General features: G+C 70.9%; 37 protein-coding genes and 7 pseudogenes (2 of these 44 only partly in view). 20 read left to right on the top strand and 24 right to left on the bottom strand.

Features of this window, described 5'->3' with window-relative positions; all coding sequences use genetic code 11:
- The 3 genes in view from ACQEV8_RS33900 to ngcE are tightly spaced (at most 42 nt apart) and all read right to left on the bottom strand, a layout consistent with a single transcriptional unit that may run on beyond the window.
- Positions 1-781, bottom strand: partial view of a carbohydrate ABC transporter permease gene (locus ACQEV8_RS33900; protein ID WP_432967927.1) — the 5' portion only. Its footprint begins 143 nt before the window's first position; only the first 781 of its 924 coding nucleotides appear in the window; its start codon is at positions 779-781; its stop codon lies off the left edge, out of view.
- Positions 781-1,707 (bottom strand): carbohydrate ABC transporter permease, encoded by a 927-nt coding sequence (locus ACQEV8_RS33895; protein ID WP_432967924.1) that lies wholly within the window; start codon positions 1,705-1,707, stop codon positions 781-783. The genes ACQEV8_RS33900 and ACQEV8_RS33895 overlap by 1 nt, the downstream gene beginning before the upstream one ends.
- Positions 1,708-1,749: 42 nt before the next feature.
- Entirely contained in the window at positions 1,750-3,204 is a 1,455-nt protein-coding gene (ngcE, locus tag ACQEV8_RS33890) for an N-acetylglucosamine/diacetylchitobiose ABC transporter substrate-binding protein (protein ID WP_432967921.1), read from the bottom strand.
- Positions 3,205-3,572: 368 nt separating this feature from the next.
- Between ngcE and ACQEV8_RS33885 the strand changes: the two are divergent.
- Positions 3,573-7,375: pseudogene (locus tag ACQEV8_RS33885) on the top strand (GH92 family glycosyl hydrolase).
- Positions 7,376-7,395: 20 nt separating this feature from the next.
- Positions 7,396-9,395: pseudogene (locus ACQEV8_RS33880) on the top strand (alpha-glucuronidase).
- Here the strand turns inward: ACQEV8_RS33880 and ACQEV8_RS33875 are convergent.
- The 6 genes from ACQEV8_RS33875 to ACQEV8_RS33850 are packed head-to-tail and all read right to left on the bottom strand — an operon-like array spanning position 9,341 to position 17,134.
- A complete protein-coding gene (locus tag ACQEV8_RS33875) occupies positions 9,341-11,395 on the bottom strand; it encodes a beta-galactosidase (RefSeq protein WP_432967918.1) in 2,055 nt (684 codons plus the stop codon). The pseudogene ACQEV8_RS33880 and the gene ACQEV8_RS33875 sit on opposite strands and share 55 nt — an antisense overlap.
- Positions 11,392-12,075, bottom strand: coding sequence for a hypothetical protein (locus ACQEV8_RS33870; RefSeq protein WP_432967915.1), 684 nt, complete (start codon positions 12,073-12,075; stop codon positions 11,392-11,394). Before ACQEV8_RS33870 ends, ACQEV8_RS33875 begins: the two co-directional genes overlap by 4 nt.
- Positions 12,072-13,583: a GH39 family glycosyl hydrolase gene (locus ACQEV8_RS33865; protein ID WP_432973193.1), complete on the bottom strand. Its 1,512-nt coding sequence runs from the start codon at positions 13,581-13,583 to the stop codon at positions 12,072-12,074. Before ACQEV8_RS33865 ends, ACQEV8_RS33870 begins: the two co-directional genes overlap by 4 nt.
- A complete protein-coding gene (locus ACQEV8_RS33860; RefSeq protein ID WP_432967912.1) occupies positions 13,583-15,238 on the bottom strand; it encodes an ABC transporter substrate-binding protein in 1,656 nt (551 codons plus the stop codon). Before ACQEV8_RS33860 ends, ACQEV8_RS33865 begins: the two co-directional genes overlap by 1 nt.
- Positions 15,239-15,275: 37 nt before the next feature.
- Positions 15,276-16,148 carry a carbohydrate ABC transporter permease gene (locus ACQEV8_RS33855; RefSeq protein WP_432967909.1) on the bottom strand — a complete coding sequence of 291 codons (873 nt, stop codon included), beginning with the start codon at positions 16,146-16,148 and terminating at the stop codon, positions 15,276-15,278.
- Positions 16,142-17,134 (bottom strand): ABC transporter permease, encoded by a 993-nt coding sequence (locus ACQEV8_RS33850; protein WP_432967906.1) that lies wholly within the window; start codon positions 17,132-17,134, stop codon positions 16,142-16,144. The genes ACQEV8_RS33855 and ACQEV8_RS33850 overlap by 7 nt, the downstream gene beginning before the upstream one ends.
- A 231-nt stretch (positions 17,135-17,365) precedes the next feature.
- Between ACQEV8_RS33850 and ACQEV8_RS33845 the strand changes: the two genes are divergently transcribed.
- Entirely contained in the window at positions 17,366-18,364 is a 999-nt protein-coding gene (locus tag ACQEV8_RS33845; RefSeq protein WP_432967903.1) for an acetylxylan esterase, read from the top strand.
- Between the two features lie 257 nt (positions 18,365-18,621).
- Positions 18,622-19,584 carry an IS481 family transposase gene (locus tag ACQEV8_RS33840; protein WP_432958283.1) on the top strand — a complete coding sequence of 321 codons (963 nt, stop codon included), beginning with the start codon at positions 18,622-18,624 and terminating at the stop codon, positions 19,582-19,584.
- Positions 19,585-19,767: 183 nt separating this feature from the next.
- On the opposite strand, the gene infA is transcribed toward ACQEV8_RS33840, so the two are convergent.
- Positions 19,768-19,992, bottom strand: coding sequence for a translation initiation factor IF-1 (infA, locus tag ACQEV8_RS33835; RefSeq protein ID WP_432967900.1), 225 nt, complete (start codon positions 19,990-19,992; stop codon positions 19,768-19,770).
- Entirely contained in the window at positions 19,989-20,780 is a 792-nt protein-coding gene (locus tag ACQEV8_RS33830) for a GNAT family N-acetyltransferase (RefSeq protein ID WP_432967897.1), read from the bottom strand. Before ACQEV8_RS33830 ends, infA begins: the two co-directional genes overlap by 4 nt.
- Positions 20,781-21,195: 415 nt before the next feature.
- Here ACQEV8_RS33830 and ACQEV8_RS33825 point away from each other — a divergent pair, with 415 nt between their 5' ends.
- On the top strand, positions 21,196-22,095 hold the full coding sequence (locus tag ACQEV8_RS33825; protein ID WP_432967894.1) for a LysR family transcriptional regulator: 900 nt from the start codon (positions 21,196-21,198) through the stop codon (positions 22,093-22,095).
- Between the two features lie 251 nt (positions 22,096-22,346).
- Positions 22,347-23,405 carry a lytic polysaccharide monooxygenase auxiliary activity family 9 protein gene (locus ACQEV8_RS33820; protein WP_432967891.1) on the top strand — a complete coding sequence of 353 codons (1,059 nt, stop codon included), beginning with the start codon at positions 22,347-22,349 and terminating at the stop codon, positions 23,403-23,405.
- A 78-nt stretch (positions 23,406-23,483) separates the two neighbouring features.
- On the opposite strand, the pseudogene ACQEV8_RS33815 reads toward ACQEV8_RS33820, so the two are convergent.
- A pseudogene (locus tag ACQEV8_RS33815) lies at positions 23,484-24,403 on the bottom strand (aminoglycoside phosphotransferase family protein).
- A gap of 726 nt (positions 24,404-25,129) precedes the next feature.
- Between ACQEV8_RS33815 and ACQEV8_RS33810 the strand changes: the two are divergent.
- From ACQEV8_RS33810 to ACQEV8_RS33790, 5 genes and pseudogenes are all read left to right on the top strand, one after another.
- Positions 25,130-27,355: pseudogene (locus ACQEV8_RS33810) on the top strand (SpoIIE family protein phosphatase); the annotation flags it as partial.
- A gap of 425 nt (positions 27,356-27,780) precedes the next feature.
- Entirely contained in the window at positions 27,781-28,863 is a 1,083-nt protein-coding gene (locus tag ACQEV8_RS33805) for a substrate-binding domain-containing protein (protein ID WP_432967888.1), read from the top strand.
- Between the two features lie 15 nt (positions 28,864-28,878).
- Positions 28,879-29,658 (top strand): ATP-binding cassette domain-containing protein, encoded by a 780-nt coding sequence (locus ACQEV8_RS33800; RefSeq protein ID WP_432967885.1) that lies wholly within the window; start codon positions 28,879-28,881, stop codon positions 29,656-29,658.
- Positions 29,655-30,941, top strand: a complete 1,287-nt coding sequence (locus tag ACQEV8_RS33795; RefSeq protein WP_432967882.1) for a sugar ABC transporter permease — start codon at positions 29,655-29,657, stop codon at positions 30,939-30,941. Before ACQEV8_RS33800 ends, ACQEV8_RS33795 begins: the two co-directional genes overlap by 4 nt.
- Before the next feature lie 62 nt (positions 30,942-31,003).
- A complete protein-coding gene (locus ACQEV8_RS33790; RefSeq protein WP_432967879.1) occupies positions 31,004-32,356 on the top strand; it encodes an ABC transporter substrate-binding protein in 1,353 nt (450 codons plus the stop codon).
- An 8-nt stretch (positions 32,357-32,364) separates the two neighbouring features.
- On the opposite strand, the gene ACQEV8_RS33785 is transcribed toward ACQEV8_RS33790, so the two are convergent.
- Positions 32,365-33,861 (bottom strand): sensor histidine kinase, encoded by a 1,497-nt coding sequence (locus ACQEV8_RS33785; RefSeq protein ID WP_432967876.1) that lies wholly within the window; start codon positions 33,859-33,861, stop codon positions 32,365-32,367.
- Positions 33,862-34,004: 143 nt separating this feature from the next.
- Complete coding sequence (gene acnA / locus ACQEV8_RS33780) at positions 34,005-36,722, bottom strand: aconitate hydratase AcnA (RefSeq protein ID WP_432967873.1); 2,718 nt, start codon at positions 36,720-36,722, stop codon at positions 34,005-34,007.
- 277 nt (positions 36,723-36,999) lie between these two features.
- Between acnA and ACQEV8_RS33775 the strand changes: the two genes are divergently transcribed.
- Both ACQEV8_RS33775 and ACQEV8_RS33770 read left to right on the top strand, forming a co-directional pair.
- Positions 37,000-37,200, top strand: a complete 201-nt coding sequence (locus tag ACQEV8_RS33775) for a DUF4236 domain-containing protein (protein WP_033308449.1) — start codon at positions 37,000-37,002, stop codon at positions 37,198-37,200.
- An 84-nt stretch (positions 37,201-37,284) separates the two neighbouring features.
- Positions 37,285-38,814: a helix-turn-helix domain-containing protein gene (locus tag ACQEV8_RS33770; RefSeq protein ID WP_432967869.1), complete on the top strand. Its 1,530-nt coding sequence runs from the start codon at positions 37,285-37,287 to the stop codon at positions 38,812-38,814.
- A gap of 241 nt (positions 38,815-39,055) precedes the next feature.
- Here ACQEV8_RS33770 and ACQEV8_RS33765 read toward each other — a convergent pair whose 3' ends face one another.
- A complete protein-coding gene (locus tag ACQEV8_RS33765; RefSeq protein ID WP_432967866.1) occupies positions 39,056-39,721 on the bottom strand; it encodes a sigma-70 family RNA polymerase sigma factor in 666 nt (221 codons plus the stop codon).
- Positions 39,722-39,923: 202 nt separating this feature from the next.
- The gene (locus ACQEV8_RS33760) at positions 39,924-40,658 is read right to left on the bottom strand and encodes a hypothetical protein (RefSeq protein ID WP_432967863.1); all 735 of its coding nucleotides are present in this window, start codon (positions 40,656-40,658) and stop codon (positions 39,924-39,926) included.
- A 256-nt stretch (positions 40,659-40,914) separates the two neighbouring features.
- Between ACQEV8_RS33760 and ACQEV8_RS33755 the strand changes: the two genes are divergently transcribed.
- Complete coding sequence (locus ACQEV8_RS33755) at positions 40,915-42,030, top strand: MFS transporter (RefSeq protein ID WP_432973190.1); 1,116 nt, start codon at positions 40,915-40,917, stop codon at positions 42,028-42,030.
- A gap of 95 nt (positions 42,031-42,125) precedes the next feature.
- Positions 42,126-43,112: a sugar ABC transporter permease gene (locus tag ACQEV8_RS33750; RefSeq protein ID WP_432967860.1), complete on the top strand. Its 987-nt coding sequence runs from the start codon at positions 42,126-42,128 to the stop codon at positions 43,110-43,112.
- On the opposite strand, the gene ACQEV8_RS33745 is transcribed toward ACQEV8_RS33750, so the two are convergent.
- Positions 43,101-44,297 carry an acyl-CoA dehydrogenase family protein gene (locus ACQEV8_RS33745; RefSeq protein ID WP_432967857.1) on the bottom strand — a complete coding sequence of 399 codons (1,197 nt, stop codon included), beginning with the start codon at positions 44,295-44,297 and terminating at the stop codon, positions 43,101-43,103. The genes ACQEV8_RS33750 and ACQEV8_RS33745 overlap by 12 nt on opposite strands.
- Positions 44,298-44,408: 111 nt before the next feature.
- Here ACQEV8_RS33745 and ACQEV8_RS33740 point away from each other — a divergent pair, with 111 nt between their 5' ends.
- Positions 44,409-46,148, top strand: a complete 1,740-nt coding sequence (locus ACQEV8_RS33740) for a CoA transferase (RefSeq protein ID WP_432967854.1) — start codon at positions 44,409-44,411, stop codon at positions 46,146-46,148.
- Complete coding sequence (locus tag ACQEV8_RS33735; RefSeq protein ID WP_432967851.1) at positions 46,145-47,818, top strand: class I adenylate-forming enzyme family protein; 1,674 nt, start codon at positions 46,145-46,147, stop codon at positions 47,816-47,818. The genes ACQEV8_RS33740 and ACQEV8_RS33735 overlap by 4 nt, the downstream gene beginning before the upstream one ends.
- Before the next feature lie 117 nt (positions 47,819-47,935).
- Here the strand turns inward: ACQEV8_RS33735 and ACQEV8_RS33730 are convergent, their stop codons facing one another.
- The 4 genes and pseudogenes from ACQEV8_RS33730 to ACQEV8_RS33715 all read right to left on the bottom strand — a co-directional run bounded on the left by ACQEV8_RS33730 (position 47,936) and on the right by ACQEV8_RS33715 (position 50,536).
- Entirely contained in the window at positions 47,936-48,757 is an 822-nt protein-coding gene (locus tag ACQEV8_RS33730) for an ABC transporter substrate-binding protein (RefSeq protein ID WP_432967848.1), read from the bottom strand.
- Positions 48,715-49,584 carry a metal ABC transporter permease gene (locus ACQEV8_RS33725; protein ID WP_432967845.1) on the bottom strand — a complete coding sequence of 290 codons (870 nt, stop codon included), beginning with the start codon at positions 49,582-49,584 and terminating at the stop codon, positions 48,715-48,717. Before ACQEV8_RS33725 ends, ACQEV8_RS33730 begins: the two co-directional genes overlap by 43 nt.
- A pseudogene (locus ACQEV8_RS33720) lies at positions 49,581-50,215 on the bottom strand (ATP-binding cassette domain-containing protein). The gene ACQEV8_RS33725 and the pseudogene ACQEV8_RS33720 overlap by 4 nt, the downstream one beginning before the upstream one ends.
- Positions 50,216-50,320: 105 nt before the next feature.
- Positions 50,321-50,536 carry a hypothetical protein gene (locus ACQEV8_RS33715; RefSeq protein WP_432967842.1) on the bottom strand — a complete coding sequence of 72 codons (216 nt, stop codon included), beginning with the start codon at positions 50,534-50,536 and terminating at the stop codon, positions 50,321-50,323.
- Positions 50,537-50,833: 297 nt separating this feature from the next.
- Between ACQEV8_RS33715 and ACQEV8_RS33710 the strand changes: the two genes are divergently transcribed.
- Positions 50,834-51,049 carry a heavy-metal-associated domain-containing protein gene (locus ACQEV8_RS33710; protein ID WP_432967839.1) on the top strand — a complete coding sequence of 72 codons (216 nt, stop codon included), beginning with the start codon at positions 50,834-50,836 and terminating at the stop codon, positions 51,047-51,049.
- A 6-nt stretch (positions 51,050-51,055) separates the two neighbouring features.
- Here ACQEV8_RS33710 and ACQEV8_RS33705 read toward each other — a convergent pair whose 3' ends face one another.
- From ACQEV8_RS33705 to ACQEV8_RS33695, 3 genes and pseudogenes are all read right to left on the bottom strand, one after another.
- Positions 51,056-51,568: a copper chaperone PCu(A)C gene (locus ACQEV8_RS33705; RefSeq protein WP_432967836.1), complete on the bottom strand. Its 513-nt coding sequence runs from the start codon at positions 51,566-51,568 to the stop codon at positions 51,056-51,058.
- A complete protein-coding gene (locus ACQEV8_RS33700; RefSeq protein ID WP_432973187.1) occupies positions 51,565-53,829 on the bottom strand; it encodes a heavy metal translocating P-type ATPase in 2,265 nt (754 codons plus the stop codon). Before ACQEV8_RS33700 ends, ACQEV8_RS33705 begins: the two co-directional genes overlap by 4 nt.
- 276 nt (positions 53,830-54,105) lie before the next feature.
- Positions 54,106-55,503, bottom strand: a pseudogene (locus ACQEV8_RS33695) (short-chain fatty acyl-CoA regulator family protein); the annotation flags it as partial.
- 382 nt (positions 55,504-55,885) lie between these two features.
- On the opposite strand from ACQEV8_RS33695, the gene aceA reads away from it, so the two are divergent.
- Positions 55,886-57,169, top strand: a complete 1,284-nt coding sequence (gene aceA, locus ACQEV8_RS33690; protein WP_432967833.1) for an isocitrate lyase — start codon at positions 55,886-55,888, stop codon at positions 57,167-57,169.
- Between the two features lie 202 nt (positions 57,170-57,371).
- Positions 57,372-57,671: pseudogene (gene aceB, locus ACQEV8_RS33685) on the top strand (malate synthase A); it runs 1,292 nt beyond the window's last position.

Below are 57,671 nucleotides of genomic sequence, written 5' to 3'. Positions count from 1 at the left end.
GGACGAGGCCCTGGGTGAGGACGCGCTTGTCCGGGTCCGTGTTGAGGACCGTGGGAAGCATGTACTGGTTCCACTGGCCCAGGAAGTTGAAGATGCCGACGCTGACCAGGCCCGGCTTGGCCATGGGCAGCATGATCTGGAAGAACGTACGGCTGTGGGAGGCGCCGTCGACGAAGGCCGCCTCCGCGATGGACGTCGGCAGGGTCCGGAAGAACGCCGTCAGGAAGAACACCGTGAACGGCAGCGAGTAGGCGATGTAGACCAGGATCAGCCCGTGGATGGTGTTCAGCAGGCCCATGTTGTTCACGACGTAGAAGAGCGGGACCAGCGCGAGCATGATCGGGAAGCTCATGCCGCCGATGAACAGGAAGTAGATGAAGCGGTTGCCCGGGAAGTCGAAGCGGGCCAGGACGTAGGCCGCCATCGAGCCGAGCACGAGGGTGCCGACGAGCGAACCACCCACCACCAGGACGGTGTTGAGGAAGTAGTCGCTCATGTTGGCCTGGGTCCACGCCCGCGACCAGTTGTCGAAGTGCAGCGTGTCCGGCAGCGACCAGGGCGAGGAGAAGATGGACCGGTCGTCCTTGAAGGACGTCATCACCGCCCACAGCAGCGGCATCACCACCATGATCGCCCAGAGGACGAGGACGCCGTGGGAGAAGACGTTGAGGACCGTGCCTTCCTTCTTCGCCTTGGGCGGCGGGCCCGACGGGATGTCCTCCTTGGTGACGGGCGCGCCGGACTCGGCCGGCACGGGCGCGGGGGTCTGCGTCGTCTTCATCAGTACTCCAGCCGCTCGCGACGGCCCAGCCGCATCACCACGGCGGCGAAGGCCAGCGTGACGACGAGCAGGGCGACACCGATGGTGGTGGCGTAGGCGGCCTGCCCGTCCCGGAACGCCTTCTGGTACACGTACAGGACCATGACGGTGGTCGAGTAGTCGGGGCCGCCCGGCCCGGTCGTCATGATCTGCACGACCGCGAAGGACTCGGCGCCCAGGGCGAGGATGCCCATGTAGACCCAGCCGGACTGCACGGTGTCCCACAGCAGCGGCAGGGTGATGCGGAAGAAGGTCGTGGCGCGGCCCGCCCCGTCCAGGAGGGCCGCCTCGTACATCTCCGCCGGGATGGAGGCCATGCCGGCGGAGAAGAGCACCACGAAGAAGCCGACCGTGGACCAGACGAGCACGGCCATGACGGCCCACAGCGCGAGGTCGGGGTCGCCGAGCCACAGCGGCTGGACGTCGTCGAGACCGATCCCGCGCAGGACCGAGTTGATCGCGCCGCTGTCCGGGTTGTACGCGAACGCGAACAACAGCGCGACGATGGCGATGGAGAGCACCTGCGGAAAGAAATAGACGATCTTGTAGAACGAGGAGCCCCGGACGCCGGTGACGACCGGTCCGTTTCTCCGTTTTCTGCCGCCCACATTGATCATGAAGGCGAAGAACAGCGCCAGGCTGATCGTCACCACCGGCAGCAGGAGGGCGAACAGCAGGCTGTGCTGCAACGACTTCCAGAAGATCTCGTCGTCGAGCAGCCGACTGTAGTTGTCGAAGCCGACCATCTTGAATTCGGGGCTCAGGCCGGTCCAGTCCGTGAACGAGTAGTAGATGGACTGGATGAACGGCCAGACCACGAAGAGCGCGTACAGGCCGAGGGGCAACGCGAGGAAGCCCACGATGAACCGGTACTTGCCGTGCTGCATCGCCACTCCGGTGCCGTTGCGGGAAATGAGTTTCCGGTGCCGTTACTGGTGCTTGTAGTGCTTGATCGAGCTGTCCTTGGCGGTTTCGTCCGCGTAGGCCTGGATCTTCTTGATGGCTTCGGCCGGAGTGAGCCGGCCGGCCATCATCTCGCCGAGGCCGGAGACCCCGATCTTCTCCTTCTGGAGCTGCACGTACCAGTCCTGCATCCGCGGATTCAGCACGTTGTCGCCGGCCTTCTCCAGCGCCGCGACCCCCGACTTGAGGCCCGGGGTGAGGGTGATGCCGTCAGTGCCGCCGTTGAACGCGGTGAGCGACTTGACCTTGCTGGTGAAGTTCTTCGAGGACGCCTCGCTGAGCATGATGCGCAGTTGCTCCATGCCGCCCTCGGCGTTCTTCGCCTTGGCCGGGACGATGAAGGGCTCGCCGCCGGAGGCCCAGATGGTGCCGAAGGGCATCTTGTCGGAGGAGTCGATGCCGGTGGGTGCGGAGACCGCCAGGTCGAAGTCCTTCGGGATGACGTTCGCTGACTCGTTCTCCACCCAGGAGCCGTTCGGGATGAACAGCGCCTTGCCCTGGGCCCAGGCGGTCTGCGACTGGATGTGGTCCAGGCCGGGGGTGCCCTTGAGGATGTAGCCCTTCTTGAAGAGCTCGTAGTAGGCCTCGAAGCAGGCCTTGACGGCCGGGTGCTTCCAGGCGTTCGGCTCCAGGTTGTCGATGGCGTCGAGGACCTCGACACCCCCGACCTTGCCGATCATCGGGTAGAGCGAGAAGGGGAGGTAGTACGGGTACTTGCCCGCGTACGTCCAGCCCGCCATGCCCTTCTTCTTGGCCTTCTCGCACACCGCGAGCATCTGGTCCCAGGTCTCGGGATAGGTGGCGTCGAGCGAGTCCAATGCCTTCTGCGAGTACCAGACGCCGTACACCGTGTAGGCGTAGTACATGATCCAGACCGGGTCGCCGTCGAGCTGGCCCATCTCCACGATGCCGGGGCGCAGCGTGTCACGGACCTTCTTGGCCGGGTCGTCGTAGGAGGGCGCGTCCAGCAGCGGGGTGAGGTCGGTGAGCTGCTTCTTCCCGGCCAGGACGCCCATGTCCATCTGCTCGGCGCCGGAGTTGTCGATGAGGTCCGGCGGGGTGCCCTGGTTGAAGCGGGGCTGGAGCGTGGACTGGATCTTCTGGGTGGCGGAGAACTTCACCTTCACCTTGGGGAAGTTCTTCTCGTACACCTTCACCGCGTCCTCGGCGTACTCCTTGCCGAAGCCGCCGTCGAACAGGACGAATTCCATGCCCGCGGTGTCGTTGACACCGAGCGGGTTCTTCGCGGTCTTCTTGCCGGCCTTGGCCTTGTCGCCGCTGTCGTCGCCGCCGCTGCTGGCGCAGGCGGACAGGAAGCTCATCGTCGGTACGGAGATCAGCCCCAGCGCGGCGGACCTCTTGATCAGATCACGGCGGCCGACACCCTCGGTGCCGTGGTTCTCGGCGGAAGTGGATCCCATGCTCAAGTCCTCGCCTTCTCCAGGACTCAGGCGGTGAACCGGATCCTCCCCGGCACCGCGATCGGGTCAAGCTGGGTCGTGCAGGAAAGTGCGGGTGATGACGTGCGGATGCTGTGAAGCGCCCGACAGGTATAGTCCACTTCCCGTCGGCGGATCAAGATCGAACACAAGGTTGGCCGCGGGTCTTATCCGAGTTGAGACCTCGCGGAATGCCGAGCGGTCCGTGTGCTCCTCGGCGGAAATATCCCGCTCGTCGCGCCCGAACGCCACAACCAACACCCTTGACACTCCCCACCACTTGGGCAACTACTGGTCCTTGCGCATCGAAGCTGACAACGTTGTCCACTGCGCAGGGAGGGTACCCGTTGATGCAACGGAAAGCTCGGCACAGATGGGGTTCGGCGGTCGTGTCGGCGACCGCCTTCACTTTGGCCCTGAGCTCACAGGGCGTTGCGGTCGCACTGCCCGAAGCCCCCGAGACCCCCGACCGGGGGTTCGCTTCCTCCTTCGAGACGGACGACCCGGTTCCGGACTGGCTGAACACCGTCGACACCGCACCCGACGGCGGCAAACGGGCCTCGGGCGTCGACGGCGGCTACAGCAGCGGCATACCGGGCAATGTCACCGACCAGGTCACCGACGTCCGGGCCAGTGCCGAGAACACGGGCGGGGGCGAGGTGAAGGAGAACCTCGTCGACGGCGAGCCGAGCACCAAGTGGCTCACCTTCGAGCCCACCGGCTGGGCCGAGTTCGACCTTGACAAACCAGTCAAACTGGCGCGTTACGCACTGACGTCGGCCAACGACCACGACGCGCGCGACCCGAAGGACTGGACTCTGAGGGGCTCCGCCGACGGCAAGGACTGGAAGACCCTCGACTCCCGCTCCGGCGAGTCCTTCTCCGAGCGGTTCCAGACCAAGACGTACGACCTGGCGGAATCCGCCTCGGCCGAGTTCCGGCACTTCCGGCTCGACGTCACCGGCAACAACGGCGGCGACATCCTCCAGCTCGCCGACCTCCAGCTGTCCACGGGCGGCGGCGAGGGGCCCGTTCCGCAGGACATGCTCTCCCTCGTCGACCGCGGCCCGAGCGGCTCCCCCACCGCCAAGGCGGGCGCCGGCTTCACCGGGAAGCGGGCCCTGCGCTACGCCGGCCGGCACACCGCCGAGGGGCGGGCCTACTCGTACAACAAGGTCTTCGACGTGAACGTGGCCGTCGGCCGGAACACGGAGCTGGCCTACCGGATCTTCCCGTCGATGGCGGACGGCGACCTCGACTACGACGCGACGAACGTCTCCGTCGACCTCGCCTTCACCGACGGCACCCAGCTGAGCGAGCTGCGCGCCACCGACCAGCACGGCTTCCCTCTGACGCCACGGGGGCAGGGCACGGCGAAGATCCTCTACGTCAACCAGTGGAACGACGTGGCCTCGCGGATCGGGTCGGTGGCGGCCGGGAAGACCGTGGACCGGATCCTGGTGGCGTACGACTCGCCGAAGGGCCCGGCGAAGTTCCGGGGCTGGCTGGACGACGTGACCATCGAGTCCGCCGCTCCCGAGCGCCCGAAGGCGCATCTGTCCGACTACGCGGTGACCACGCGCGGCACCAACTCCAGCGGCGGCTTCTCGCGGGGCAACAACTTCCCGGCGACGGCGGTGCCGCACGGCTTCAACTTCTGGACGCCGGTGACCAACGCGGGCTCGCTGAGCTGGCTGTACGACTACGCACGCGCGAACAACGCGGACAACCTGCCGACGGTCCAGGCGTTCAGCGCGAGCCACGAGCCGAGCCCCTGGATGGGCGACCGGCAGACCTTCCAGGTGATGCCGTCCCTCGCCACCGGCACCCCCGACCTCGGCCGCGAGGCCCGGGAGCTGGCCTTCCGGCACGAGAACGAGACGGCGCGGCCGTACTACTACGGGGTGCGGTTCGAGAACGGGCTGAAGGCCGAGATGGCGCCGACCGACCACGCGGCGGCCCTGCGCTTCACCTACCCCGGTGACGACGCGAGCGTCCTCTTCGACAACGTCACCGACCAGGCGGGCCTGACCCTCGACAAGGAGAACGGGATCGTCACCGGCTACTCGGACGTGAAGTCCGGTCTTTCGACGGGGGCGACCCGGCTGTTCGTGTACGGCACGTTCGACAAGCCGGTGACCGAGGGCTCGTCGTCCGGAGTCAAGGGCCACCTGCGCTTCAAGGCCGACGACCGGACCGTCACCCTGCGCCTGGCGACCTCGCTGATCAGCGTCGACCAGGCGAAGGACAACCTCCGCCAGGAGATCCCGGACGGCATGTCCTTCGAGGCCGTCAAGAAGAGCGCCCAGCGGCAGTGGGACCGGCTGCTCGGCAAAGTGGAGGTCGAGGGGGCCACCCCCGACCAGCTGACGACCCTGTACTCCAGCCTCTACCGGCTGTACCTGTACCCGAACTCCGGTTTCGAGAAGGTCGGCGGGAGGCACCAGTACGCCTCGCCCTTCTCCCCCATGCCGAACCCGGACACCCCGACCCACACCGGCGCGAAGATCGTCGACGGCGAGGTCTACGTCAACAACGGCTTCTGGGACACCTACCGGACGACCTGGCCGGCGTACTCGTTCCTGACTCCGTCGCGGGCCGGTGAGCTGGTCGACGGGTTCGTGCAGCAGTACAAGGACGGCGGCTGGACCTCGCGCTGGTCCTCGCCCGGCTACGCGGACCTCATGACGGGCACGTCCTCGGATGTGGCGTTCGCGGACGCGTATGTCAAGGGCGTGGACTTCGACGCGAAGGCGGCGTACGACGCGGCCGTGAAGAACGCGACGGTCGTCCCCCGAACCCGGGCGTCGGCCGCAAGGGCATGGCCACCTCCCCCTTCCTCGGCTACACCGGCACCGAGACGCACGAGGGCCTGTCCTGGGCCTTGGAGGGCTACCTCAACGACTACGGCATCTCCCGCATGGGCCGAAAGCTCTACGAGGAGACCGGTGAGCGGCGCTACAAGGAGGAGTCGGAGTACTTCCTGAACCGCGCGCAGGACTATGTGAACCTCTTCGACGCCAAGGCCGGCTTCTTCCAGGGCAAGGACGCCAAGGGCGACTGGCGGGTCGAGTCCTCGAAGTACGACCCGCGGGTCTGGGGCCACGACTACACCGAGACGAATGGATACGGATACGCGTTCACCGCCCCGCAGGACAGCCGGGGTCTGGCGAATCTGTACGGAGGCCGGAAGGGGCTGGGAGACAAGCTCGACGACTACTTCTCCACGCCGGAGACGGCCTCCCCCGAGTTCGTCGGCTCCTACGGCGGTGTCATCCACGAGATGACCGAGGCGCGGGACGTGCGGATGGGCATGTACGGGCACTCCAACCAGGTCGCCCACCACGCGATCTACATGTACGACGCGGCCGGACAGCCCTGGAAGGCCCAGAAGAACGTCCGCGAGGTGCTGTCACGCCTGTACACGGGCAGTGAGATCGGCCAGGGCTACCACGGCGACGAGGACAACGGCGAGCAGTCGGCCTGGTACCTGTTCTCCGCGCTGGGCTTCTACCCGCTGGTGATGGGCAGCGGGGAGTACGCGATCGGCTCACCGCTGTTCAAGAAGGCGACCGTGCACCTGGAGAACGGGCGCGAGCTGGTGGTGAAGGCGCCGCGGAACAGCGCGAGGAACGTGTATGTGCAGGGGCTGAGGGTCAACGGCCGGGCATGGACCAAGACCTCCCTGCCGCACTCGGTGGTCGCCAAGGGCGGTGTCCTGGAGTTCGAGATGGGCCCGCGGCCGTCGTCCTGGGGCACGGGCAAGCACGCCGCGCCTGTGTCGATCACCCGGGGCGATGACGTGCCGACACCGCGCGCGGACGTGCTGAAGGGCGAGGGTGCCCTGTTCGACGACACGTCGGCGACGGACACGGCTGTGACGTCCGTGGACCTTCCGGTCCCGGAGGGCGCCAAGGCGGTCCAGTACACCCTGACGTCGTCGGCAGACCGGGCCAGGGCTCCGGCCGGCTGGACGCTCCAGGGCTCCTTGGACGGTGAGACCTGGCGGACGCTGGACCGGCGCTCCGACGAGTCCTTCGCATGGGACAGGCAGACCCGCGCGTTCACGGTGAGGTCACCGGGTACGTACGAGAAATACCGCCTGGTCCTCGACGGCGAGGGCACCCTGGCGGAGGTCGAACTGCTCTCCTGAGCAATCGAGTTGGGGGTCTCATGCCGCTTCCCGTGCCCGTCCTGCCCGAAGGTGTCGACCCGGCCTGGCTGCCGCCCGCCGCCTTCCGGACGGTCGGCGGCCGGCGGACGCTGATCCGAGGATCGGGCCCGCTGGTGGAGACAGTGCACGGGGAGGTGGCGGAGGCCTGCCGGAGGTTCGGGGGCCGGGTCGTGCGCGACGCCGAGCGGGAGGACGGCGCGTACGACCTGGTCCTCGGCCTCGACGCCCTCGGCTCCGGCACCAGTGACCTCGGTGACGAGGACTTCACGGTCGTCCGGGAGGGCGGCACGACGATCGTCAGCGCCTCCGGCGGACGCGGGCTGCTCTACGGCCTGTTCCACGTCGTACGGCTCGGGGAGGCGGCGTTCGCCGGCGAGCGGGCCCGGGAGACCCACCGTCCCGCTCTCGCCCTGCGCATGCTCGACCACTGGGACAACGTCGCCGTGCACCCGGTCATGGGCCAGGTGGAGCGTGGGTACGCGGGCGGCTCGCTGTTCTGGGAGGACGGACGGGCGCGCGGGGACCTGGAACGGGTGCGGGCGTACGGCAGGCTGCTGGCGGCGTGCGGTATCAACGCGGTCGCCGTCAACAACGTCAACGTGCACGAGACCGAGGCGCGGCTGCTGACCGACCGGATCGGCGAGGTCGCCGCGATCGCCGATGTGCTGCGGCCCTATGGGGTCCGCACACACCTGTCGGTGTCCTTCGCCGCACCGGTGGTGCTCGGCGGGCTGCCGACGGCCGACCCGCTGGACGAGACCGTGCGCCGCTGGTGGGCCGAGGCCACGGGAGCGGTGTACGAGGCGATTCCCGACTTCGGCGGGTACGTGGTGAAGGCCGACTCGGAGGGGCAGCCGGGGCCGTTCGGCTACGGCCGCAGCCACGCCGACGGGGCGAATCTGCTGGCCGCCGCGCTGGAGCCGTACGGCGGCACCGTGCACTGGCGGGCCTTCGTCTACGACCACCGTCAGGACTGGCGGGATCGGAGGACGGACCGGGCCCGGGCCGCGTACGACCACTTCGTGCCGCTGGACGGCGCCTTCGCCGCGGGCGCCGTGCTCCAGGTGAAGCACGGGCCGATCGACTTCCAGGTGCGCGAGCCGGTCTCGCCGCTGATCGGGGCGATGCCCGGCACCCGGCTGGCGGTGGAGCTGCAGGTCACCCAGGAGTACACCGGGCAGCAGCGGCATGTGTGCTGGCTGGGTCCGATGTGGAGTGAGGTGTTGCGGTTCAGGCCTGAACAGGGGCAGTCCGTCGGCGAGTTGGCGCGGGGCGGGCTGATCGCCGTGTCCAACGCAGGCGACGACCGGTTCTGGACCGGGCATCCCCTCGCCCAGGCGAATCTCTACACCTTCGGGCGGCTGGCCTGGCAGCCCGATGCCGAGCCGGGCGAGGTGCTCGACGAGTGGATCGGGCTCACCTTCCCGAAGGCCCCAAGGGCCTGTCCGCCGGGCTGCACGCCGTGCTCGACGGCTCATGGCGGACATACGAGAAGTACACCGCTCCCCTCGGCGTGGGCTTCATGGTGCAGCCGGGGCATCACTACGGGCCGAGCGTGGACGGGTACGAGTACAGCCCGTGGGGGACGTACCACTTCGCCGACCGGGACGGCATCGGCGTCGACCGCAGCGTGGCGACCGGCACGGGCTGCACCGGGCAGTACGCCAAGCCGTGGGCCGAGCTCTACGAGTCTCCGGACACCTGCCCCGACGAGCTGCTGCTGTTCTTCCACCATGTGTCGTACGGCCACACCCTGCACAGCGGCAAGACGGTGATCCAGCACATCTACGACACGCACTTCGAGGGCGTGGCGGAGGTCGAGGAGGCCCGGGCGGTGTGGGCCTCGCTGGCCGGACTGGTGGATCCGGTGCGCCACGCGCGGGTGGCGGAGCGGTACGAGGAGCAGCTTCGCAGTGCCCGGGAGTGGCGCGACCAGATCAACAGCTACTTCCTGCGCAAGTCCGGGGTGCCGGACGAGCGGGGGCGGCGGATCCACTGAAGGATCGCCACACCCGAGGGTTCGAGGACCAGGGGTTCTCCCTGGTCCACCCGCTTGCCGGTGAGCAGGTCGGTGGCGGTGGTGTGGGCGGTCAGACGGGCCGGTTCGGGGGCGTGGTTGAGGAGGAAGAGCAGGCGGGTGCCGTCGGGGGCGACACGGGTCGCCGTCTCGACCGCCGGGTGGCCCGCGTAGGGGCCGAGCAGGTCGTGGCGGGTCAGGATCCGGCGGACGAGGGCGTCGACGCCCGGCTGGTCGAGGGCGGTGGCGACGTACCAGCCTTCGCCTTCACCGAAGCGGTTGCGGGTCACGGCCGGGGTGCCCGCGTAGAAGTCCGTGCCGTAGGTGGCGACCGGTTCGGCGCCGCGTGGCTGCACGATCTCGAAGACGAGCCGGGCCTCGGCCGACAGCTCGGGGACGGTCTGGGTGAACTCCGGCGCCCGGGCGTCCCATTCGTCGACGCGGACGCCCATGAGAGGCGCCAGCGGGCCGGGGACGTCGGTGAGGAAGGCGCGGTCGTGCTCGTCGACGCGGCCGGAGAGGAAGGTGGTCAGGACCGTGCCGCCGCGTGCGGCCACGGCTTCGAGGCGGGTGGCGAGGTCGCCCTTGACCATATGCAGGGCGGGGGCTAGCACCACGTCGTAGGGCGAGAGGTCGGCGGTCTGCGGGACGACGTCCACGTCGGCGCCTGCCTCGCGGGCCGCCCGGTAGTAGGCGTGGACCACGTCCGGGTACTTGACCAGCCGGGAGGGGCCGTCGGAGATCTCCAGGGTCCACCAGCTGTCCCAGTCGAAGAGGAGGGCGGTGCGGGCCGGGGTGCGGGCGCTCAGTGTGCGGTCGCCCAGGGCCTCCAGCTCCCGTCCCAGTTCGGCGACTTCGCGGAAGACACGGGTGTCGTCGCGGCCCGCGTGGCCGATGACCGCCCCGTGGTACTTCTCGCAGGCGCCCCGTGAGGCACGCATCTGGAAGTAGAGGGCGGCGTCCGCGCCGTGGGCGATGGCCTGGAAGGTGGCGAGGCGGAGCTCGCCGGGCCGCCGGAGCGGGTTGACGTCACGGCAGGCGGTGGTGGACGGCGTGTGCTCCATCAGCCAGAAGGGGGCGCCGTCCTTCAGGCCGCGCATCAGGTCGTGGGCGAGGGCGGGCCGGGTCGGCGGGGCGTCGAGGGGCGGGTAGCTGTCCCAGGATGCGAAGTCGAGGTGGGACGCCCAGCGGTGGTAGTCGAGGGGGCGAAAGGTGCCCATGAAGTTGGTGGTGACGGGCGTGTCGGGGTCATGGGCGCGGATCACCTCCTTCTCGGCGAGGAAGCAGCCGAGCAGGGCGTCGGTGGTGAAACGGAAGTAGTCGAGGGTGATGCCCTGGAACGCGGTGTGGTCCGGGCCTCGCCAGTGCTCGGTGAGGGCGTTGGGCGGCTCGATCTGGTCCCAGTCGGTGTAGCGGTGCGACCAGAAGGTGGTCCACCAGGCGTCGTTGAGGGCGTCGAGGGTGCCGTGCCGGTCCCGGAGCCAGGTGCGGAAGGCCTCGGCGCACAGGTCGCAGTAACAGACGCCGCCGTACTCGTTGTTGATGTGCCAGGCGAGCAGAGCCGGGTGGTGTGCGTACCGTTCGGCGAGACGGGAGGCAATCGCGGTCGCGTACTCACGGTACGCCGGTGAGCTGGGGCAGAAGTTGTGGCGCTGGCCGTAGCGGTGGCGGCGGCCCTCGAAGTCGGTGCGGTTGACCTCGGGGTGCCGCTTGGCGAGCCAGGGCGGGAGGGCGGCCGTGCCGGTCGCCAGGCAGATCTGACGGCCCTCGGTGGCTGCCCGGTCCAGGATGCGGTCCAGGACCGTGAAGTCGTGGCTGTCCGGGGCCGGTTGGGTCAGGGACCAGGTGAAGACGCCGACGGTGAGCGTGTCGATGCCGGCCCGGGTGAACAGGCGGTGGTCGTCGTCCCAGACATCCTCGGGCCACTGCTCGGGGTTGTAGTCACCGCCGTACGGGATCTTCGGGGTGCGGGGCGCGCTCATGCGGTGAACTCCTCCTGGGTCTCGGTGATCACCGTGCGGGTGCCGTGCAGCAGGGACAGCAGCAGCGGGGCGGCCAGCAGGGCGGGCAGGGCCTCGGTCAGCAGGGCCGTCAGCGCGGCCGTCAGGATCAGCAGCGAGGCGGCGGCGAGGGTGGCACGGCCGTGCCGGAACAGGAAGTACCCGGCGAGGCGGGCGGTGTCCCGGGCGCGGAAGGTGAACAGCGAGGTGAGGACGAGGGCGTGCGCGCCCCAGAGGAGGGCGCCCGCTCCGGTCGCCCCGAGCAGCAGCGCCCACCAGCCGGGCAGGCCGGTGGCGGAGAAGTGGGTGAGGGTGAAGGTGATGACCGTCAGCCAGGCCAGCAGGGGCGTCCACAGCTTCAGCGCCGGTACGGCGTTGAGCCGCCAGCCGCGCAGGTAGGCGCGGGCCGGACGCAGTTCGGTGAGGTCGCGGCTGCGATGGTGGAGGGCGTAGAGCGCGGCGGACAGGGCCGGTCCGAGGGGCAGCAGGCACAGCGCCGCGAGCGGGAGGTTGGCGGGGTCGGGGCCGAGCAGGAGCAGGCCTGCCAGGCCCGGGGAGGCGGTGAGGAGCAGCAGCGCCTCGACGGTCAGGGCGGTGTGGATCAGTGCGGAGACGCGGGAGAGGGCGCCGGTGCCGAAGTCGGAGGTGCGGACGGTGCTCATGCCGTCACCTCCCGGCCGAGCAGGCGCCGCTCGTCCCACCAGGGCGGGGTCTCGTCGTCGAAGGGCGTGAGCTCGACGAGGGTGACCTCGTGGCGGCTCAGAGTGAGCGGGAGGTCCACGCGACCGTCCTCGGTGGACAGCCGCTGGTGGGTGCGTGCCGGCTCGGCGGCCTCGTGCAGGACGTCGAGCTGCCCGGGTTTCGGTGAGCTCGGGCTGCCCATGTGCCGCCAGACCGTGTACGCGTTGCCCCGCTCCTCGTCCACGGAGGAGCGGCGGACGAACACCTCGCCGCCGGACACCGGCAGGGACAGGCGCAGGGTGTGCCGGTCGGGGCCGGGCGTCTCGCCGGTCGGGTCGACGGGCGCCCAGGCCAGGACGGTGACCCGGCCTTCGGGGTGCCGGGTGACCAGGTGGTCGTCGCCACGCGCGAGCACGTCGGGTCCCATGCGGGCCATGAAGGCGTAGAGGTGGTACGTCGGCTTGCGCACCTGCCGGTGGGTGAGCAGCCCGAACCCGCCGTGGAACAGGGCGGTCGGCACCCCGGCCTCCTCGAAGACGTCGCTGAACGTCCAGTACGAGAAGGAGTCGGCGTGCTCGCCGCCGTTCGCCACGACCGGGGCGAGGTAGGCGGCGTGGAAGGCGGTGTCGTGCACCGGGTTGTCGGGCCGGTAGGAGGAGTTGAACTCGGTGATGTGGACGGGGAGTCCGGCGTACCGGGTCTCTGCCAGCTGCCGCCTCGGGGTGGCGAACTGGTCGAGCAGCCCGGACGCCGGCGCCAGGGTCTGGTGGACGCCGAAGGGCACGTGCTGGGCGGGCCCGGAGCTGTAGGCGTGCCGGGAGGCGAAGTCCAGCGGCACGTCGTGCAGGTCGGTGAGCTCGGCGAACCGCTCCAGCCACTCGTCCGCGCCGGGCGAGATCGCCGGTCCGCCGACCTGGATCCCGGCGTCCACCTCCTTCACGGCGTGCGCGGTCACCTCGTACAGCCGGTGGTAGGCCTTCTCGTCGGCGTCCTGCCAGAAGTCGGGCAGGTTGGGCTCGTTCCACACCTCGACGGGCCAGGTGCGGACCTCGTCGAGGCCGTAGCGGTCGACCAGGTGGGTGAGCAGGGCGCGGACCAGGTCGGCCCACTCCTGGTGGGAGCGGGGTGGCGTGACGTTGCCGCGCCACCAGAACACGGTCTGCTCGCCGGAGGCCAGCTCGCTCGGCATGAAGCCGAGTTCGAGGAAGGGACGGATGCCGAGGCCGAGGTAGGCGTCGAGGACCTGGTCGACGTGGGTGAAGGAGTGCCGGACGTGCCGTCGGCCCTGCCACTCGTAGGGCCGGTGCACCGCCATGCCGTCGCTGAGCAGCCCGTGCCCCCGGATGTACCGGAAGCCGATGTCGTGCTGCAGGACCTTCAGCGACTCCTGGTAGTCGCCGCGCAGGGCGAGGTCGAGCCGGCCGGTGCCGACGCACTGGCGCCAGGCGTCGGTCAGCGGGCCGCTCGGCTCGTCGGGGACACGGAGGATCACCCGTTCTCCTTCTTGAACCGCTCGTACGCCTTGTTGTGCAGGTCGACGAGCTGCTGCATGTTCTTCGACTTCAGTTCGGCGAGGAAGGCGTCCCACTGGGACATCGGGCGTTTGCCGAGGACGAACTGGAGGGTGTTCTGGATGACGGTGTCCTTGAGCGGGGTGTCCCAGAGGGTCGCCTGTTCCTGCTCGAAGGACCGGAGGGGGTGGGCCGGGTCGACGGGGAGCTCCTTGCGCTGGGACATGACGTCCTGGAACTTCTTCTCGTCCGGGCTGAAGTTGGAGGACACCAGCTCCCAGCTGCCGCCGTAGGTGAAGACGCCGTTGAAGAAGCCGTAGTCCTTCTGGAGGTCCTTCGGCGCGTCCGGGTCGGAGCCCATCAGCGAGAGCCCGGGCTCCAGCGTGTACGTGCCGCCGGACTCGGTGTAAGTGACGCCCTCCACGCCCCACTTGCAGAACTTCTGGCCCTCGTCGGAGTACCAGAGCCAGTCCACGAACTGCATCATCGCGACGAAGGTGTCGCTCTTGAGGGCCTTGCTGGAGATCATGATGCCGTTCTCCAGCCGGATGCCGCTCAGCAAGATCGGTCCTGCCGGGCCCAGCGGCACCGGGATCATCTCGATCTTCGACCCCTTGACCTGCTTGTTCAGGTTGTAGCGGTAGTTCTGGACCAGCTCCTGCGGGTTGGCGCTGATCACATAGGACTTCTCGGCCAGCAGCTTCTGGATGGCCTGGTCGTCCTGCTGGGTGAAGCTCTCCGGGTCGAGGAGCTTTTCGGCGACGAGCTTTCTGAGGTACTCGATCATCTGCCGGTAGCCGGTCCGGGTCGCGGTGAAGACGAACTTCTGCGCCGTGGTGTCGAAGCTGATGTTGTCGTAGTTCCAGCCCGCCTTGACGCCGTACGCCTGGCCGAGATAGCCGAACAACGCCCCGCACGGGAACGGGGTGTTGGTGCTCCATCGGTCGGTCCACGGGTACTTGTCCGGGTACTCCGCCTTGAGCGCCTTGAGGACCTCGTACACCTCGTCCCAGGTCGTGGGGAGCGCCAGTCCGTGCTTGTCGAGGATGTCCGTGCGAAAGGAGAGGGAGTAGCCGGACTTGGGCTTCTCGTGCAGGCCGGGCAGCAGGTAGTACTTGCCGTCGGACTGGCGGATGGAGTCGAGTTCGGGCGCCAGGTTCCACTTCTTGGCCTTGTCCCGGAAGTTGGGCATCAGGTCGACGTACTCGCTGACCGGCAGGATCGCGCCCGAGGACACGAAGGCGACCTCGCCGGGGTGGTACGTCTTCGGGATGATGAAGGGGGCGTCGCCGGAGCCGATGAGGACACTGCGCTTCTTCTCGTAGTCGGCCAGCGGGACGTCGAGGGGCTTGATGGTGATCCCGGTGCGCTTGGTGACCTCCTTCCAGAACAGCCAGCTCTTCTTGAGGGGGTAGACCGGGTTGTCGTTGTGCAGCATCGAGAAGGACAGCGCCTTGGCGGCCTTGAACTGCTGGCCGGCCTGGTAGTTCTTCATCGCACCGTTCTGCTTCTTGGTGAGGTCCTTGGAGTCGCCTCCGTCGTCGCCGCTGCCGCAGCCGGTGAGGGTGGCGAGGCCGATGAAGCCTGCGGCGGACAGGATCTGACGCCGCGACAGCTCTCCTGCGTTCTTCACGGGGACTCCCTTGGTGCGTAGGTGAGGTGAGGGGGTGTCAGCCCTTGACCGCGCCGAGCATCACGCCCGAGACGAAGAAGCGCTGGACGAACGGGTACACGCAGATGATCGGTAGCGCGGTGAGCACGATGGTGACCGCCTGGATGCTCGCGCCGACCTGGCTGAGCTCCGCGGTGGTGGCACCGGCGTTCCCGCCGCCGGTGGCGCCCGCGATGAGGTTGCGCAGATAGACGGTGACCGGCATCAGGTCGGAGTGGTCCATGTACAGGAACGCGCTGAACCAGGAGTTCCAGAAGGACACCGTGTAGAAGAGCACCATGGTCGCGACGACCGCCTTGGACAGTGGCAGCACGATCCTGAGCAGGATGCCGTAGGTGCTCAGCCCGTCGATCTGCGCGGCCTCCTCCAGTTCGGTCGGCAGACTCTCGAAAAAGGCCTTCATCACCAGCAGGTTGAAGACGCTGATCGCGTTGGGCAGTGCGATCGCCCAGACGCTGTTCTTCAGGCCGAGACTGGTGACCAGGACGTAGTTGGGGATCAGACCGCCGGTGAAGAACATCGTGAACACGGCGATGCCGACGAGCACTCCGCGCCCCTTGAGCTGCTTCTTCGAGAGGACGTAGGCGTAACAGGTCGTCAGAACCATGGCGACGGCGGTGGCGACGACGGTGTAGAGCACGGTGTTGCCGTAGTTCCGCCAGAACATCGAGTCCTGGAACACGATCTTGTACGTGGTGAGGTTGAACCCCTCGGGCCACAGGGTCACTTCACCGGCCCGGATCTGCCGCTCCCCACTGAAGGACCGCGCGACGATGTTGACGAAGGGGTACAGGGTCACGACCACGACGAGGGTGAGGATCACCCCGTTGACGCCCTGGAAGACCCGGTAGGAACGGCTCGGCTTCACCACAGGCTGGTCCCCACTGTGCGGCGCGAGAGCGTGTTGGCGGAGGTGATCAGGACCAGGCCGATGATCGCCTCGAACAGCCCGATGGCGGCGGCGTAGCTGAAGCTGTTGGATTCGACGCCCGCCCGGTAGACGTACGTCGAGATCACGTCGGCCGTCGGATAGGTCAGCGGGTTGTACAGCAGCAGGACCTTCTCGAAACCGACGGCCATGAAGGTGCCCACGTTGAGGACCAGCAGGGTGATCATGGTGGGGCGGATGCCGGGCAGGGTGACGTGCCAGATCTGCTGCCAGCGGTTGGCGCCGTCGATCCGCGCGGCCTCGTACAGGTCCTCGTCGATGGTGGTGAGCGCGGCGAGGTAGAGGATCGTGCCCCAGCCGGCGGTCTGCCAGATCTCCGAGCCGACGTAGATCGTGCGGAACCAGTCGGGTTCCTGGATGAAGCGGATCTCGTCGTGCCCGAACCAGCCGAGGGCGTGGTTGACCGGGCCGTCGGTGGCGAGCATCTGCATGGTCAGGCCCGCGACGATCACGATCGACAGAAAGTGCGGGAGGTACGACACCGACTGCACGAACCGCTTCAGGGAGCGTCGGCGCACCTCATTGAGCAGCAGGGCGAGGACGATCGGGATCGGGAAGCAGAACACCAGCGTGAGCCCGCCGAGCCACAGGGTGTTGCGGAACACCTGCCAGAACGTCGGGTCGCTGAGGAACATGCGCACATAGCGCAGGCCCACCCAGTCCTCGCCGAACATCGAACCGCCGGGCTCGAAGCGGCGGAAGGCGATCACATTGCCGATCATCGGCAGATAGCGGAAGACCAGGAAGAACAGCAGCGGCAGGATCGCCAGCGAGTACAACTGCCAGTCGCGGCGCAGCGCCCGCCGCCAGCCGGTGCGGGCGGGTGCCCGGTTACGGCGGCGGGGTGCGGCTCCGGCCGGAGGCGGATCCTGGGTGCCCGGCGGGGCCGACGTGGTGGACGTGCTCATTGCTCGGGCCTCCCGTGGGCAAGGGACGCGGAACCGAAACTTTCGAGCTCTTACCGGTAACTTCGCGGCAACCTAAGGGCAGCAGAAAGCGCTGTCAATGGGTGCTGCGGCAGTCGGACGGGGCGTCTGTGCCGCGTTGGAATCCCGTCTAACCTGGGTAGACCCCAGGGACTGCCACCCCTTGTCCGTCGCAAGTTTCTGGATGACAACCGACTCCTGCGAGGTGCCGCCGTGCCCGCGTTCGACCTGCCGCTGACGGAACTGGAGCGCCATCGCCCGGACTTGGAGGAGCCCGCCGACTTCGACGCGTTCTGGCTGAGCACGCTGAAGGAGACCGGGCAGACGGATCCATTGGTGTCCGTGCGGCCGGTGGAGACGGGGCTGAGGCTGACCGAGACCTGGGACGTGACCTTCCGGGGATTCGCGGGCGACCCGGTGCGGGCGTGGTTCAGCCGTCCGGCGAGGGTCGACGAACCTCTGCCCGCCGTGGTCGAGTTCGCCGGGTACGGGCGCGGGCGCGGACTTCCGCACGAGCGTCTGACGTGGGTGAACGCCGGGTACGCGCATCTGCTCATGGACAACCGCGGCCAGGGCGACCAGTACGGGTGCGGCGGCGACACCCCGGATCCGCACGCCGGTGCGCCGGGCGGGCCCGGGCCTGCCGTGCGCGGGCTGCTCGCGCCCGAGGACTACCACTACCGGCGCCTGATCACCGACGCGGTGCGGGCGGTCTCGGCGGTACGGGCGCTGCCCGGCGTGGACGCCGGGCGGACCGTCGCGGCCGGCAACAGTCAGGGGGGCGGGGTGGCGCTGGCTGTCGCGGGACTCGTCCCTGATCTGGCGGCCTTGCTGGTCACGGCTCCCCTGCTGTGCGGGGTCCGGCGGGCGCTGGACCTCACGGACGCGGGGCCGTACGGGGAGATCGCCGCGTATCTGTCCGTCCATCGGGACGCCGGGCGAGAGGCGTACCGCACGCTGTCCTACGTGGAGGGCATCTCCTTCGCCCGCCGGGCCTCGGCCGCCGCCCACTTCGGCGTGGGGCTGCGGGACACAGTGTGTCCGCCGAGTGGGGCGTACGGGGCGTTCAATGTTTACGGGGACTTGGCGGGGGCGGACCCGGTGAAGGAGATCCACGCCTATCCGTTCAACGGGCATGAGGGTGGGGATGCGGTGCACGTGCGGCGCCAGTTGAGCTGGTTGGCGGAGGTGGTCGGGCGTGGCGCGTCGTAGGGTCGGCTCGGGTCGTACCTGTCGGCGGCGGCCGGAGCCCACCGCAGCCGTACGAGCCACCCTCGGGACCCCGGCCACGGAAACGCCGTGACCGGGACCCACGATCAGTTGCCGCGGAAGGTGCCGACCGCCGCTAGGTGTGCTGTCCCGGGACGTTGGTGACAGGCGACACGCCTTGAGTGGTCCTTGAACGAGGCGAGGGCCTCCGGGTTCGGTGTGGATTGCGACATCAACAACCGGCTCCCAGGAGGCCCTCGTTGTTCCACCGTAATGCCCCACTGACCGCGACCGGCAGGCTGCGTCTGGCCCGGTGTGTCATCGACGACGGATGGCCGCTCCGGCGGGCCGCGGAACGCTTCCAGGTCAGCCACACCACCGCAGCGCGTTGGGCAGACCGCTACCGCAAGCACGGGCCCGCCGCGATGCAGGACCGCTCCAGCCGCCCGCACCACCAGCCCCGCCGCACCCCGGCCGCCATCGAGGAACGGGTGGTGCGCCTGCGGCGCGAGCATCGCATCGGACCGGTGCGGCTGGCCGCCCGATGCGGCACCGCCGCCTCCACCGCCCACCGCATCCTCGTCCGGCACGGCCTGCCCCCGCTCGCTGCCTGCGACCGGGCCACCGGCGAACCCGTCCGCCGCTATGAGCGCGCCCGGCCCGGCGAACTGGTCCACATCGACGTCAAGAAACTCGGCCGCATCCCCGACGGCGGCGGTCACAAGGTCCTGGGCCGCGCAGCCGGCCGGGCCAACCAGGACCGCCGCAACGGCACCGGATACGCCTGCCTGCACACCGCCCTGGACGACCACTCCCGCCTGGCCTACACCGAAGACCTGCCCGACGAGAAAGCCGCCACCTGCGCCGGCTTTCTGCGCCGGGCCACCGCCTGGTTCGCCGGCCAGGGCGTCGCCGTTGAACGCGTGCTGACCGACAACGCCTGGGCCTACACCAAGAACACCTGGCGCGACACCTGCCACGACCTGGGCATCGGCCCCCGCTGGACCCGCCCCTGGCGGCCCCAGACCAACGGCAAGGTCGAACGCTTCCACCGCACCCTGCTCGACGAGTGGGCCTATCAGCGGCCCTACACCTCAAACGCCGAACGACAGGCAGCGTTTCCTGACTGGCTGGACTGGTACAACTACCACCGACCCCACACCGGAATCAGCGGCCAAACCCCAGCCAGCCGCGTCACCAACCTCTCCGAACAGCACAGCTAGGGCCTGTCGTTTGGATCACGCCGCAGACGCGGGGTCCGGCACGCGCATCTGCCGCGTTGTCGTCGGTTGCCGATGCTCCGCATCGCCGCCCTCCTCCGCCTTGCAGCTGCACGCACCAGACCCCGCTCACCGGCGATTTCCAGGAACCGTCAGTTTCCTGCGACCTGATCCAAACGACAGGCCCTAGTTCCGGTAGCGGAACACGATGCGGCCGCGCGTCAGGTCGTACGGCGGGAGCTCCACCAGCACCCGGTCCTCCAGCATGATCTTGATGCAGTTCTTGCGGATCTTCCCGCTGATGTGCGCGAGCACCTGATGGCCGTTCTCGAGCTCCACGGTGAACATGGCGCTGCGCAGGCACTCGACGACCTTGCCCTCGACTTCGATGACGTTCTTGTTCTTCGTCATCGCACCAGCTCCAGGTTGCTGCTCATCGGGCGGGCCCCGACGCCCTCGAACAGCGCCGAGGCGGCCTGGTTGGACTCGTCGACCTCGGTCCAGGCCGCGGCCGACCCGGAGCGGTGCAGCGTCCCCAGGGCGTGGGCCAGCAGCGCCCGCGCGATGCCGCGGCGCTGCTCACCGGCCCGGACCGCGACCAGCCCGATGCGCGGCCGTTTCACCCTCACCACCCGGATCAGACCCAGGTAGCGGTCCTGCGCCGCGGCCACCGCGTACTTCGACGGGTCGACGACGGTGTCGCCTTCGGGGCGGGGAACGACCTCCGCGGGCATCGACTGCCACCCGACGGTCGCCTCGACTTCGTCGCGGATCGCGCGGTCCACCGCCCGCAGCAGAGTCTCGTCCGCCTGACCGGCGGGGACGATCGTCACACCCGGAGGCGGCAGGACTGCTCCGAGCCCGGTGGCCCGCGGGTCGGTCGGCACCACGTACTCCCACTCGCGGCGCCGGATCGTGAAACCGGCCCCGCGCCAGCCGGCTGTCAGCTCGACGTCGGCTTCGTCGACCACCGTGTACAACGGCGCCGGCAGTTCCGCCAGCATCGCCTCGGCGAGCCGGTCGAAGGTGGCGTCGCGCCACGCGTCGATGCTGACGAACAAGCGTCCGTCGGGCCGGTGCTGCGCATGCCCGCGGCCGACCACCAGGTCGTCATCCAGCGCATGCCATTGCCTGTCCGCGACGCGCGTGATCATCACCGCGTTCTCGCCCGGGCCAGATGTGAAAGGCTTCGTGTCCATCGGCTTCTCCTCCCAGGAGTGCCTCGATCTCAGGCGCTCCTGGCGACACCGAACGTCAGCCGCCGGACCGTGACGGGTTGAGAGAGCACCCACGGGTAACTGTGTTCACGGGGCTCACCTCCATACGACGAATGCACGGTCCACCGCGAAAGTAGCAGCGGGGCATCGCCTCGTTCCAGTCATTTCCGCTGAGCCCGTAACGCGCCGGTGTCGGCGACTCAGAGCTGGACATCCGGCCACGGACCCGTACGCCGAAGACGCCGCCCCTGACGGATGCCGCCGGTCGGCCGCGCATCATGGCCTGCGGTGGAGTCCGGACCGGACGGTGGCCGTCCACTGTTACGGCAGCGCCGTCGGGACGTGGCCGGTCGTAGGGCGTTGGTAGCCTCGGAGACATGGCTGCACCGGGAGCGACGTGAGATATCCGAGCATCCAGCAGTTGCAGTTGTTCCTGCTGCTCGCCGAGGAGTTGCACTTCGGTCGGGCGGCGCGGCGGGCCTTCATGGCGCAGCCGACGTTCTCGCGGCACATCACCGTCCTGGAGGAGCGGTTGGGTGTGGCCGTGGTGGAACGGACGACGCGCAGGGTCGTGTTGAGCGCGGCGGGCGAGGCGCTCGTGGGGCGGGCCCGGACCGTGGTGGAGGCTGCCGAGGAGTTGCGCCGCGAGGCGGAGCACCGGGCCAACGCGGCCGCGGGCCGAATCGTGATCGGCTCGTTGGAGGCCATCACCTCGATGGATCCGATCCCGGCCGTCCTGGAGGAACTGCGGGAGCGGTTCCCGCAGTTGGAGGTCGACGTCGTACGCATGGGCTTCGACGCCGGCCAGTCGCTCCTGCGGGGCGAGGTCGACGCGGCGTTCCTGTTTCTGCCCGTGCCCGACGGCGTCCAGACCCTGGCGTTGGCAGGCGGGCCGCGGTGCGTGGCGATGGCCGGCAGTCACCCTCTCGCCGCCCGGGGCGCGCTGACCCTCGCGGACCTCGCCGACCAGCCCCGCATCGGCTGGTCGGAGCAGGTCCCGAGGGTGTTCCGGGACTTCTGGTCCGCCGACCCGCGACCGGACGGCACCCCGGTGCGGTTCAGCCCGCACGCCATCGTCGACTACGAGAGCGCCCTGCCGCTGATCGCCATGGGACAGGGGATCCAGCTGCCGCCGGACGCGACCCGCCGGCTCTACCCGCGCCACGGTGTGTCGTACGTCGACGTCACCGACCTCGCACCCTGGACGGCCGCGCTGGGCTGGCTGCCGAGTCGCCGGGACGAGCCGCTCGTCGCCGCACTGCGGCAGGCGGCCCAGCGCGTCCTGCGCCGGACTTGAGCGGCGGTACGAACCGGAAGCACGAACCGGCAGCCCGGCTGCGACAACCGTTTACAAGCGCGCCCCTCGGCGCTAACTTCCGCAACAGGCGGAGTGGGAGCGCTCCCATTACGGTGGACCGGAACCCGCCCTGAAGTCGCCCCCACTCCGCGCCTCCGCACACGCGTCCCCACGCACGCATCCGCAGGCCCGTATCCCAAGGAACGGATGATGCTGTCATGATCCTGACAAAAAGGCCGGGGAGACTCCCGATGCCCCGATTAACGCAGCCCACCCGGGCCAGGTCCCTCTTCCTCGTCCTGCTCTCCCTGCTCGTCACGGTCCCGGCCCTCGGTCTGGTGATGACGGCCGGTGGTGAGGCGGAGGCCCACGGCACGCCCATGAAGCCCGGCAGCCGCACCTTCCTGTGCTGGCAGGACGGTCTGACCGACACCGGTGAGATCAAGCCGGTCAACCCGGCCTGCCGGAACGCCCAGCAGGTCAGCGGCACCACGCCGTTCTACAACTGGTTCTCGGTGCTCCGCTCGGACGGCGCCGGCCGCACCCGGGGCTTCGTGCCGGACGGCGAGCTGTGCAGCGGCGGCAACACCAACTTCACCGGGTTCAACGCCCCCAGCAAGGACTGGCCGCTCACGCACCTCACCTCGGGCGCGACGGTCGACTTCTCGTACAACGCCTGGGCGGCGCACCCGGGTTGGTTCTACGTCTACATCACCAAGGACGGCTTCGACCCGGCCAAGACCCTCACCTGGAACGACATGGAGGAACGGCCGTTCCTGAGCGTCGACCACCCGCCGCTGAACGGCTCCCCGGGCACGGTCGAGGCCAACTACTCCTGGACGGGCAAGCTCCCGGCCAACAAGGACGGCCGCCACATCATCTACATGGTCTGGCAGCGCTCCGACAGCCAGGAGACCTTCTACTCCTGCTCCGACATCGTCTTCGACGGCGGCAACGGCGAGGTGACCGGCATCAAGGAGCCGGGCAACCCGTCCGAGCCGGTGCCCGGCACGTGCACGGCCACCCGCAAGACGACCGGCAGCTGGAACGGCGGCTACCAGTCCGAGGTGACCGTCACCAACACCGGCACCGTCCCGATGCTCGGCTGGATGGTCGACTGGAACCTCCCCGCCGGCCACAGGATCGAGAGCTTGTGGAGCGGCAACGCGACCTACAACGGCCAGTCGGTGATGGTCCACAACGCCGGCTGGAACGGCTCCCTCGCGCCGGGCAGGAGCACGACCTTCGGCTACACCGCCACCGCGCCAGGCGGTGACAGCACGACGAGCCTGCCCTGCCGGGTGGGCTGAACCGTCACCCCGGGCGGGTCCGGTGACCGGTGAGCCTCGGTTGCCGGGCCCGTTGCCGGGTGACGGCACCCGCCCGGGTCACACGTGGTCGGCCGTGGCCAGGAGGCGGGCAAGGGCGGCCTTGGCCGGTGGGCCCCACGTGGACTTGCCGCCCGGTCGGCCGTGGTCTCCGGCCTCTCCGATGGCCATGCAGGCGAGGGCGCGCGCGACGGCCCAGCCTCGGGCTCGGCGCCGGGTCGCGAGGTCCGCGGCCGGGCGGTAGAGGTCGAAGAACCGGTCGGCGGCGCCGTCCGGCAGCAGGGTCCAGGCGGCGGCGAGATCGCAGGCTGGGTCGCCGGCGCAGAGGTCGCCGAAATCGATCACACCGCAGAAGGTGCCGTCGGCGGTGAGGACGTTGGCCGCGTGCAGGTCGGCGTGGAGCCAGACCGCCGGACCCTCCCAGTCGGGCGCGGCGAGGGCGTCGTCGAGGATCGCGCGGACCGGCTCCGGGTCCGGGAGCAGGCCCAGCTCCGTGGCCGTTTCGAGGTGGTGGGCGAACCCCTCGGCGTACTCGGACAACGGCCCGCCACGGCCCCGGCCCGCGGGTGCGTCCCCGGGGCGGGGCGGTGCAGAGCCGTCAGGAAGGCGGCCAGGGCCTCGGCCGATTCCGCGGCGCGGGTGGCGGGGGCGCGGTCGGCGGGGGCGCCCTGCACCCAGGTGGTGACGATCCAGGAACGCGGAAAGCGGTCGGAGGGCTCACCGAGGCGCTGCGGGACCGGAATCTCCAGGGGCAGCAGCGGGGCGAGTACGGGAAGCCAGGTGTGCTCCTTGAGCAGCAGCACGTCCGCGGCGTCCGTCGCCCAGGGCAGCCGCACGGCCAGGTCGTCACCGAGTCGCCAGAGCTGGTTGTCCCAGCCGCGCGCGCCGAGCCGCAGGGGACGATCGGCCAGGTCGGGGTGCTGTTCGCGCAGCAGGTCCCGGATCAGTTCCGGCGTGATCTCGATCTCGGTGTGGGTCATGCGGCGCAACGGTAGCCGGACAGCGGAAGGCGGCGGTACGAGTGGCCGGAAACGCCGGGTGCGCCGACCAGGTCTCGCCACCTGCTCCCATATGTCGCTTATACCCAGGTGTGCGATTCTGTTGTGTGGGTGCCCTGCCGCTCGGGCGCGGCGTGGATCCGCCGTGTCGTCGTCGCCTGAGCCCCGGGGACTCCCACCTGCCGGTGGCTGCGGCATGGACGGGAGGTGGATGCGGACATGCCCCATTACGGCGATGCCCGGGCCGCGGTCCCCGGTCTCCGGGCACCGGGGAACGGGAGCACCGGTCCGCCTCGCCCCGCGTCGGAGTTCGCCGCGCGGGAGCGGGTCCTGGCGTTCGCCGGGGTGGCACTGGCGGCGGTGTACGTACGGAGCGAGGACGGTACGGAACTCCGGTCCGTGGAATCGGCCGGATCCGGGCCGGAGCGGTGGGTGCTGCCGGGGCGTGTGCCGGTTTCGGATGGGCCGGGTGCGGTGGGGGGTGGTGGTTCGCCGGGGGCAGGCGGAAGCGGCGCCCCGTCCGGGCCGGAACGGCCGGATCCACGCTCAGCCACCCCAGGACCTTCCGACTCGCCCTCGCCCTCCCCCGGAGTCCCATCCAAAGCCCCGCTCGGAACCGAAGACGGAACCGGAACCGAAGACGGAACCGGGGACGGAACCGACGAAAGAGGGCCTGCCATCGCCAAGGCCTTCCAGGGTGGGCGGGCGTTGTGGCGCGGGAGTGTGGTGTTCGCCGGTCAGGAAGGAGGCGGAGTCTCGGCCGCGCCGCTCGGGGCGTTGCCGCTGGGGGCCGCGGGTGGGTGGCTGGGGTGCCTTGTCGTGGTGGGAGAGGCCGGGGAGGGCTTCGGGGCCGAGCAGCGGGAGTTCCTGGAGCGGTATGCCGAGGCGGTCGCCGGGCGGCTCCGGGGCGAGGCCGACCGGTGCGCCCCCTCGCCCCTGCTGGATTCGGCGCTGCGCGCCCTGGGTGTCGGTTCGTTCGCCCTGGCGCCGGGCACCGGCCTGGTCGAGACGGACCAGGCCCTGCTCGAACTCGTCGGCATCTCCGAGAACGGCTTCGACGGCAAGACCGACACCCTGCTCTCGTGCTGCGTCCCTGAGGACGTTCCCGCCCTGATGTCGGTGATCGAACCGTCCGCGCAGACCCCCGGCCGCCGGGAACTGGAGTTCCGTATCCGCCGGCCCACCGGTGAACTGTGCTGGCTGCGCCTGAACTGCCGCGTGCGGAAGGCGCCCGACGGCGCTCCGGAGCGCGTGCTCGGCGTGGTGACCGCAGCCCCCGTGCTGCGCCGGAGCGCCAGCGACGTCGCCCGGATCCAGTGGCTGACGGCCGCGCTCGACGACGCCGTGACGGTCCGGGACGTCGGCCGCGTGGTGGTCGCCGCGCTGCGCGAGCCGCTGGAGGCCGACCGGGTGGCGCTCGCCGAGCTGCTGGAGGACCGGCTGGCGGTCACCGTGCTCGATCCGCCGAGTGCCGGGGCCTGGCCGGACCTGTGGCGTGCCGAGTGGCGCTCGGAGTGGCCCGACGCACCGGTTTCCGCCCTGCCCACGCTCCAGGCGGCGCTGCGGGACGGGCGGATGAGCCTGTGGCCTGCGGGTGCCGTGCTCGAACCCGGACTCGAGGGGATCGGCCCCGGCGGACTCGCGGTCCTGCCACTGCCCGCCAAGAGCCGGGTGGCCGGGGTGTGCCTGGTCGGCTGGGACGCGCCGCACGAGTTCGCCCCCGAGGAGCGGGCCCTGCTGACGGCGACCGCGGGGCTGGTGGGGCAGGCCCTGAAACGCGCGCACGCCTACGACGCCGAGCAGGAGCTCGCGACGATGCTGCAGCGCAGCCTGCTGCCGCGCCGTCTCCCCCGGCTGCCCGGGGGCACCGCCGTGGCCCGCTATCTGCCGGCCCGGCGCGGGCTCCAGGTGGGCGGCGACTGGTACGACGTGATCGCGCTGTCGGAGGGGAAGGTGGCCCTGGTCATCGGTGATGTGCAGGGGCACAGCGCCGGGGCCGCGACGATCATGGGCCAGATGCGTACCGCGGTCCGGGCCTACGCCGTGGAGGGCCATCCCCCGGACGTGGTCGTCGGGCACGCCAACCGGCTGCTCGTCGGCATGGAGACCGACCTCTTCGCCACCTGCTGCTATGTCGAACTGGACATGGAGGAGGGCAACGCGCTGTTCGTGCGGGCCGGGCATCTGTCCCCGCTGGTGCGTCTTCCGGACGGCGGCACCGAGGAGATCGCGGTGGAGGGCGGACTCCCGCTGGGTGTCCTGGCGGACGCGGAGTTCCCGCTGACGGCTATGGCCCTGGCCCCGGGCTCGGTGCTCGCGCTGGTGACGGACGGCCTGGTCGAGTCGGCCGATCTGCAGGTGGACGAGGGCATGCGGCTCGTGCGTGAGGCACTCGCCGCGGCCGACCCCTCCGACCCGGGGCGGATGGCCGACGATCTGCTGGGCGGCGCCGGCCGCCGGGAGGACGACGTGGCGGTGCTGCTGCTGCGCTACGACGGGATGCGGGTCCGGCCGGTGCGGGCGGGCTGGGTGGTGTGGCGGCTGCCGGACGCGGTGATGCACGCCCGCCGGTTCAGCGCGCGCACGCTGCGCTCGTGGGACGTCGTGGCCGAGGCCGACACGGTCCTGCTGGTGGTGTCGGAGCTGGTCACCAACGCGCTGGTGCACACGCAGGGCGCGGTCCGGGTGGATCTGACCCTGGCCGCCGACCGGCTGCGGGTGGCCGTGAACGACTCGTCGCCGCGCGCGCCCGCCAAGCCGGTGGTGGTGGACTGGGAGTCGACGGGCGGTCGCGGGCTCTTCCTGGTCGAGGCGATGTCGACGGCCTGGGGTTCGGTGCCGGTCGGCGGTGGCAAGCAGGTGTGGAGCGAGATCGTCGTGTCCCGGCCGGATCCGGAACAGGAACCGGAACCCGAACGGGGAGCGGAACCGCCGCGGACCGAGCCGGAGCGGGTGCCGGAGCCGGGCCGGACCTGGGACCGCGGCTGGGGCCTGGTCCGCGACCGAAGCTGGGGCCTGGGCCGAAACCGCGACCGGCACAAGGCCCGGAACGGCATTTCGGATCCGCTCCCGGGCCGCCGGCTCCGCGGCCGGCACCGGGACGGGAACCAGACCCCGGGCCGACAGGACCGTGACCGGAACACAGACCAGGCCCCGGCCCCAGCCCCGAGTCCGGGACGACAGGACCGTGACCGGGACAGGAACCAGACTCCGGACGCCACCCCGGGCCCGGCCCGACCCCCCGACCGCGAGACCGGCCGGAACAGCCACGGCGACCAGAACCCGGAGCCGGCCCCGAGCCTGCACCCCGGCCGGGCTCCCGGCCAGGGCCCGACGCCGCCCGACGAAGGAGGCCCGCCGTGAGAGGGCGCAGATGGCGTGTGTTCGTCGCCCTGATGGCCGGTGTCCTGGCCGCCTCCCTGGCCGGCTGTACCGAGAGCGGCGAGGAGGGCGACGACAGCCTGACCCTCGGCCTGCTGCTGCCGAGCCGCGCGGTGCCCCGCTGGGAGCAGTCCGACAAGCCCCTGATCGAGAAGCGGGTGAAGGAGCTGTGCCCCCGGTGCACAGTGGTGTACGCCAACGCCGAGAACGACGCGGCGAGCCAGCGCCAGCAGATGAACTCCATGATCACCAGGGGGGTCTCGGCCCTGATCCTGGACGTCGTGGATCCCAAGGCCCTGCGCTCCTCGGTCCGGGCGGCGGACCGCGAGGGCATCCCCGTGGTCGCCTACGACCGGCTGGCCGAGGGCCCGATCTCGGGGTTCGTCAGTTTCAACGGTGGCCAGGTCGGCCGGCTCCAGGGCGAGAACCTCCTGAAGGGCATGGGAGCCAGGGCCGACGGCGGCGGCGTCGTCATGATGAACGGCGATCCCTCCAGTCCCAACGCCGCCTGGTACGAGGGCGGGTCCCGGTCCGTCCTCGATGACAAGGTGCGGATCCTCAAGTCGTACAGCACCCTGGGGTGGCGCACGGAGAACGCGCACGAGCACATGTCCGCCGCGATCAGCGACCTCGGCCCGAACCAGATAGACGGGGTGCTGGCGGCCAACGACTCGATCGCCGCCGGTGTCATCGCGGCGCTCAAGAGCGCCCGTATCTCGCCGCTGCCCCCGGTCACCGGCCAGGACGCCGACCTCGACGCCGTGCGGCGCATCGTCCGGGGCGAGCAGTACATGACCGTCTACAAGCCCTTCCGGCTGGAGACCGAGGCGGCCGCCGCGATGGCCGTCGCCCTGGCGCGCGACAACGACCTCGACGCCCTCGTCACGCGGACCGTGGACAGCCCGACCACCCAGGACGTCCCCGCGGTGCTGCTCACCCCGATCGCCGTGACGGCCGAGACGATCGGGCGGACCCTCGTCCGGGACGGCGTCTACACGATCGACCAGATCTGCACCCAAAAGCTCCGGCCGGCCTGTGACCGGATCGGGCTCACCCGGTGAGGGACGTGATTCCCCGTGGCCCATCCCCCTGTTCTGGCGTTGCGCGGCATCTCCAAGCGGTTCGGCGGCGTGCAGGCGCTCGTGGACGTCGACCTTCAGGTGCGGGCCGGTGAGGTCGTGGCCCTCGCGGGCGACAACGGCGCCGGCAAGTCCACGCTGATCAAGGTGATCTCCGGTGTCAGCCCCGCCGACCGGGGCGTCATCGACTGGGAGGGGCGGCTCGTGCAGATCAAGCGCCCGCACGACGCCCACGCCCTGGGCATCGCGACCGTCTACCAGGACCTCGCCATGTGCGACAACCTGGACGTCGTGGGCAATCTCTTCCTCGGCCGCGAGATCGACCGGGTCGGTGTCCTCGACGAGGTGGAGATGGAGCGCCGCTCCCGCGACCTGATGCGCGCCCTGTCGATCCGGATCCCCGATGTGCGGGTGCCCGTCGCGGCGCTGTCCGCCGGTCAGCGGCAGGCCGTCGCGATCTCCCGCTCGCTCATGGGCGCGCCCAAGGTGCTGCTGCTCGACGAGCCCACCGCCGCCCTGGGCGTGGAGCAGACCAGCCATCTGCTCGACCTCATCGAGGAGGTGCGCGACCGCGGTATGGCGATCATCCTGATCAGTCACAACATGGGCGACATCAAGGCCGTCGCGGACCGTGTCGCCATCCTGCGACTGGGCCGCAACAACGGTCTGTTCGACGTGAGCACGGTGACGCAGGAGCAGATCATCTCCTCCGTCACCGGGGCGGCGGACAACGCCGTGGCGCACCGTTCGAAGGGCGACGAGGAGGCGTGGCCGTGAGCCGGGGCGGGCCGCACCGGGACGGCGGGCCGGGCAGCGCCGGCCCCCTCGCGCCCGACCGCGGGCCGCGCACCCGGGGCTGGTCCGGCAATCTGCGCGAGTACGCCCTGGAGGTGCGCGGCAGTGTGCGGGACAGCGAGCGCGGGCCGCTGCTGGTCATCGCCGGGCTGATCGTGATCTGGTGCGTCTTCCAGGGTCTGGACGACAAGTTCCTCTCGCCGCGCAACCTGTCCAACCTCGGCGTGGGCATCGTCGGGACCGGTCTGGTCGCCGTCGGCATCGTGTTCGTGCTGCTGATCCGGGAGATCGATCTGTCGGTCGGCTCGGTCAGTGGCCTGGCGGGGGCCTCGTTCGCCGTGCTGAACGTGAACCACGGGATGCCGGAGTGGCTCGCGGTGGTCGTGGCGGTGGCGGTGGGCATGGCCGTGGGCGCGTTCCACGGGTTCTTCTTCGCCTCGCTCGGTGTGCCCGCGTTCGTCGTGACGCTGGCGGGCCTGCTGATCTGGAACGGTCTGACGCTCTACCTGCTGGGCGCGAGCGGCACGATCAACATCGACGAGGAGGGGCTGGTCGCCTCCCTGACCAGCCGCCACTTCGAGGACGACGCGGCGGCCTACACGGTGGCGGCGCTCGGCACGGCCGGGTACTTCCTGGCCGCCCGGCGCAAGCGCGCCCGCCATCTGGCCGCCGGGATGCCGCACCGGCCGGCGGGTGACGTCTGGCTGCGCACCGGTCTTCTCGCGGCGGTCGCGTTCGCCGCCGCCTACACCCTCAACCGGTTCCAGGGGCTGCCGCTCGCGCTGCTGATCTTCCTGGTGGTCCTGGTCGTCTCGGACTACGTGCTGCGCCGCACCCGCTACGGGCGGCGGGTGTACGCGCTCGGCGGTGGGGTCGAGGCGGCGCGGCGGGCGGGCATCGGGGTGGAGCGGGTGCGGGTCGCGATGTTCATGGTGTCGGGGACGCTGGCCGCGTTCGGCGGGCTGTTCGTCGCCTCGGAGCTGACCTCGGCGAGCCCCACGACGGCCCGTGCCGCCGGTTCCGGGATGCTGCTGATCAACGCGATCGCGGCGGCCGTCATCGGCGGTACGAGCCTGTTCGGCGGGCGCGGATCGCCCTGGTCGGTGCTGCTCGGGGTGCTGGTCATCCAGTCGATCGCCTCGGGCATGGGGCTGCTGGGGGTCGAGGACGCCGTGCAGTTCATGATCACCGGTGCGGTGCTGCTGGCCGCCGTGGCGGCCGACGCGCTCACCAGACGCGGGGAGGCTCGCCGGGGCCGACCATGAGTCCCTCCTTTTCATCCTTGTATGCCTAATAAACGGCAAAGATGGGTAGGGGCGGGTTTGTCATGAAACGCAGCCGCCTCGCCAGGATGGCCATGGCAGCCACGGCCGTTCTCGGCCTGGTCCTCGCCGGATGCGGTGACACCGACCCGACCGGCGGCGAGCAGGCCGACCTCAAGGTGCTCGCGATGGACGCGCCGCAGGTGCAGACCCTCAAGAAGCTCACCAAGGAGCACTTCACCGCGGAGACCGGCATCACGGTCGACTACACCCTGCTGCCGGAGAACGAGGCGCGGGAGCGGATGAACCGCGAGTTCGCGACGCAGGCCGGCAACTACGACGTGGCGAGCCTCAGCGCCTACGAGGTGCCGATCTACGCGGACAACGGCTGGCTCGCCCCGCTGGACGCCTATGTGAAGGCGGACGACGGCTTCGACCAGGACGACGTCTTCCCGAACCTGGTGGCATCGCTGACCGGGGAGGACGGCAAGGTCTACGCCGAGCCCTTCTACGGCGAGGGCTCCTTCCTGATGTACCGCAAGGACCTCTTCCACAAGGAGGGGCTGGCCATGCCGCCGAACCCGACCTGGGAGCAGGTCGCCGACCTCGCCGCCCAGGTCGACGGCGTCGCCGGCACGAGCGGCATCTGCCTGCGCGGCCTGCCCGGCTGGGGCCAGAACCTCGCCCCGATCAACACGGTCGTCAACACCTTCGGCGGCGCCTGGTACGACATGGACTGGAACGCCCGGCTGACCTCACCCGAGTTCAAGAAGGCCGTCGGGTTCTACGTCGACCTGCTCCGCTCCCACGGCCAGCCCGGCGCCGACCGGATGGGCGTGCTGGAGATCCTGGACAGCTTCGTCGAGGGCAAGTGCGCCATGATGTACGACGCCACGTCGCTGGCCTCGTCGATCGAGGCCGACGGATCCTCGGTCAAGGGCAAGGTCGGCTACGTCCCGGCCCCGCACGACAGGACCGACAAGGCCGGCTGGCTGTGGACCTGGGCATGGGGCGTCCAGAAGGCCTCCGACGACAAGGACGCCGCCTGGGAGTTCATCTCCTGGGCCTCCTCCAAGGAGTACCAGGAGCAGGTCGGCCAGGAGATGGGCTGGACCTCGGCGCCCGCCGGGAACCGCAAGTCGCTCTACTCCAATCCCGAGTACCAGCAGGCGGCCGGCGCCTGGTACCGGCAGGAGTACACGGCGGCGACGGACTCCGCAGACCCGAAGAGCCCCGGCGTGAGCCCCCGCCCGTACACCGGCATCGGCTTCCTGGGCATTCCGGAGTTCGCGGTGCTCGGCACCGCGGTCTCCCAGCAGATCGCCTCGGCCATCGCCGGGCAGCAGTCGGTGGACACGGCCCTGGACAAGGCGCAGGACCTCGCCCAGGCCGCGGCCGCGAAGTACCGGGGCGAGTGAGCCGGCGGTCAGCGCTGCTCGGAGAGCTCCGGCACCTCGGCCGGCCGAGGCGGCTCACCTTCCCTCTCCGGCGCGGGAGGCAACTCCAGGGTGAACTCGGTGTGCCCCGGCGCGCTGCGCACGGCGGCGCGTCCGCCGTGGGCCGAAGCGATCGCCTCGACGACGGCCAGGCCGAGGCCGGACCCGGCGTCGCCCGGGCCGCGGCGTGAGCGCGAGGCGTCGGCGCGGGTGAAGCGGTCGAAGACCGAGGCGAGGAGGGGCGGCGGGATGCCGGGGCCGTCGTCCCGGACGCGGATGACGCGGCGCTCGGCGGTGGCCTCCACCGCGGCCACGACCGTGGTGCCGGGCGGGGTGTGCGCGCGGGCGTTGGCGAGCAGGTTCGCCACGGCCTTGCCCAGCCCCGTCTCCTCGCCGATGACCAGCGCCGGCGCGTCGAGACGCAGCGCCAGCCGCCAGGTGCGGTCCGGGTCCGCGGCCCGTGCTTCCTGTACGGCCTCGGCGACCAGGGCCACCAGGTCCACCTCGGCGGACCGCGGGGAGTTGCCCTCGTCCAGCCGGGCCAGCAGCAGGAGATCCTCGACCAGGCCCGTCATGCGCGCCGACTCGGCGGAGACCCGGCGCCAGGCCAGCATCGGCTCGACCGGGCCGGTGCCGCGGTTCATGAGCTCGGCATATCCGACGATCGACGCGAGGGGGGTACGGAGTTCATGCCCGGCGTCGGCGAGGAAGCGGCGCATGCGTTCCTCGCCGCGGCGGCGGGCCGCACGGTCGCTCTCGACCTGGTCGATCATGCGGTTGAGCGCGGCGCCGACCTGCCCGGCCTCGCTGCCGGGGTCGGTGTCCGCCTCGGGCACCCGGGGCAGGCCGGTGAGTCGCTCGTGGCCGAGCGGTGCCCTGGCGAGATCGGCGGCGGTGGCGGCGATCCGGCCGAGGGGGCGCAGCTGACGCCGTACGACCACGGCACAGACCGAGCCCGCGACGGCGAGTCCGGCGGCCCCGACGACCGCCTCGACCACGACCAGGCGGTTGAGCACGTCCCGTACGTCGTCCATGGGCAGCCCGGCGAGGACCCGGACCCCGCTCGCCTCCAGCCCCGTGACCCGGTAGGTGCCGAGGCCGGGGACGGTCCGGGTGTGGGGTGTGCCGTCGGGGGCGATGCCGCGCAGGGCGGCGCGCTGGCCGGGGGTGAGGGTCCGGGGCGTGCTGTCCGGGCCGGCGACCGCCGCGGCGGTGACCGCGCCGTGCGCGTCGAGCCGGCCCGCGAGCAGCCCGTCGGGGTGGCCGTTCCCGTCGGGGAAAGGCAGATCCCGGTCGTCGCCCGGCCTGGCCGAGGCCCCGGCCAGGCCGTGTTCGGCGGCGTCCGTGACCCGGCCGTCGAGATGGTCCAGCAGCAAGGCCCGCTGGGCGAGGACGGCGGCGAGCGCCATCGCGGCGCAGACGGCGACGAGTGCGGCGCCGATGCGGAGGAGGAGCCGGGTGCGCAAGGACCGGGGGGTGCCAGACATGTACCGATCCTGTCCCGGCCCGCTGGGAGAACCCTGTGTTCCGGCTGAGCACCGGCGATGTCCCGTACGAACGGCGCGGGCCGCGCCCCCGGTCACCCGGGAACGCGGCCCTCGAACTGCCTCCGACTGCCTTGCCGGCCCGCTTACTTGCGGATCAGGCTGCGCAGCACGTACTGCATGATGCCGCCGTTGCGGTAGTAGTCCGCCTCGCCGGGGGTGTCGATGCGCACGACCGCGTCGAACTCGACGCCGGTGTCGGTGGTGACCTTCACCGTGCGCGGGGTGGTGCCGTTGTTGAGCTCCTCGACACCGGTGAAGGAGAAGGTCTCCTCGCCGGTCAGTCCGAGGGACTCGGCCGAGGCGCCCTCGGGGAACTGGAGGGGCAGGACGCCCATGCCGATGAGGTTCGAGCGGTGGATGCGCTCGTACGACTCGGTGATGACGGCCTTGACGCCGAGCAGCGCGGTGCCCTTGGCGGCCCAGTCGCGGGACGAGCCGGAGCCGTACTCCTTGCCGCCCAGGATGACGAGCGGGGTGCCCTGCTCGATGTAGTTGCGCGAGGCGTCGTAGATGAACGACACCGGGCCGCCGTCCTGCGTGAAGTCGCGGGTGTAGCCGCCCTCGGTGCCCGGCGCGAGCTGGTTGCGCAGGCGGATGTTGGCGAACGTGCCGCGGATCATGACCTCGTGGTTGCCTCGGCGGGAGCCGTAGGAATTGAAGTCACGACGCTCCACACCGTGCTCGGTGAGGTACTTGCCGGCCGGGGTGTCGGCCTTGATGGCACCGGCGGGCGAGATGTGGTCCGTCGTCACCGAGTCGCCCAGCTTGGCGAGCACACGGGCGCCGGAGATGTCGGAGACCGGGGTGGTCTCCATCGTCATGCCCTCGAAGTACGGGGGCTTGCGGACGTAGGTCGACTCGGCGTCCCACTCGAAGGTGTTGCCGGTCGGGATGGGCAGCGCCTGCCACTGGGCGTCGCCCGCGAAGACGTCCGAGTAGGACTTGGAGAACATGTCCTCGCCGATGGCGTTGGCGACGACGTCGTTCACCTCGGCCTCGGAGGGCCAGATGTCCGCGAGGAAGACCGGCTTGCCGTCCTGGTCGGTGCCCAGGGCGTCCCGGGTGACGTCGACCTTCATGGAGCCGGCGAGCGCGTAGGCCACGACCAGCGGCGGGGACGCCAGGTAGTTCATCTTGACGTCGGGGTTGATACGGCCCTCGAAGTTCCGGTTGCCGGAGAGGACCGAGGTGACCGCGAGGTCGTGGTCGTTGACGGCCTTGGAGACCTCGTCCGGCAGCGGGCCGGAGTTGCCGATGCAGGTGGTGCAGCCGTAGCCGACGAGGTTGAAGCCGACCTTGTCGAGGTAGGGGGTCAGGCCCGCCTTCTCGAAGTAGTCGGTGACGACCTTGGAGCCCGGGGCGAGGGTGGTCTTGACCCACGGCTTGCGGGTCAGGCCCTTCTCCACGGCCTTCTTCGCGACGAGCGCGGCGGCGACCATGACGTACGGGTTGGAGGTGTTGGTGCAGGAGGTGATGGCCGCGACCGTCACCGCACCGTGGTCGATCTCGTACGACGTGCCGTCGGGGGCGGTCACGGTGACCGGGTTGGACGGGGCGCCGTTCGGGGCGACGGCCGGGGCGTCGGAGGCCGGGAAGGACTCCTTGCCGGACTCGTCGACGGTGTCGACGTAGTTGAGGACGTCCGTCTTGAACTGCTCGGCGGCGTTCGCGAGGACGATACGGTCCTGCGGGCGCTTCGGGCCGGCGATGGACGGGACGACCGTCGACAGGTCGAGCTCGAGCTTCTCGGAGAAGTCGGGCTCGGCGGCCGGGTCGAGCCAGAGGCCCTGCTCCTTGGCGTACGCCTCGACCAGCGCGACCTGCTGCTCGGAGCGGCCGGTGAGCTTCAGGTAGTTCAGGGTCTCGCCGTCGATCGGGAAGATCGCGGCGGTGGAGCCGAACTCCGGCGACATGTTGCCGATGGTGGCGCGGTTGGCGAGCGAGGTGGCGGCCACGCCCTCGCCGTAGAACTCGACGAACTTGCCGACGACGCCGTGCTTGCGCAGCATCTCGGTGATCGTGAGGACCAGGTCGGTGGCGGTGGTGCCCGGCTTCAGCTCACCGGTCAGCTTGAAGCCGACGACGCGCGGGATGAGCATGGAGACCGGCTGGCCGAGCATCGCGGCCTCGGCCTCGATGCCGCCGACGCCCCAGCCGAGGACGCCCAGGCCGTTGACCATGGTGGTGTGCGAGTCGGTGCCGACGAGGGTGTCGGGGTACGCCTGGCCGTTACGGACCATGACCGTGCGCGCCAGGTGCTCGATGTTCACCTGGTGGACGATGCCGGTGCCGGGCGGGACGACCTTGAAGTCGTCGAAGGCGGTCTGGCCCCAGCGCAGGAACTGGTAGCGCTCGCGGTTGCGGCCGTACTCCAGCTCGACGTTCTGCGCGAAGGCGTCGTTGGTGCCGAACTTGTCGGCGATGACGGAGTGGTCGATGACCAGCTCGGCCGGGGAGAGCGGGTTGACCTTCGCGGGGTCGCCGCCCAGCTCCTTGACGGCCTCACGCATGGTGGCGAGGTCCACGACACAGGGCACGCCGGTGAAGTCCTGCATGATCACGCGGGCCGGCGTGAACTGGATCTCCTGGGAGGGCTGGGCCTGCGAGTCCCAGCCGCCAAGGGCGCGGATGTGGTCGGCGGTGATGTTCGCGCCGTCCTCGGTGCGGAGGAGGTTCTCCAGCAGCACCTTCAGGCTGTAGGGGAGGCGCGCGGCGCCCTCGACCTTGTCCAGCCGGAAGATCTCGTACGACTCGTCGCCCACCTGCAGCGTGCTGCGGGCGTCGAAGCTGTTCGCCGACACGACAGTCTCCTTCATTGATGTGCGCGTACCACCACGATCCTGCCGCCACGACTACTTGGCCGATCCGCTAAGGTAGGGCTAAGTTAGGTAACCCTTACCGCCGGACCGGTGGTGCCGCGCGGCTGCGGTGTCACCTCGGCAGATATCTCGATGTCGAGATAACTCTAATACACGAGGGCCGAATGGTCATGCCCCGGCACCCGTCATGCGGTCATGCACCTTCCTTCCCGGGGTATCCGAACCAGGTATCCACGCCACGAACGGAAGGGAGACAGGCATGCCGCTCACGTTCCGCAAGAGTTTCCGGATCCTTCCGGGGGTGCGACTGAACATCAACAAGCGCTCCTGGTCCATCACCACCGGCGGCGGAAAGAACGGCCCGCGGTACACCCGCAGCAGCACGGGACGTCGTACGACATCGATGGATTTGCCCGGACCTTTCGGATGGCGGCGCACCACGAAGGCACGGCGACACTGAGCCCGCCGGGCGGGATTGACGTCCCGTCACCCGAATGGACCCCCCAACCAGGATCCATCTCATATCTGAGATAACCTCAACCGCATGGCAGACGACTACCTCGTACGCATCGGCAAGCTCATCCGCGACGCCCGGCAGCACCGGGGCTGGACACAGTCGCAGCTGGCCGAGGCGCTCGGAACCAGCCAGAGCGCCGTCAACCGGATCGAGCGCGGCAACCAGAACATCAGCCTTGAGATGATCGCGCGCATCGGGGAGGCCCTCGACAGCGAGATCGTGTCGCTCGGCTACGCCGGTCCGATGCATCTGCGGGTGGTCGGCGGGCGCCGGCTGTCGGGCGCCATCGACGTGAAGACGAGCAAGAACGCGTGCGTGGCGCTGCTGTGCGCCTCACTGCTCAACCAGGGGCGCACAGTGCTGCGTCGCGTCGCCCGCATCGAGGAGGTCTACCGCCTCCTGGAGGTGCTGGGCTCCATCGGCGTCCGCACCCGGTGGATCAACGACGGCGTCGACCTGGAGATCGTGCCGCCGGCCGAGCTGGACCTGGCGGCGATCGACGCGGACGCGGCCCGCCGCACCCGCTCGATCATCATGTTCCTCGGTCCGCTGCTGCACCGTATGGACCACTTCAAACTGCCGTACGCCGGCGGCTGCGACCTCGGCACGCGCACGGTCGAGCCGCACATGATCGCGCTGCGCCGGTTCGGTCTCGACATCGCCGCGACCGAGGGCCAGTACCACGGCATGGTGGACCGCTCGGTCCGCCCCGACCGCCCGATCGTGCTGACCGAGCGCGGCGACACGGTCACCGAGAACGCGCTGCTCGCCGCCGCCCGGCACGACGGCATCACCGTCATCCGCAACGCCTCCTCCAACTACATGGTCCAGGACCTGTGCTTCTTCCTGGAGGCCCTCGGCGTCAAGGTCGACGGCATCGGCACGACCACGCTCACCGTGCACGGCGTGCCCACCATCGACGTCGACGTGGACTACTCCCCCTCCGAGGACCCGGTCGAGGCGATGAGCCTGGTCGCCGCGGCCGTCGTCACCGAGTCGCAGCTGACGGTGCGCCGGGTTCCGATCGAGTTCCTCGAGATCGAGCTGGCCGTGCTCGAGGAGATGGGCCTCGACCACGACCGCACGCCCGAGTACTTCGCCGACAACGGCCGCACCCGGCTGGTGGACCTCACCGTCCGGCCCTCCAAGCTGGAGGCGCCGATCGACAAGATCCACCCCATGCCGTTCCCCGGCCTGAACATCGACAACGTCCCGTTCTTCGCGGCCATCGCGGCGGTCGCCCAGGGCCAGACCCTCATCCACGACTGGGTCTACGACAACCGCGCCATCTACCTGACCGACCTGAACCGCCTCGGCGGCCGCCTCCAGCTCCTCGACCCCCACCGCGTCCTGGTCGAGGGCCCGACCCGCTGGCGCGCCGCCGAGATGATGTGCCCACCCGCCCTGCGCCCCGCCGTGGTCGTCCTCCTGGCGATGATGGCGGCCGAGGGCACGTCGGTGCTGCGCAACGTGTACGTCATCAACCGGGGTTACGAGGACCTGGCGGAGCGGCTGAACTCGATCGGGGCGCAGATCGAGACGTTCCGGGACATCTGAGGAGCCGAGGCCGCCGCACCCCTGCTGAGCTGCCCTCATGTCGTACGTCACCGGCACCCTCCTGCCCTTGGACGGTCGCTGCACGGCGTTCTGAGCTCGCGCCCCGCGCAGTCAGGGATCGTTGCGGGGGCGCGTCGTGGAGTCGTGCAGCCCTGGGAACCCCGGAAGCTCCGGACGGCCTGTCCGTCCGGAGCTCGCGGGTTTTGCGCCGCGCTGGTCACAGGAGCGGTTCTGGCTCCCGTCAGGCCGCTGCAGCCACCGGTTCGGCGCGCTCGGCGTCGTGCAGGGACCGCACCAGTGAGGAGCGGGCCCGGGCCACGCGGGATCGGACCGTGCCGATCGGGCAGTCGCTGAGTGCGGCCGCTTCGGCGTAGGGCAGACCGAGGAGCTGGGTGAGGACGAACGCCTCGCGGCGTTCGTCGGGCAGCGCGTCCAGCAGTTCGGTGAGGGCCACACCGTCGTCGAACCCCGGCAGGCCGCGCGGCTGCGCACACTCGACGGCGGTCTGCCAGTCGTCGGTGTCGGAGAGACGGGGCCGGGCCGACGCGTGCCGGAAGCTGTCGATCACCGCGCGGCGGGCGATGGACAGCAGCCAGGTGCGTGCGGAGGAACGGCCCTCGAAACGGTGCAGGCTGCCGAGGGCGCGCAGGAAGGTGTCCTGGGCCAGGTCGTCGGCGGCCTGGGGGTCGGCGCTGAGGAAGGTGACGTAGGTACGGACGTCCCTGTGCAGAGCACGGACGAAGTTCTCCACGGCCTCAGGGTCACCGGCGCGGGCGGCGAGCGCCCAGGCCGTTATCGACTCGTCGGCGGACGCCCTCTCGTCACGCGTTCTCGCTTCGCGCTCCTCATTGGTTCTCGCCTCGCGCGGCGACTTCGCGCGGGAAGCGGGCAGGGCAGGACTGATCACCTGGTGTGTCCTTCTCGGGAATCCGGGAGCCGGCTGCGGAGTCGGGACCCCGGAGCCGATATCCGCGTCGGGCCTTTGCAGGGCGCGGCGGATCCGGTGTGCGGTAGGAGGGTTGCGGGCGTACGCGCGCAATGCGGCGTACGTCCGTGGCCCGAACCGTCCGGGCGCGGGGCGCACGGGCGGTGTCGGGGAGCCGGCTGTCTCAGGCGACAGCGGTCCCCGGGGGCGGACCCCGAGATGTGATCGCGTGGGCGAGGAGGAGCCCGCGCGGTGTACGGACCGAGCCGCTGCGGCGAGCGCGGATGCGCGGACGGTGGAGTGGCGCGGGCAGGGTGAGGGGCAGTCGCAGCGGCGCGGCGAGCCATCCGGCCACGGCCCGCAGGATGCGGAAGGCGGCGCGTTCGCCGAACGCGAGCCACAGGCCGCACAGCAGCGCGGCCAGAAGGTGGGCGGCGAGCATGCCCGTGCTGGACATCCCGCCCATGACGTGGCCTGTTCCCGTCATGGAGTGCGTGGCGCCCATCGACTCCATGACGGAGCCCCCGTGGGTCATGGAGTCCATCGTGTGGCCCATGTGAGCCATCGAGGCCATGTGCCCCATGGAGGACGAGCCTTGCCCCACGCCGGTCATATCCATGCCGCCCATGGACGTCGACGGCATGGTGGGCGTGGACGGTGTCGTCAGCTCCTGCGCGTAGGAGAACCACACGTGCAGTGCCGCCTGGGCGGTCACCATGGCGGAGGAGACGAGGAGGAGGCCGCGCTCCCGGCCGGCCAGACACCATGCCGTACCTCCGGTGACCACCGCCGCTGCGGCGAGAGCCCACCAGGGCACCTCGGTGTCCGACATCAGGACGTGCCCCAGGGTGGCGAGCAGCACGCAGACGGCCGCGAACACGGCGGCCCGTATCGTGCGCGAACACCACCCAGCAGTCATGGCGGCTCATCCTCGCATCCCTGGCTCCGCCGTCACGAGGGGGTACGCAAACACCCCGGGCCTCCCACTCAGCACTCTCCCCGTGATCCACATCACAGTAAACAGCGGGAACCGGAGGAAAGTTGGGTCCGACTGCTGTCCGGGAGGTGCGTCTGTGACGACGGATCAGGCGGGACAGGCCGGACAGAGCGGGCCGAAGGCCGGGGCGGCGGAGGCTCCGGCGACGGGCGCCCTCACCGCGCTGCTCACGTCCGCCATGGCCTTCTCGATGCTGCAGCTGTTCCTGCTCGGGGCGCTCGGCCCGCGGCTGGTGGCGGAGCTGGACGTCTCACCGACCGTGCTGGGACTGACGACCACCGTGGGATTCAGTACGGCGGCCCTGCTTTCCCCTCTCGGCGGCCGGGTGGTGGACCGGGTGGGGCCACGGCGGTGCCTGGTGTCGCTGCTGGCGGTGTCGGCACTGGCACTGGCACTGCTCGGGTCGGCTCCGGGTACCGGGGTCCTGCTCACGGCCGTCGCGCTCGGCGGACTGCCGCAGGCGCTGGCCAACCCCGCCACGAACAAGGCGATCCTCGCCGCCGTACCGCCCGCCCGGCGCGGCTCGGTGACCGGGATGAAGCAGTCGGGGGTGCAGCTCGGGGCGTTCGCGGCCGGGCTGCCGCTGGCGGCGCTGGCCGGGCTCACCGGGTGGCGGGGTGCCGTATGGACGGCGGCCGGTGCCGCGGTGGTCGCGGCGGTGTGGGCGGCGCTGGCCCTTCCCGCCGACCCGCCGGCGAAGTCGACTCCGGCGGTCTGGGTGCCACGCGGCATGATCGCCTGGCTGATGGCGTTCTCACTGCTGCTCGGCTGCGGCATCGCCTCGGTGAACACCTACCTGTCCTTGTACGGCACCGAGCGGCTCGGCCTCGGTCCCACCGCGGCGGGCGCGTTGGTGGCCGTGCTGGGTGTGGCCGGCATCGCGGGCCGGGTGGGGTGGTCGAAGGTCGCGGGGCGTCCGGAGCGGGCGGCCTGGCTACCGGGCTCGCTGGCCGTGGGCGCGGTGGCGGCGGCCCTGCTGCTGGCCGGTTCGTCCACCGTCCGACCGCTGGCGTGGGTGGCGGCCGTGGCCGTCGGTGTCTTCGCCGTGGCGGCGAACGCGGTGTCGATGGTCCTGGTGATGCAACGCGCCGCGCCCGGCCGGGCGGGCCAGGACTCGGCGCTGGTCTCGGCGGGCTTCTTCGTCGGCTTCGCGGTCGGACCGCCGTTGTTCGGGATGCTGGCGGAGGCAGGGCGGTACGGAGGCGGGTGGTTGCTCGTGGCGGCCGAGTTCGCGGGGGCGGGGGCCGTGGCGCTGCTGTGGGCCGGGCGGGAGCGCGCGGGCGTACGGTCATGAAGGCACGCCCGGACGAGAGCAGCTCCCCGAGCACCTCCCCCAGCACATCTCCGAGACGATCCCGCAGCACGTCCCCGCAGGCAGCCCCCGGGCCGGTGCTCGTCTGGGCAGAGGCGGCCCTCGCCTCCGTCCTGGCCCGGGCCGCCGGCACCCGCGCCGAGGTCGGCGACCGGTTCCCCCTGTACGCGAACCCGGACACCGGCACCTGGAAGACGACCGCGCGCGGCTCCTGGACGGGCGGCTTCTGGGCGGGACTGCTCTGGCTGCGCGCCCGGTACACCCACGACGCCGCCGACCTGGCGGCCGCACGAGCCTGCACGGCCCGCCTGGCCGACTGGGCCGAGGCGGACACCGCCACCCGTGGACTGATCTTCTGGTACGGCACCGCCCTCGCGGACGACGACCTGGGCCTCCGGGACCGGGCCGCCCGGGCCTGCGTGAACGCCGTCGACCCGGACCTGGGGCTCGTGCCGTGGGGTTCGGCGTTCGGCGGGCCGCGGCTGCTGGCCCGCGTGGACGGTGTGCCCGGCATGGTGCCCCTGCTGGCGACGGTGAACGCCGAGGCGGCTCGCTCCCATCTGCGGCGGCATGTCGACCTGTGCCTCGGCATGCGACCGCCCGGCTGGTCGTGGCGGCACGACCCAGGAGCGGGTTGGACCGCCTTTACCGATCCGCCCTCGGGCTGGAGCCGGGGCCCGGCGTGGCTGCTGCTCGCACTCGCCGAGGCCACGGATCTGCCGGGCGGCAACGAATTCTCCGGCCATGTCGACACGTTGCTGACGCAGCACCAGTGCCTCGTACCGCCCGCCGACGCCGCCCACCCCGACGGGCCTCGCGACACCTCCGCCGCCGCCATCACCGCGCTCGCCCTGCTCGGGCTGGGGTACCAGGACCGTGCCGTCGCCATTCTCGAGGTCCTGGTGGGCAGCCACCTGAGCGCCGATGGCTGCCTCCTGGACGGCTGTTACGACCTGGCGGCCGGAACAGCCGTCCGGCACGAGCTGATCTGGGGAGACTTCTTCCTGGCGTACGCCCTGGCTGTCCTCACCGGTCTCACCGGCCTGCCGGCCTCACCGCGTTGATCGTCCAGGCTGGGTCGCCCGCAGCACCCGTCGGGCCACCGACGTGATGTGCAGCTCGTCGGGGCCGTCGAGGATGCGGGCCGCGCGGCCGGTGTGGAAGAGGGCGGGCAGCGCGGTGTCCGGGCCGAGGCCCGCCGCGCCGTGGACCTGGATCGCCGCGTCGGCCACCAGTTGCAGGGTTCGCGCTGCGGCGACCTTGGCCAGGCCCACCTCCACGTGCGCATCGCCTCCCGCGTCGAGCCGGGACACGGCCTCGTGGACCAGGGGCCGGGTCGTCCGGAGGGCGAGCAAGGACTCGAAGAGATGGCGCTGAACCAGTTGCAGGTCGCCGAGCGGACCGCGGGAGCGGGTACGGGTGACGGCTCGGTCGCGCATCAGCTCGAAGGCACGCGTCGCCTGGCCGAGCCAGCGCAGACAGCGCAGGGTGCGGCCGAGCTGGAGTCGTTCGGCTGCTACGGCGAGGGCCTGGCCGCGTTCGCCGATCAGGTGGTCGGCGTCCACCGGGACACCGTCGAGCTCGATCTCCGCCTGGCCCGCCGCACCGAGCACGGGCAGCTCACGCAGCACGCGGAAGCCGGGGGATACAGCGGGGATCAGCAGCAGGGACAGGCCCTCCCGGTCAGGGGCCCGGCCGTCCGTCCGGGCGAGAACCGTGACGAGGTCGGCGTCGGCCGCCCCGCTGATGAACCATTTGCGCCCGGTCACCAGCCAGCCTCCGCCCTCACCCTCGTCCGCACGGGTGGTGGTGAGGAATGGATCGGTACCGGGGACATCCGGCTCGGTCATCGCGTAGCAAGCCCGCAGGTCCCCCGCGACCAGCGGGGCGAGACAGCGCTCGCGGACCCGCCGGCTGCCGTGCCGCGACAGCATGAGCGCGTCCAGCAGCGAGGCCGATCCGAGTGCCGCCGGACCGTGGTCACTGGCACCCTCGGCCTCCGCGACATGGGCGTACGACCGCAACGGCAGCCCCTGGCCGCCGAGTTCGGCGGGCAGGGGAAGCGCCCACAGGCCCTCGGACTTCGCCTCCTCGCGCAGTCGGCGCAAGGCCGCCGCCGCGTCCGGGCCGCCGGCGTCCAGGACCGGCTCACAGGGCACCACCCGCGCGCGGACGAAGTCCGCCACCCGGTCCCTCAGTTCCTGTGCCTCCGGCGGACATTGCGGATCTCCGAGCGTCACGTCCAGCACGTCTTCCCCTGTCTCCTCGGGAACTCCGGCGCCTGCCGGTCCGACTGTCTCTTCGTGGAACTGGTCGGGGGCGATCGCTCCCGGGTTCCCGCGCGTCAGGAGAGGAGAGGCATGGCACCACCAGCCACACCGGCCATCGCGCACCAGTCGGCCCGGCCGCTCGATGGGCTGCGCCTGGAAGCCTCGGGTCCGCCGGGGCCGGCGGACGGACTCGTCGCAGAGCATCTGCGGCTGCTCGGCGCGGAGGGAGCCGGGCCGCATGGTGGCCGTATCCGGCTCCTCGGCCGGGAGTTCAGCGAGTTCACCGCCCACACGACGTGGGGCGAGGGAGTCGTCGACGAGGCGACCGTGCAGGCGGTCACCGGCGTCATGGCCGTACACGGCCGCCGCGACGGCGCCCCGCGCGGCCTGGCCGTCGACTACACCGCCACCGCCACCGGCGTCCTGACGGTGCAGGCCCTGCTGGCCGGGCTCCTCACCCAGGCTCGCGGCGGACAAGCGACGAGTGCCAAGGTCAGCGCCGAACGGGCCGGACTGCTCGCCGTCTCGCAGTACCTCGCCGCGGCGGGCGCGGAGGAGAGCGAGGCTGCCGAACTCGCCCCGGGCGGCCCGCCGTTCACCTCCGCCGACGGGGTCGTCTTCGAACTGGAGACGCTCGACCCGGGCGCGTGGGCCGCGTTCTGGCGTGCGCTGGACGCGCCGGGGGACTCGGTGCGACACGGCTGGCGGCCCTTCCAGTTCCGGTACGCCACGGCCTGCGCAGCCTTTCCGCAGCCGCTGCACGACGCGGCTCGGGCCGCCGGCTGGGAGCTGATCCGCGAGGCGGCCCGCGCATCCGGTGCCGAGGCGTGCCCGCTGCGTTCGCTCGCCGAGCGGGCCGCCGAGTACGACGGGGCCCCGCCGTGGCGACTGACCCCGCACGAGGCGTCGTACGCCGGCACGGCGCCACAAGCCGACGCCCCTCTGGCCGGTCTGACGGTGCTGGAGGCCGGCCGTCGCATCCAGGCGCCGCTCACCGCGCATCTGCTGGGCCTGCTCGGCGCGGAGGTGGTGCGGATCGAGCCGCCCGGCGGGGATCCGCTGCGGGGCATGCCGCCCGCCTGCTCGGGGATCTCGGCACGCTGGCTCGCGCTCAACCGGGGCAAGAAGGCCGTCGAGGTGGACATCAAGTCCCCTGCGGACCGCACGCGGCTGCGCGCGATGGCGGCCGAGGCCGACGTCTTCCTGCACAACTGGGCGCCGGGCAAGGCCGCCGTACTCGGCCTGGACCACGAGCACTTGTCCGCCGCCAACCCCGCGCTCGTCTACGCCTACACCAGCGGCTGGGCGGACCGGCTGCCGGGCGCGCCGATGGGCACCGACTTCATGGTGCAGGCCCGTACCGGGGTCGGTGAGGCGGCGCGTCCCGCCGACGAGCCGCCCGCGCCGTCCCTGATGACCCTGCTCGACGTGCTGGGCGGGCTCATCGGTGCCGAGGCCGTCCTCGCGGGGCTGCTGCTGCGGCAGCGCACGGGAGCCGGTGTGCGGGTGGACTCGTCCCTGCTCGGCGCCGCCGACATGCTGACCACACCGGCCCGCTCCCGCGCCGCGCAGGGCCTCGATCCACGTCGGCCGGCCGGTTTCCGTCGGCCTGTGCCCACGGCCGACGGCTGGATCGCCCTTCCGGACCACTCCGCGATCGCGTACGACGTCCGCGACCTGTCCACGACGCAGGCGCTGGAGCGCCTGAGCGGGCGCGGGCTGTCCGCCGTCCCGGTCGTCACCGACCTCGCCGAGCTCCTCACCTCCGGCTCGATCAGCCGCGACGTACACGGTGCCCCCGCCGTTCCCGACCCCTGGAGGTTCGCATGACCGTCGCCCTGCACGACCTGCTGCCCGCCACCCTGCGTCGCTCCTGGGCCGTGGACGGAACCTGCCCCGACCTGGGCCTCTACAGCCTCTACCGCGCCCACCAGATCGCCGACCCGCACCGCACGGCCGTCCTCGACGCGAAGGGCAAACTCTGTTACACCGCCCTGGACCGCAAGGCCCGATGTCTGGCCGCCGGGCTCTCCGGTCTCGGCATACGCAGCGGCGACGTCGTCGCGGTCCAACTGCCCAACAGTCGCAACGCGGTCATCGTCGACCTGGCCCTGGCCGCCCTGGGCACGGTCGCACTGCCCTTCCCGGTCGGGCGCGGGGGACGGGAGGCGGCCTCACTGCTGCGCAGATCGGAAGCGGTCGCGGTGATCGCGGCGGCCGAACACCGCGGCAACCACCACGCGGCCGACCTGCTGACGCTGGCTGGTGAGCTGCCCGCGCTGCGCACGGTGATCGCCGCGGGGACCGCACCCGAAGGGGCCGTCGCCCTCTCGGAGTTGCTGCGCACCGACCCGAAGACGTTCGTTCCGGCCCGCCCCGATCCCGACTCCGCCGCCCGCATCCTGGTGTCCTCCGGCTCGGAGGCCGAGCCGAAGATGGTGGCTTACTCGCACAACGCCCTGGCCGGCGGTCGCGGCAACTTCCTCGGCTCCCTCATGCCGGACGGGCGCCCGCCGCGCTGTCTGTTCCTCGTGCCGCTGGCCTCCGCCTTCGGCAGCAACGGCACCGCCGTCACACTCGCCCGGCACGGCGGAACCCTGGTGCTGCTCGACCACTTCACACCCGAGGCCGCGCTGGAGGCACTCGCCGAGCACGAGCCGACGCATGTCCTGGGCGTGCCGACCATGATCCGGATGCTGCTGGACCGCATGGCGGGGAGCGGCCACCGGAAGCTGGCCCCGCTCACGGCCGTGGTCGTCGGAGGCTCACCGCTGGACGAGGCCACGGCAGCGGAAGCACGCCGGGCTTTCGGCTGCCCGGTCGTGAACCTCTACGGCTCCGCGGACGGCGTCAACTGCCACACCGGCCTGACTGACGACTCCCCCGACGCCGACGGGCGGCCGGGCATCGCCGCGGGGCGCCCCGACCCACGGGTCGCCGACATACGGATCGCCGTGCCCGGCACCCCTGAACTCGCGGAGGTGTCCCGTGGCACCGTTGGCGAGATCGTCGCCCGCGGGCCGATGACCCCGCTGTGCTACGTCGCCGCTCCCGACCTCGACTCCCGCTACCGCACGACGGACGGCTGGGTGCGCACCGGTGACCTGGGGCTCATCGACGACGACGGGACGCTCCGGGTCGTCGGGCGGTTGAAGGACGTGGTGATCCGGGGCGGGGCCAACATCAGCCCCGCGGAGGTGGAGATCGAACTCGCCGCACATCCTGCCGTGCGCGACGTGGTGTGCGTCGGGGTGGCCGACCCGCTGATGGGTGAGAGGCTCGCGGCCTGCGTCGTGCCTCGGGACGGCGCCGCGCTCACGTTGGACGAGCTGTGCGCCCACCTCGGAACCCGCGGCCTGGAGCGGCGCAAGCACCCCGAACGGCTGCTGGTGCTGGCCGAGTTGCCCCTGACTCCGGCGGGTAAGCCGGACCGGGCGGCGCTGCGGGAACGGTGCACCACCGAGGCGGTGGAGCATTGGCCTCTGGCGTCGGCAGGCTGACCCACGGGTGAGCGTCAGGGCCGCCCGGCAACACCCGGGCGGCCCTTACGCCTACGGCTGCTGGCTCCTACGGCTGCTCGCTCCTGCGGCCCCTGCGGCTTCTGCGGCTTCTGCGGCTCAGGAGCCGGCCATCGCCTTCTCCACCGCCGTCGCCGCGTTCTTGTACACGGCCAGCAGATCCAGGTCCCTGGCCGGGTAGTTGACGATCTCCACCTGGCGGGCGCCGGAGTCGGGCAGCACCTTGCCGGTCGTCATGTGCACGTTGTCGAGGACCAGTTGGGGCTTCTTCCCCGACAGGTCGGACAGCTGCTTGGCCGTCACCGCTTCAGGGCCGTACGTACCGACCACGTTCGCCCCGGCCAGTTTCGCCGACCACGTCGAGAAGACCTGGGCGACGACGGTGGGCGCCTTGCCGTCCGGCCACGCGGCCTTCAGGTCCTTCTGCAGCGTTCCGTACTCGGTGTCGAAGGACTTGATCCACTTGGCGGCGGCGTCCTCCGTGCCGAACATCTTGCCCAGGCGCGTCACCTGCGCCTTGGCCTTGTCGGCGTCGTTGTCGAGGTTGACCTCGACCAGCTTGGCGTCCGACCCGGCCGCCTCCTTGAACTTCGCCGCGTACGGCTCGAAGGGCGCGTACAGCACGAAGTCGGCGCCCGCCACGGCCGCCAGGTCCGACGGCTTCGGGTCGTAGTCGGGCGCGTGCTGCACCGACTCCGGCACGACGACCTTGACGTCCTTCGCGCCGGCGGCCTTGGCGAAGGCGCCTTCCCAGCTGGTGGTGGCCACGACGACAGGGGCGTCCTTGTTCTTCCCCGCGGACTCCCCGTCGGAGGACGCGGAGGACGCCGACGTGCTGTCGCTGCCGCAACCGGTGAGCGTGAATGCCGTGCTGAGGGTCAGTGCGAGGACGGAAGTGATGCGGACGCGGCTGCGCGCCATGAGGTGATTCTCCGTTCGGGGACGAGATGCACGGCGAGGACGACCACGCCGGCGGTCAGGACGAGGACAGGCCCGGGCGGCCAGTCGAAGCGGAGTGCGACGAGGAACCCGGTCAGGTTCACGACGACACCGATGCCGACCGCCCAGAGGGTGATGGACAACAGGGAACGGCCCAGCCGCCGTGCGGCGAGCGCGGGCAGCAGAGTGAGCGCGTCGACGAGCAGAGCGCCGGTGAGCTTGATGGCTCCGGCGACCGACACCGCGACGAGGACCAGCAGCAGGAGGGTGAGCCGCTCGACCCGCACGCCCGAGGTCAGGGCGAGTTCACGGTCGTAGAGGAGAAGGGCGATGTCCCTGCGGCGCCACCAGAACAGGCCCGGTACGACGACGGCCAGGGTGGTCAGCAGCCACAGGTCGGCGCTGCCGACCGAGAGGATGGACCCCCACAGCAGCGCGAAGGCGCCCGCCGCGTTGACGCCCGAGACGGCCAGCACAAGCAGCGCGGCCGCGATCGCCAGGCTCATCAACAGGCCCATGGCGCCGGACAGGCCGTCCGGGGTGCGGGCCAGGGGTGCGACTCCGGCCCCGGCGAGCGCGCACGCCACCAGAGCGCACAGCATCGGGTCGAGTCCGGTCAGCAGGCCGACCGCGATGCCCAGCAGCGCCACGTGCATCATCGCGAACCGCACCGGCATGATGTCGAGGCCGACGATGACGACGCCGATCACGGGCAGCCCGACGGCCGCCACCAGCAGAGCGAGGCCTGCGCGTTGGACGGGCACGAGCTGCAGCAGCTGGCCGACGTCGGCCGCGGCCAGGATGCTCACCGGGCCTCCCGCAGCCGGCCCGCGGCCATCTCCAGGACCCGGTCGCAGCGCTCTGCCAGGGCCCGGTCGTGTGTGACGACCACGACGGTGACCGGCAGGGAGAGCAGGACATCGGCCGCCTCTTCCTGTCCGGAGAAGTCGAGTGCGGCGGTGGGTTCGTCGGCCAGCAGCACCCCCGCCCCCGCGGCGACGCCGCCGACCGCGCGCGCCAGGTACATGCGCTGGAGCTGGCCGCCTGACAGGGTGTGCAGCGGCCGGTCGGCGAGATGCCCGACGCCGAGTTTGTCCGACGCCTCGGCCGCCGCTGCGCGGGCGCCACTGCTGGCCAGCAACTCCCGGCCCAGCAGCGGGAAACGGCCGGTTGCCGGCTTCTGCGGGATCCACGCGCAGGAACGTCGCCGCCACGCCCACTCGGCCGCGCTCCTGGTGTCCCGACCCCCACCAGGATCCGCCCGGCGAAATGCCGGTGCAAGCCCAGAACGGCCCGCAGCAGCGTCGTCTTGCCCGAACCGTTGGTGCCGGTCAGTGCCACCCGCTGCCCGGGCGCGATGTCGAGGTCGACGTCGCGCACGGCTTCCACCCGGCCGTGCCGGCACACGACATCGGACATCCGGACGTCCAGCGCTTCCATGCCACCTCCCTGCCTCCCCACAGCAGTCGGAGGGGAGAGGTGGTTGGTTCCCACGCGATCGCAGAACCTCGGTCCAGGATCAGGAAAGAAGGCCGCAGACGCCCCTCAGGCGATGGTGATGCCGTCCAGCTTCCCTGCCTTCGCCTCCCCCACGAGGGAGGCGAACTGGTCGGCACTCATCTGGACCCGCTGTCCGAAGTCGTCGGTGAGCAGGACGCGGCGCTCCTTAGGCGCACCGGGATCGACGAAAAGCTGAGCGCAACCGCAGTTGCAGTTGCCGCAGAAGGTCGCCAGTGGCTCCAGCCCGTTGATTTCTTCCATCGTCCGCCACCTTTCGGGAAGTTGACGGTCGTCACGCGCGTCGCGTGAGGGCCGCCCGGTGCGTCGTACTGCCGCGGTCTTACCCCCGGGCGTGCGACGCGACCCGCCCGCGTGCACGGCGCCGGGGGCACGGCAACGCACCTGTTCGCTCCCGGTGCTTCCGAACCTGCCGGACTGTCGGGAACCAGCTCCACCGCTTCCACGACTACCTGAGGGGCTGAAGCCACTGAAGCCCTCATGAGGCACCAGCGAAAAGATGCGTCACACCCCACCCATCCGCAACAGGAAGTGACCGCCATGGCCGAGAAGCACTACTCCGTCACGGGAATGAGCTGCGAGCACTGCGCCGCGAGTATCACCGAAGAGGTGTCCGACGTCACCGGCGTCGCCGAGGTCGCCGTCGACCTCGGCGGAAGCACCGTCACTGTGCGCGGCACCGACCTGGACGACGCAGCGATCCGCACCGCGATCGTCGACGCCGGGTACGGCATCGCCGAGCCGCAGGCCGCCTGAACGGGCTCACGAGGCCGGTCGGACCACCACGGCGATGGCCTTGAGGGGCCCACTGCGCTCGAAGTGCAGCGTGAACGGCACCCAGTCGCCCACCTGCCACCGCCCGCCGGCCCGCAGCGTCACATCCACGCCGTGCGGCGACATGGACAGTCTGCTTCCTGCCGGGACAGTGACGGACTCGACGCTTTCCTTGGCGGCCGCCCCCACGCCGACAGCACGATGACCGCTGAGGGAGACATCGCCGTCCGCACCCGTGGACGTCACCCTGACCAACCGGTCGTCCGCGCCACCGGAGTTGGCCAGGTCGAAGAACGCGGCGGTGTCCCTGCTGTCGCCGTACGGCAGGAAGATCCGCCCTCCTGAGACCTTGACGCTGGCCGGCGTGCCCGCGTTGCCGGTGCCGACCCAGGTGGTGAGACCACCGAGGGCGACACTGCACGCCGCGACGGGGGCCAGGGCGGCGAGCAGGGTGTCGGTGAGCCGTCGGCGCGTGGGACGCCAGAGGTGTCGCTCGCTCATCGGGCACGCCCCCGGGCCGCCGGCGAGGGCTGCCAGGCCCGCAGGCGCAGGCTGTTGCCGACCACCAGTACGGAACTCAGCGACATCGCCGCCGCCGCGAGCATCGGATTGAGCAGGCCCACCATGGCGAGCGGCACGGTGACCACGTTGTAGCCGAAGGCCCACGCGAGGTTGACGCGGATCGTGCCGAGCGTGCGCCGGGCGAGCCGGACCGCGTCCGCCAGCACCTCGATGTCGCCACGCATCAGCGTGACGTCGGCGGCCCCGATGGCCACGTCGGTGCCGCTCCCCATGGCGATCCCAAGGTCGGCGCCCGCCAGCGCGGCGGCGTCGTTGACCCCGTCCCCGACGACCGCGACCCGATGCCCCTGCTCCCGCAGGCTCGCTACGAGATCGGCCTTGCCCTCGGGAGTGCAGCGGGCGTGCACCTCCTCGATCCCCAGGGCCCCCGCGACGGCCCGCGCCGGCGCCTCATGGTCCCCCGTGGCGAGCACCGGACACACACCGAGACGCCGCAGCCGGTCCACAGCCCGGTAGCTCCCGGGCCGGACGACGTCCCCCACCTCGATCAGGGCCTCGGCCACCCCATCCACGCGCACCAGCACCGGCGTGTGTGCGGCGGCCTCGGCCGCGGACAGCGCTTCAGTGAGGGCTGCGGGCAGTTCGCCGTCCGGTACGAGGACTTCGACGAGCTGCCCCTCAACCCGGCCACGCACGCCCCGTCCCGCCAAGGCGGTGAAGTCGGCTACCCCGGGCAGTGCCCGCCCAGGCAGTGCGCGCCGTGCGTACGCGGTGATGGCCCTGCCGAGGGGATGCTCCGAACCCTGCTCCACGGCCCCGGCGAGCCGCAGCACGGCCTCCTTCCCGAGACCGCCCGGTACGGGCGTGACCCGGGAGACGCTCATGTGCCCTGAAGTGAGAGTCCCCGTCTTGTCCAGCACGACGGTGTCGATGTGCTGGAGTCCCTCCAGGGCCTGCGGGCCGCTGACCAGGACGCCCAGCCGGGCGCCGCGACCGGTCGCGGCCATCAGAGCTGTCGGCGTCGCCAGCCCCAGCGCACACGGACACGCCACGACCAGAACCGCCACGCTCGCGGTGACGGCGGCCTGCGGATCGGCGCCGGCACCGAGCCAGAACCCCAGGCTGGTGACGGCCAGAGCCAGCACGACCGGGACGAAGACGCCGGCGACCGCGTCGGCCAGCCGCTGGGCCTTCGCCTTGCCGGCCTGCGCCTCGGTCACCAGCCGGGTGATCCTGGCGAGCTGCGTGCCCGCACCGACGACCGTCGCGCGTACCAGCAGCAGGCCGCCCGCGTTGACGGCCCCGCCGACCACCGCCGCACCCGGCTGAACCTCGACAGGCTCGCTCTCCCCGGTGACCAGGGACAGATCCACGGCCGAACTGCCCTCCACCACCTGTCCGTCCGTGGCGACCCGTTCCCCGGGCCGCACGAAGAAGACCTGCCCGGCCCGCAGTTCCTCGACGGCTACAAGCCGTTCGACCCCGTTTTCGCGTACCGCCACTTCCTTGGCGGCGAGTTCGGCCAGTGATCGCAGCGCCGCGCCGGTTCCTCGCCGCGCCCGTGCCTCCAGGAACCGGCCCGCCAGCACGAACAGCGTGACCCCGACGGCCGCTTCGAGATAGATGTGCGCCACGCCGCCCGAGGCGGAGGGCACCAGGCTGAACGGCATCCGCATCCCCGGCTCTCCAGCGCCCCCGAGGAAGAGGGCATACGCCGACCAGGAGAAGGACGCCACCACGCCCAGCGACACGAGGGTGTCCATGGTCGCCGCCGAATGCCGCAGCCCGCGCACCGCCCGCAGGTGGAACGGCCACGCGCCCCACACGGCGACCGGCGCGGCCAGCACGAAACACAGCCACTGCCAGTTGCGGAACTGCCACGCGGGCACCATCGACAGCACGAGCACCGGCACCGCCAGCAACGCCGTGATGACCAGTCGCTCGCGCTCCGCCCGGGTGCCGTCGGCCTCGTCGCCGTCCGCACGCTCCTGCTTGTGATCCTTGGGCGGCTCAGGGAGCGCTGCCGTGTAGCCCGCCGTCTCGACCGTCGCGACGAGTTCCTCGGGACTGACGTGCTGCGGATGCGTCACCCGGGCCCGCCCGGTGGCGAGATTGACGGTCGCGGTGACCCCGTCCAGCTTGGCCAGCTTCTTCTCCACCCGCCTCACACAGGCCGCGCAGGTCATCCCGCCGACGGTCAGGTCCGTCGTCACCAGGACGGTCGCCGGTTCCGCACTCATCAGTGCCCGCCCCCGTGCATGCCGCCCATGTTCCCCATGTCGTCCGTACCCCCGCCCGAATTGCTTCCGCTCGGGCTCCGGTCCGTCCCGTGCATGCCGGGAGCCACCGGGCCGGCGGCGGCACCTACGGCGTACGACGCCACGAACATCAGCACCAGCATCAGGAGGAAGCCGCAGAGCGCAGGCGGCGGCACCAGTTTCCGCATGACTCAGGAGTCGGCCCTGTGAGGGGCCGAGTTCCGGAGCGCGCAAGTGACCCGCATCACACCTCAGGCGAGGGGCCGCCACCGGATACGGCACGAAGGTGCTGCTGTGTTCGTCGACGGCGAGGGGGCGGCCCAGCGGAGGCGCCGCGCGCTGCGGGCAGTCCAGGCGTTCGCAGACCCGGCAACCCATACCGATGGGGGTGGCGGCGGAGGCGTTGGCGAGGTCGAGGCCGTCGGAGTAGACGAGGCGGTGGGCGTGACGGGCTTCGCAGCCGAGGCCGATGGCGTAGGTCTTGCCGGTCTCGCCCCAGCCGCCGCGGTGTCGGGTGACGGCGCGGGCGGTCCACAGGTAGCGCTGTCCGTCCGGCATTTCGGCGACCTGGACATGGATGCGGCCGGGCGCCGCGAACGCCTCGTAGATGTTCCACAGGGGGCAGGTGCCGCCTGCACGGGAGAAGTGAAAGCCGGTCGCGGACTGGCGTTTGGACATGTTGCCGGCGCGGTCGACCCGGACGAAGGAGAAGGGGACCCCGCGCAGGCGTGGGCGCTGCAGCGTGCTCAGGCGATGGCAGACGGTCTCGTAGCCGAGGCCGTAGCGGTCGGTGAGCCGCTCGATGTCGTAGCGGACCTCTTCGGCCGCCGCGTGGAACGACCGGTAGGGCAGGATCAGCGCGGCGGCGAAGTAGTTCGCGATGCCGATGCGGGCCAGGGTGTGGGCGGGCGAGCCGAGCGTGAAGTCCTCGGCGGCCTGCCGGTCCAGTTCGTCCGCGTATTCCAGCAGGGCCAGTTGGGTCGCCAGACGGAAGGCGCGCTGTCCGGGGCGCAGCCGAGCGGACAGGTGGAGGGTGCGGGTCGGTTCGTCGTAGTGGTGCAAGTGGTCGCCGGTCCCGGTCGCCAGGCGGACGCCATGGGTGTCGTTCAGTCTCGTCGTGAGCGCGCTGACGACCTCGCCCGGCCGGATGCCGGCCTCCTCGGCCAGATGCTCGGCGGCGAGGTCGGTGTCGTGGAGGTAGTTCTGGCGGCGGTAGAAGAAGTCCCGGATCTCCTCGTGGGGCGAGAGCGCCGCGCCCCGGCCGCCCTCCCGGCCGTCGGCCACCCCCGCGAGCCGCTCGGACAGGAGCTGGTTGCGGCGGCCCAGGTCGAGGAGGACCTGGGCGACCGCGGGCATCCGTGAGGCCAGTTCGGCGAGATCCGACGGCGACACCCGCGACTCGGCGATCTCCCCGGTCAGCGCCTCGCGCAGGTCGGCCACCAGGCGGGTCGTGTCCCGCTCCGAGAAGAACGTGGCATCGACACCGAAGGCCTCGGTCAGGCGGAGCAGCACGGGCACGGTGAGCGGGCGGGAGTCGTGCTCCATCTGGTTCAGATAGCTCGGGGAGATGCCCAGGACGCGTGCGAGTTCGGCCTGGCTCATCCGGCGCTCCTCACGAAGCCGGCGCAGCCGCGCACCCGCGTAGGTCTTGCTCACCCCTGCACTCCTCCGTGTCCGGGACGGGACTCCGGGCAGCGTATGCGACCGAGAGCCGGTTGCGCCCTTCGCAAGATTGGCAAAAGGCGGCCCGAAGATTCGCAGAACTTGGCAGGCATCCAAGGTTGATGGCACTCAGTGCCAGTGTCAGAGTCATAGTGCGGCCCGCCGGAACCGACAGAAAGCGCCCACAACCGGGGCACGATTCACTGCCCTGACGTCGGAGATCCCGGCTCGTGGCGGCTTCCCCAGTCGGCAGCATTGCTCACCTTCGCCCCCCGGGGCTGCGGCGGGCCGCATCCCAGCAAGACACGCAGTGCCACCCCGACCCTCGCCGGTCCGGGATTGGCAGACGCAACAGACCGAGGAGACGGTGACAGTCATGGCAGAGGCGAGGACACAGGCAGCCGAGGAACTCGCGAGGCGCTGGGCCACCGATCCCCGGTGGCGGGGCATCGAGCGCACCTACACCGCCGAGGACGTGGTGCGCCTGTCCGGCAGTGTCCGGGAGGAGCAGACCCTGGCCCGGCGCGGCGCCGAGCGGCTGTGGCGCCAGCTGCACGAGCGGGACTACGTCCACGCCCTCGGTGCCCTCACCGGCGGCCAGGCCGTGCAGCAGGTCAAGGCCGGGCTCCAGGCGATCTACCTCTCCGGCTGGCAGGTCGCGGCCGACGCCAACCAGGCCGGCCACACCTACCCCGACCAGAGCCTGTACCCGGCCAACTCCGTTCCCCAGGTGGTGCGCCGGATCAACAACGCGCTGCTGCGCGCCGACCAGATCGCCACCGCCGAGGACGCCGGCGACACGACCGACTGGCTCGCCCCGATCGTCGCCGACGCGGAGGCCGGGTTCGGCGGCCCGCTCAACGCCTTCGAGCTGACCAAAGCGATGATCACGGCCGGCGCGGCCGGCATCCACTACGAGGACCAGCTCGCCTCCGAGAAGAAGTGCGGTCACCTCGGCGGCAAGGTCCTCGTCCCGACCTCCCAGCACATCCGCACCCTGAACGCGGCCCGGCTCGCCGCCGACCTCGCCGACACGCCCACGGTGATCATCGCTCGCACCGACGCGCTCGCCGCGAACCTGCTCACCAGCGACGTCGACGAGCGCGACGCCGAGTTCGTGACGGGCGAGCGCACGGCGGAGGGCTTCTACCGGGTGCGAGGCGGCATGGCGCCGGTCATCGCCCGCGGCCTGGCCTACGCCCCCTACGCCGACCTCATCTGGGTCGAGACCGGCACCCCGGACCTGGCCCAGGCCCGCGAGTTCGCCGAGGCGATCCACTCCCGGTACCCGGACCAGATGCTGGCGTACAACTGCTCGCCGTCCTTCAACTGGAAGGCCGCCCTGGACGACGACCAGATCGCCAAGTTCCAGCGCGAACTGGGCGCGATGGGCTACAAGTTCCAGTTCATCACCCTGGCCGGCTTCCACTCCCTCAACCACGGCATGTTCGACCTCGCCCGCGGCTACGCCGAGCACGGCATGACCGCCTACGTCGACCTCCAGGAGAAGGAGTTCGCCGCGCAGGCGCACGGCTTCACCGCCGTCAAGCACCAGCGCGAGGTCGGCACCGGCTACTTCGACCTGGTCTCCACGGCGATCAACCCCGCCTCTTCCACCACCGCGCTGTCCGGCTCGACGGAGGAGGAGCAGTTCCACTAGGCGCTCCGCCGGATGTGCCGTGACGGGGCGGTTCTTCGTCCGTGGCGCCGTCGTGGCTGGTCGCCCGGTTCCCCGCGCCCCATTGGGACGCGGCCCCACCGCAGTCGACTCCACCCGGTCCGCCTGGGCCGCCCGTGCCCGGGCGAACCGTCCCCGTCCGCCCTCCCGCTCCCACCCTCGCTCCGTCCCTCAGGAGAGCCCGATGCCCACCACCGCAGTGACCCACCATGCCCGCGTCCTCGCCCCCGCCGGCCACCGGCACGACGAGGTCCTCACGCCCGCCGCCCTCGAGTTCGTCGGCCATCTGGCCGCAGTCTTCTCGAAGCGACGTCTGGACCTTCTGAAGGAGCGCCGCAGACAGGTTCTGCGGCTGGCATCCGGCTCCCCGCTCGACTTCCCCATGGTCACCTCCGCCGTCCGCGCCGACCCGGCCTGGCGCGTCGCCCCGCCGGCCCCCGGCCTGGCCGACCGCCGTGTGGAGATCACGGGCCCGCCGGACCGT

Source organism: Streptomyces sp. CA-179760, assembly GCF_050937045.1.
In the GTDB taxonomy this organism is placed as follows: Bacteria; Actinomycetota; Actinomycetes; order Streptomycetales; family Streptomycetaceae; genus Streptomyces.
Note: the sequence above shows the minus strand (reverse complement) of the source record. Positions and strands in the feature narration are given on the sequence as shown.

What these genes read in the sequence shown, in the direction of transcription:
- ACQEV8_RS33895 (WP_432967924.1), bottom strand. Translation starts at nt 1,707, where the DNA reads ATGCAGCACGGCAAGTACCGGTTCATCGTGGGCTTCCTCGCGTTGCCC.
- ngcE (WP_432967921.1), bottom strand. Translation starts at nt 3,204, where the DNA reads ATGGGATCCACTTCCGCCGAGAACCACGGCACCGAGGGTGTCGGCCGC.
- ACQEV8_RS33875 (WP_432967918.1), bottom strand. Translation starts at nt 11,395, where the DNA reads ATGAGCGCGCCCCGCACCCCGAAGATCCCGTACGGCGGTGACTACAAC.
- ACQEV8_RS33870 (WP_432967915.1), bottom strand. Translation starts at nt 12,075, where the DNA reads ATGAGCACCGTCCGCACCTCCGACTTCGGCACCGGCGCCCTCTCCCGC.
- ACQEV8_RS33850 (WP_432967906.1), bottom strand. Translation starts at nt 17,134, where the DNA reads ATGAGCACGTCCACCACGTCGGCCCCGCCGGGCACCCAGGATCCGCCT.
- infA (WP_432967900.1), bottom strand. Translation starts at nt 19,992, where the DNA reads ATGACGAAGAACAAGAACGTCATCGAAGTCGAGGGCAAGGTCGTCGAG.
- ACQEV8_RS33830 (WP_432967897.1), bottom strand. Translation starts at nt 20,780, where the DNA reads ATGGACACGAAGCCTTTCACATCTGGCCCGGGCGAGAACGCGGTGATG.
- ACQEV8_RS33820 (WP_432967891.1), top strand. Translation starts at nt 22,347, where the DNA reads ATGCCCCGATTAACGCAGCCCACCCGGGCCAGGTCCCTCTTCCTCGTC.
- ACQEV8_RS33790 (WP_432967879.1), top strand. Translation starts at nt 31,004, where the DNA reads ATGAAACGCAGCCGCCTCGCCAGGATGGCCATGGCAGCCACGGCCGTT.
- ACQEV8_RS33785 (WP_432967876.1), bottom strand. Translation starts at nt 33,861, where the DNA reads ATGTCTGGCACCCCCCGGTCCTTGCGCACCCGGCTCCTCCTCCGCATC.
- ACQEV8_RS33775 (WP_033308449.1), top strand. Translation starts at nt 37,000, where the DNA reads ATGCCGCTCACGTTCCGCAAGAGTTTCCGGATCCTTCCGGGGGTGCGA.
- ACQEV8_RS33770 (WP_432967869.1), top strand. Translation starts at nt 37,285, where the DNA reads ATGGCAGACGACTACCTCGTACGCATCGGCAAGCTCATCCGCGACGCC.
- ACQEV8_RS33760 (WP_432967863.1), bottom strand. Translation starts at nt 40,658, where the DNA reads ATGACTGCTGGGTGGTGTTCGCGCACGATACGGGCCGCCGTGTTCGCG.
- ACQEV8_RS33755 (WP_432973190.1), top strand. Translation starts at nt 40,915, where the DNA reads ATGGCCTTCTCGATGCTGCAGCTGTTCCTGCTCGGGGCGCTCGGCCCG.
- ACQEV8_RS33740 (WP_432967854.1), top strand. Translation starts at nt 44,409, where the DNA reads ATGGCACCACCAGCCACACCGGCCATCGCGCACCAGTCGGCCCGGCCG.
- ACQEV8_RS33735 (WP_432967851.1), top strand. Translation starts at nt 46,145, where the DNA reads ATGACCGTCGCCCTGCACGACCTGCTGCCCGCCACCCTGCGTCGCTCC.
- ACQEV8_RS33730 (WP_432967848.1), bottom strand. Translation starts at nt 48,757, where the DNA reads ATGGCGCGCAGCCGCGTCCGCATCACTTCCGTCCTCGCACTGACCCTC.
- ACQEV8_RS33715 (WP_432967842.1), bottom strand. Translation starts at nt 50,536, where the DNA reads ATGGAAGAAATCAACGGGCTGGAGCCACTGGCGACCTTCTGCGGCAAC.
- ACQEV8_RS33710 (WP_432967839.1), top strand. Translation starts at nt 50,834, where the DNA reads ATGGCCGAGAAGCACTACTCCGTCACGGGAATGAGCTGCGAGCACTGC.
- ACQEV8_RS33705 (WP_432967836.1), bottom strand. Translation starts at nt 51,568, where the DNA reads ATGAGCGAGCGACACCTCTGGCGTCCCACGCGCCGACGGCTCACCGAC.
- ACQEV8_RS33700 (WP_432973187.1), bottom strand. Translation starts at nt 53,829, where the DNA reads ATGAGTGCGGAACCGGCGACCGTCCTGGTGACGACGGACCTGACCGTC.
- aceA (WP_432967833.1), top strand. Translation starts at nt 55,886, where the DNA reads ATGGCAGAGGCGAGGACACAGGCAGCCGAGGAACTCGCGAGGCGCTGG.